Annotated in this window: 59 protein-coding genes and 2 pseudogenes (1 of these 61 only partly in view); 21 read left to right on the top strand and 40 right to left on the bottom strand. The window is 44.3% G+C overall.

Features of this window, described 5'->3' with window-relative positions:
• The 24 genes from QUA74_RS10765 to QUA74_RS10650 all read right to left on the bottom strand — a co-directional run.
• Positions 1 to 752, bottom strand: partial view of a hypothetical protein gene (locus tag QUA74_RS10765; RefSeq protein ID WP_333327955.1) — the 5' portion only. Its footprint begins 4 nt before the window's first position; the window shows 752 of its 756 coding nt (coding positions 1–752); its start codon is at positions 750 to 752; its stop codon lies beyond the left edge, outside the window.
• Positions 753 to 863: 111 nt separating this feature from the next.
• The gene (locus QUA74_RS10760; RefSeq protein ID WP_333327952.1) at positions 864 to 1496 is read right to left on the bottom strand and encodes an HNH endonuclease; all 633 of its coding nucleotides are present in this window, start codon (positions 1494 to 1496) and stop codon (positions 864 to 866) included.
• Between the two features lie 303 nt (positions 1497 to 1799).
• On the bottom strand, positions 1800 to 2255 hold the full coding sequence (locus tag QUA74_RS10755) for a hypothetical protein (RefSeq protein WP_333327949.1): 456 nt from the start codon (positions 2253 to 2255) through the stop codon (positions 1800 to 1802).
• A 74-nt stretch (positions 2256 to 2329) separates the two neighbouring features.
• Positions 2330 to 2785 carry a hypothetical protein gene (locus QUA74_RS10750; protein ID WP_333327945.1) on the bottom strand — a complete coding sequence of 152 codons (456 nt, stop codon included), beginning with the start codon at positions 2783 to 2785 and terminating at the stop codon, positions 2330 to 2332.
• 85 nt (positions 2786 to 2870) lie between these two features.
• The gene (locus tag QUA74_RS10745; RefSeq protein WP_333327942.1) at positions 2871 to 3350 is read right to left on the bottom strand and encodes a hypothetical protein; all 480 of its coding nucleotides are present in this window, start codon (positions 3348 to 3350) and stop codon (positions 2871 to 2873) included.
• Positions 3351 to 3477: 127 nt separating this feature from the next.
• Positions 3478 to 3741 (bottom strand): hypothetical protein, encoded by a 264-nt coding sequence (locus tag QUA74_RS10740; RefSeq protein ID WP_333327939.1) that lies wholly within the window; start codon positions 3739 to 3741, stop codon positions 3478 to 3480.
• 66 nt (positions 3742 to 3807) lie between these two features.
• Complete coding sequence (locus tag QUA74_RS10735; protein ID WP_333327936.1) at positions 3808 to 4404, bottom strand: SLOG family protein; 597 nt, start codon at positions 4402 to 4404, stop codon at positions 3808 to 3810.
• A gap of 75 nt (positions 4405 to 4479) precedes the next feature.
• Positions 4480 to 5079, bottom strand: a complete 600-nt coding sequence (locus QUA74_RS10730; RefSeq protein ID WP_333327933.1) for an alpha-ketoglutarate-dependent dioxygenase AlkB — start codon at positions 5077 to 5079, stop codon at positions 4480 to 4482.
• A gap of 85 nt (positions 5080 to 5164) precedes the next feature.
• Positions 5165 to 6577, bottom strand: coding sequence for a phospholipase D-like domain-containing protein (locus QUA74_RS10725; protein ID WP_333327930.1), 1413 nt, complete (start codon positions 6575 to 6577; stop codon positions 5165 to 5167).
• An 86-nt stretch (positions 6578 to 6663) separates the two neighbouring features.
• A complete protein-coding gene (locus tag QUA74_RS10720; RefSeq protein WP_333327928.1) occupies positions 6664 to 7173 on the bottom strand; it encodes a hypothetical protein in 510 nt (169 codons plus the stop codon).
• A 183-nt stretch (positions 7174 to 7356) separates the two neighbouring features.
• Positions 7357 to 7656, bottom strand: a complete 300-nt coding sequence (locus QUA74_RS10715; protein ID WP_333327925.1) for a hypothetical protein — start codon at positions 7654 to 7656, stop codon at positions 7357 to 7359.
• 221 nt (positions 7657 to 7877) lie between these two features.
• Positions 7878 to 8285, bottom strand: a complete 408-nt coding sequence (locus tag QUA74_RS10710; RefSeq protein WP_333327922.1) for a hypothetical protein — start codon at positions 8283 to 8285, stop codon at positions 7878 to 7880.
• A 176-nt stretch (positions 8286 to 8461) separates the two neighbouring features.
• Positions 8462 to 8905 (bottom strand): hypothetical protein, encoded by a 444-nt coding sequence (locus QUA74_RS10705; protein ID WP_333327919.1) that lies wholly within the window; start codon positions 8903 to 8905, stop codon positions 8462 to 8464.
• Between the two features lie 209 nt (positions 8906 to 9114).
• Positions 9115 to 9411, bottom strand: a complete 297-nt coding sequence (locus QUA74_RS10700; protein ID WP_333327916.1) for a hypothetical protein — start codon at positions 9409 to 9411, stop codon at positions 9115 to 9117.
• Complete coding sequence (locus QUA74_RS10695) at positions 9408 to 9833, bottom strand: hypothetical protein (protein ID WP_333327913.1); 426 nt, start codon at positions 9831 to 9833, stop codon at positions 9408 to 9410. The genes QUA74_RS10700 and QUA74_RS10695 overlap by 4 nt, the downstream gene beginning before the upstream one ends.
• Positions 9834 to 9903: 70 nt before the next feature.
• A complete protein-coding gene (locus tag QUA74_RS10690) occupies positions 9904 to 10269 on the bottom strand; it encodes a hypothetical protein (protein ID WP_333327909.1) in 366 nt (121 codons plus the stop codon).
• A 127-nt stretch (positions 10270 to 10396) separates the two neighbouring features.
• A complete protein-coding gene (locus QUA74_RS10685; RefSeq protein ID WP_333327906.1) occupies positions 10397 to 10771 on the bottom strand; it encodes a hypothetical protein in 375 nt (124 codons plus the stop codon).
• A 41-nt stretch (positions 10772 to 10812) separates the two neighbouring features.
• Positions 10813 to 11199 carry a hypothetical protein gene (locus QUA74_RS10680; protein ID WP_333327903.1) on the bottom strand — a complete coding sequence of 129 codons (387 nt, stop codon included), beginning with the start codon at positions 11197 to 11199 and terminating at the stop codon, positions 10813 to 10815.
• A gap of 209 nt (positions 11200 to 11408) precedes the next feature.
• Positions 11409 to 11735, bottom strand: a complete 327-nt coding sequence (locus tag QUA74_RS10675; RefSeq protein ID WP_333327899.1) for a hypothetical protein — start codon at positions 11733 to 11735, stop codon at positions 11409 to 11411.
• An 87-nt stretch (positions 11736 to 11822) separates the two neighbouring features.
• Positions 11823 to 12170: a hypothetical protein gene (locus QUA74_RS10670; RefSeq protein ID WP_333327896.1), complete on the bottom strand. Its 348-nt coding sequence runs from the start codon at positions 12168 to 12170 to the stop codon at positions 11823 to 11825.
• Between the two features lie 81 nt (positions 12171 to 12251).
• Positions 12252 to 12986: a hypothetical protein gene (locus QUA74_RS10665; RefSeq protein WP_333327893.1), complete on the bottom strand. Its 735-nt coding sequence runs from the start codon at positions 12984 to 12986 to the stop codon at positions 12252 to 12254.
• Positions 12987 to 13029: 43 nt separating this feature from the next.
• Positions 13030 to 13446 carry a hypothetical protein gene (locus QUA74_RS10660; protein WP_333327891.1) on the bottom strand — a complete coding sequence of 139 codons (417 nt, stop codon included), beginning with the start codon at positions 13444 to 13446 and terminating at the stop codon, positions 13030 to 13032.
• A gap of 149 nt (positions 13447 to 13595) precedes the next feature.
• Positions 13596 to 14003: a hypothetical protein gene (locus QUA74_RS10655; RefSeq protein WP_333327888.1), complete on the bottom strand. Its 408-nt coding sequence runs from the start codon at positions 14001 to 14003 to the stop codon at positions 13596 to 13598.
• A gap of 56 nt (positions 14004 to 14059) precedes the next feature.
• Positions 14060 to 14449, bottom strand: a complete 390-nt coding sequence (locus QUA74_RS10650) for a hypothetical protein (RefSeq protein ID WP_333327885.1) — start codon at positions 14447 to 14449, stop codon at positions 14060 to 14062.
• Between the two features lie 68 nt (positions 14450 to 14517).
• On the opposite strand from QUA74_RS10650, the gene QUA74_RS10645 reads away from it, so the two are divergent.
• Positions 14518 to 15336 (top strand): DNA cytosine methyltransferase, encoded by an 819-nt coding sequence (locus QUA74_RS10645; RefSeq protein WP_333327883.1) that lies wholly within the window; start codon positions 14518 to 14520, stop codon positions 15334 to 15336.
• A gap of 284 nt (positions 15337 to 15620) precedes the next feature.
• Here the strand turns inward: QUA74_RS10645 and QUA74_RS10640 are convergent, their stop codons facing one another.
• Positions 15621 to 16187: an HNH endonuclease signature motif containing protein gene (locus QUA74_RS10640; RefSeq protein ID WP_333327880.1), complete on the bottom strand. Its 567-nt coding sequence runs from the start codon at positions 16185 to 16187 to the stop codon at positions 15621 to 15623.
• A 37-nt stretch (positions 16188 to 16224) separates the two neighbouring features.
• Between QUA74_RS10640 and QUA74_RS10635 the strand changes: the two genes are divergently transcribed.
• Positions 16225 to 16896 (top strand): hypothetical protein, encoded by a 672-nt coding sequence (locus QUA74_RS10635; RefSeq protein ID WP_333327876.1) that lies wholly within the window; start codon positions 16225 to 16227, stop codon positions 16894 to 16896.
• Here the strand turns inward: QUA74_RS10635 and QUA74_RS10630 are convergent.
• Positions 16887 to 17432, bottom strand: a complete 546-nt coding sequence (locus QUA74_RS10630) for a hypothetical protein (protein ID WP_333327874.1) — start codon at positions 17430 to 17432, stop codon at positions 16887 to 16889. The two genes, QUA74_RS10635 and QUA74_RS10630, sit on opposite strands and share 10 nt — an antisense overlap.
• A gap of 90 nt (positions 17433 to 17522) precedes the next feature.
• Here QUA74_RS10630 and QUA74_RS10625 point away from each other — a divergent pair, with 90 nt between their 5' ends.
• From QUA74_RS10625 to QUA74_RS10610, 4 genes are all read left to right on the top strand, one after another.
• Positions 17523 to 17945 carry an RNase H family protein gene (locus QUA74_RS10625; protein ID WP_333327871.1) on the top strand — a complete coding sequence of 141 codons (423 nt, stop codon included), beginning with the start codon at positions 17523 to 17525 and terminating at the stop codon, positions 17943 to 17945.
• A 115-nt stretch (positions 17946 to 18060) separates the two neighbouring features.
• Complete coding sequence (locus QUA74_RS10620) at positions 18061 to 19479, top strand: hypothetical protein (RefSeq protein ID WP_333327868.1); 1419 nt, start codon at positions 18061 to 18063, stop codon at positions 19477 to 19479.
• Positions 19469 to 22177 (top strand): hypothetical protein, encoded by a 2709-nt coding sequence (locus QUA74_RS10615; RefSeq protein WP_333327866.1) that lies wholly within the window; start codon positions 19469 to 19471, stop codon positions 22175 to 22177. The genes QUA74_RS10620 and QUA74_RS10615 overlap by 11 nt, the downstream gene beginning before the upstream one ends.
• Before the next feature lie 162 nt (positions 22178 to 22339).
• A complete protein-coding gene (locus QUA74_RS10610) occupies positions 22340 to 22906 on the top strand; it encodes an HU family DNA-binding protein (RefSeq protein WP_333327863.1) in 567 nt (188 codons plus the stop codon).
• 138 nt (positions 22907 to 23044) lie between these two features.
• Here the strand turns inward: QUA74_RS10610 and QUA74_RS10605 are convergent, their stop codons facing one another.
• The 5 genes from QUA74_RS10605 to QUA74_RS10585 form a co-directional block, all read right to left on the bottom strand.
• Positions 23045 to 23884 carry an ATP-dependent DNA ligase gene (locus tag QUA74_RS10605; RefSeq protein ID WP_333327860.1) on the bottom strand — a complete coding sequence of 280 codons (840 nt, stop codon included), beginning with the start codon at positions 23882 to 23884 and terminating at the stop codon, positions 23045 to 23047.
• A gap of 15 nt (positions 23885 to 23899) precedes the next feature.
• Entirely contained in the window at positions 23900 to 24733 is an 834-nt protein-coding gene (locus tag QUA74_RS10600) for a hypothetical protein (RefSeq protein WP_333327857.1), read from the bottom strand.
• Positions 24734 to 24741: 8 nt separating this feature from the next.
• Complete coding sequence (locus QUA74_RS10595; RefSeq protein ID WP_333327853.1) at positions 24742 to 27774, bottom strand: hypothetical protein; 3033 nt, start codon at positions 27772 to 27774, stop codon at positions 24742 to 24744.
• Between the two features lie 148 nt (positions 27775 to 27922).
• A complete protein-coding gene (locus tag QUA74_RS10590; protein WP_333327850.1) occupies positions 27923 to 28468 on the bottom strand; it encodes a hypothetical protein in 546 nt (181 codons plus the stop codon).
• A gap of 116 nt (positions 28469 to 28584) precedes the next feature.
• Positions 28585 to 29013 carry a hypothetical protein gene (locus tag QUA74_RS10585; protein ID WP_333327847.1) on the bottom strand — a complete coding sequence of 143 codons (429 nt, stop codon included), beginning with the start codon at positions 29011 to 29013 and terminating at the stop codon, positions 28585 to 28587.
• A 149-nt stretch (positions 29014 to 29162) separates the two neighbouring features.
• Between QUA74_RS10585 and QUA74_RS10580 the strand changes: the two genes are divergently transcribed.
• Complete coding sequence (locus QUA74_RS10580) at positions 29163 to 30041, top strand: IS982 family transposase (protein WP_333327845.1); 879 nt, start codon at positions 29163 to 29165, stop codon at positions 30039 to 30041.
• Between the two features lie 7 nt (positions 30042 to 30048).
• Here QUA74_RS10580 and QUA74_RS10575 read toward each other — a convergent pair whose 3' ends face one another.
• Both QUA74_RS10575 and QUA74_RS10570 read right to left on the bottom strand, forming a co-directional pair.
• Positions 30049 to 30207 (bottom strand): hypothetical protein, encoded by a 159-nt coding sequence (locus QUA74_RS10575; protein WP_333327842.1) that lies wholly within the window; start codon positions 30205 to 30207, stop codon positions 30049 to 30051.
• Positions 30208 to 30211: 4 nt separating this feature from the next.
• Positions 30212 to 30520, bottom strand: coding sequence for a hypothetical protein (locus tag QUA74_RS10570; RefSeq protein ID WP_333327840.1), 309 nt, complete (start codon positions 30518 to 30520; stop codon positions 30212 to 30214).
• 861 nt (positions 30521 to 31381) lie between these two features.
• Here QUA74_RS10570 and QUA74_RS10565 point away from each other — a divergent pair.
• The 7 genes from QUA74_RS10565 (at position 31382) to QUA74_RS10535 (ending at position 40034) form a co-directional block, all read left to right on the top strand.
• Entirely contained in the window at positions 31382 to 31591 is a 210-nt protein-coding gene (locus QUA74_RS10565) for a hypothetical protein (RefSeq protein WP_333327837.1), read from the top strand.
• Between the two features lie 322 nt (positions 31592 to 31913).
• Complete coding sequence (locus tag QUA74_RS10560) at positions 31914 to 32243, top strand: helix-turn-helix transcriptional regulator (protein ID WP_333327834.1); 330 nt, start codon at positions 31914 to 31916, stop codon at positions 32241 to 32243.
• Positions 32244 to 32302: 59 nt separating this feature from the next.
• The gene (locus QUA74_RS10555) at positions 32303 to 36175 is read left to right on the top strand and encodes a PAS domain-containing protein (protein WP_445302141.1); all 3873 of its coding nucleotides are present in this window, start codon (positions 32303 to 32305) and stop codon (positions 36173 to 36175) included.
• A 546-nt stretch (positions 36176 to 36721) separates the two neighbouring features.
• Positions 36722 to 37270 (top strand): hypothetical protein, encoded by a 549-nt coding sequence (locus QUA74_RS10550; RefSeq protein WP_333327829.1) that lies wholly within the window; start codon positions 36722 to 36724, stop codon positions 37268 to 37270.
• A gap of 89 nt (positions 37271 to 37359) precedes the next feature.
• The gene (locus QUA74_RS10545; protein ID WP_333327826.1) at positions 37360 to 39003 is read left to right on the top strand and encodes an AAA family ATPase; all 1644 of its coding nucleotides are present in this window, start codon (positions 37360 to 37362) and stop codon (positions 39001 to 39003) included.
• A 106-nt stretch (positions 39004 to 39109) separates the two neighbouring features.
• Positions 39110 to 39472: a hypothetical protein gene (locus QUA74_RS10540; RefSeq protein ID WP_333327823.1), complete on the top strand. Its 363-nt coding sequence runs from the start codon at positions 39110 to 39112 to the stop codon at positions 39470 to 39472.
• 166 nt (positions 39473 to 39638) lie between these two features.
• Entirely contained in the window at positions 39639 to 40034 is a 396-nt protein-coding gene (locus QUA74_RS10535) for a nuclease A inhibitor family protein (RefSeq protein ID WP_333327820.1), read from the top strand.
• A 389-nt stretch (positions 40035 to 40423) separates the two neighbouring features.
• Here QUA74_RS10535 and QUA74_RS10530 read toward each other — a convergent pair whose 3' ends face one another.
• Positions 40424 to 41326, bottom strand: a complete 903-nt coding sequence (locus tag QUA74_RS10530; RefSeq protein WP_333327818.1) for a DNA/RNA non-specific endonuclease — start codon at positions 41324 to 41326, stop codon at positions 40424 to 40426.
• Between the two features lie 298 nt (positions 41327 to 41624).
• Between QUA74_RS10530 and QUA74_RS10525 the strand changes: the two genes are divergently transcribed.
• The 3 genes from QUA74_RS10525 to QUA74_RS10515 are packed head-to-tail and all read left to right on the top strand — an operon-like array spanning position 41625 to position 43920.
• Complete coding sequence (locus tag QUA74_RS10525) at positions 41625 to 42425, top strand: ParA family protein (RefSeq protein WP_333327815.1); 801 nt, start codon at positions 41625 to 41627, stop codon at positions 42423 to 42425.
• A complete protein-coding gene (locus QUA74_RS10520; RefSeq protein WP_333327812.1) occupies positions 42425 to 43534 on the top strand; it encodes a ParB/RepB/Spo0J family partition protein in 1110 nt (369 codons plus the stop codon). The genes QUA74_RS10525 and QUA74_RS10520 overlap by 1 nt, the downstream gene beginning before the upstream one ends.
• 35 nt (positions 43535 to 43569) lie before the next feature.
• Positions 43570 to 43920 (top strand): hypothetical protein, encoded by a 351-nt coding sequence (locus QUA74_RS10515; RefSeq protein WP_333327807.1) that lies wholly within the window; start codon positions 43570 to 43572, stop codon positions 43918 to 43920.
• On the opposite strand, the gene QUA74_RS10510 is transcribed toward QUA74_RS10515, so the two are convergent.
• Complete coding sequence (locus QUA74_RS10510) at positions 43897 to 44139, bottom strand: hypothetical protein (RefSeq protein WP_333327804.1); 243 nt, start codon at positions 44137 to 44139, stop codon at positions 43897 to 43899. The genes QUA74_RS10515 and QUA74_RS10510 overlap by 24 nt on opposite strands.
• A 22-nt stretch (positions 44140 to 44161) precedes the next feature.
• On the opposite strand from QUA74_RS10510, the gene QUA74_RS10505 reads away from it, so the two are divergent.
• Positions 44162 to 44329 (top strand): hypothetical protein, encoded by a 168-nt coding sequence (locus tag QUA74_RS10505; protein WP_333327801.1) that lies wholly within the window; start codon positions 44162 to 44164, stop codon positions 44327 to 44329.
• A gap of 1013 nt (positions 44330 to 45342) precedes the next feature.
• Here the strand turns inward: QUA74_RS10505 and QUA74_RS29850 are convergent.
• Both QUA74_RS29850 and QUA74_RS10500 read right to left on the bottom strand, forming a co-directional pair.
• Complete coding sequence (locus QUA74_RS29850) at positions 45343 to 45498, bottom strand: hypothetical protein (protein ID WP_445302138.1); 156 nt, start codon at positions 45496 to 45498, stop codon at positions 45343 to 45345.
• A gap of 766 nt (positions 45499 to 46264) precedes the next feature.
• Positions 46265 to 47554 carry a WYL domain-containing protein gene (locus QUA74_RS10500; protein WP_333327798.1) on the bottom strand — a complete coding sequence of 430 codons (1290 nt, stop codon included), beginning with the start codon at positions 47552 to 47554 and terminating at the stop codon, positions 46265 to 46267.
• 69 nt (positions 47555 to 47623) lie between these two features.
• On the opposite strand from QUA74_RS10500, the gene cas10 reads away from it, so the two are divergent.
• From cas10 to QUA74_RS10485, 3 genes and pseudogenes are all read left to right on the top strand, one after another.
• Positions 47624 to 50755 carry a type III-B CRISPR-associated protein Cas10/Cmr2 gene (cas10, locus tag QUA74_RS10495; RefSeq protein ID WP_333327795.1) on the top strand — a complete coding sequence of 1044 codons (3132 nt, stop codon included), beginning with the start codon at positions 47624 to 47626 and terminating at the stop codon, positions 50753 to 50755.
• Positions 50752 to 51939: a type III-B CRISPR module-associated Cmr3 family protein gene (locus QUA74_RS10490; RefSeq protein ID WP_333327793.1), complete on the top strand. Its 1188-nt coding sequence runs from the start codon at positions 50752 to 50754 to the stop codon at positions 51937 to 51939. The genes cas10 and QUA74_RS10490 overlap by 4 nt, the downstream gene beginning before the upstream one ends.
• Before the next feature lie 138 nt (positions 51940 to 52077).
• Positions 52078 to 53571, top strand: a pseudogene (locus QUA74_RS10485) (IS5 family transposase).
• A 179-nt stretch (positions 53572 to 53750) separates the two neighbouring features.
• Here QUA74_RS10485 and QUA74_RS10480 read toward each other — a convergent pair.
• From QUA74_RS10480 to QUA74_RS10470, 3 genes and pseudogenes are all read right to left on the bottom strand, one after another.
• Positions 53751 to 54941, bottom strand: a complete 1191-nt coding sequence (locus QUA74_RS10480; protein WP_333327787.1) for an ISAs1 family transposase — start codon at positions 54939 to 54941, stop codon at positions 53751 to 53753.
• Between the two features lie 167 nt (positions 54942 to 55108).
• A pseudogene (locus QUA74_RS10475) lies at positions 55109 to 56210 on the bottom strand (IS4 family transposase); the annotation flags it as partial.
• A gap of 75 nt (positions 56211 to 56285) precedes the next feature.
• Complete coding sequence (locus tag QUA74_RS10470; protein WP_333349409.1) at positions 56286 to 57122, bottom strand: reverse transcriptase domain-containing protein; 837 nt, start codon at positions 57120 to 57122, stop codon at positions 56286 to 56288.
• Positions 57123 to 57204: the final 82 nt, after the last annotated feature.

Here is a 57204-nt window from a genome sequence, read left to right as displayed (position 1 = left end):
TTACCTTTAAGTTGCTTGACTGGCTGTTCAGCTTCAATGACTTCAGCAGCGCCATTACCCGGTGCAATGGCTAAACCAGAAGAAGCAGCAGAACCTAAGCACATTGCCTGATTCTCAATGAGTCGAGGATCGGTACAATGAGTCAAACCTTTCTGGTCATCTTCAAAAATCATCCGAGCAGCTTTGACGGCAGCTTCTTCAAAAGGATTTGCGATCGGACGAGTCGTGACGGCTAAGTAGTAGTAAGGGCCATAATTGCCTTCACTTTGCACCATCTGGAACCGGAAAATGTTTGAGAAATAAGCTTCTGATGCTTTTCTCACTGCATATTCATTCGGATCGCCTTCCATACCTTCTTCAACCCAAGAATTGAAGGCTTCTCGTCCAAAACATTCGACCAAGCCTTTCATCTTGTCCTGAGATTGGCGGTGAATGAGAAAGGTGCTTAACTCAGAGCATTTTTCATGAAAATGAGTCTTCATTCCTCCGGCGACTGGGATTCCCCAGACCTCGGTAAATTGCTCATTTTCATAGTGAGGCTTGAAAGTTAGCGTTTTCTGTGCGATCGCGCAAATTGCCATCTCAACAAACTCACCACGGGTCAAGCCAGCTTTCTCGGCTTTACTGCTGTTCATTCCTTTGGTTTCGCCAGTAACAAACATTCCGAATTCGCGGCTGCAATTGGCCCTGTAACGGCTAGGAATGGTAGGAATGCGAAAAGCGAATCCATCTATGACAATTGGGTTTTGCATTTTAGTTTTCGTTGGTACTTGAGTTTGTGGTTTAGTTTCAGTTTTTGTTTCATTGAAGTTCCTTTGACTAAAAATCAAAGGAACTCAATATCTCAGAGCGAAGCATTACAATCAATCTAGATTTACATGAGTCCAAGTTTTATTTTGGTAAATTGCTGCGATCGTCGATTTCCCGACACCGTATAATTTACCGATTTTACTTGTACTCATTCCTTGAGAAAGTAACTTTTTGATGTCCTTTACTTTGGTCTCATCAAGCTTTGCATTAACTCTTCTTGTGTTTATTTTAGCTCCAATTCCTTCGACATGACTCCAGATTTTGCCTGTGTTAATAGCAGAAATCACTGACGCATAAACCCCAAATTTTTCAGCAATTTGTCGGGTGGTAAGTTTACCTTCAGCTAACAAATCTCGAATTTCTTCAACTTGAGATTCAGTGAGTCGAGCATTACCTACAACCGAACCTTTTGCTTGACGGTTCTTCTGCTGTCGATCGGCTATATTATCAACCTGAGAAGCTAAAAAAAGATGGTCAGGATTGATGCAGAGTCCATTGTCGCAAGTATGACAAACGCACATCTTTTCAGGGATTGCACCTTTGTAAGCTTCATAAGCTGCACGGGCAAGTTGATATGACTTACCGTTGATGATAATCTTGGGTCTGCTGCATCCACCTTTGTAGTCAGTTATCCAACAGCCGTTCCTTGAAATTATGTGGCTCTCGATTCGTTGTTTGACTGTCAAACCGCGAGTAGTCATAGCATCACCGAAAATTCCTTACTGCAATTGGCTCTGTAACGGCTGGGGATTGTAGGAATGCGAAAAGCGAATCCGTCAACAATGATTGGGTTTTTCATGATTTTGTTTCTGGTTGATTTTGGGATTTGTTTCTGTTTCTGTTTTTGTTTCTGGTTAAGTTTCTGTGAAAAATAAGCTCAATAATTAAAAGCGAAGCACTACAATAGCTTTAGCTTTATCTATTAAGTTTACCGTAAGTTTTGATTGCTGGGGGCGATCGATCGGCTAACAGCAATCAAAATTACTAAGTTAATTCAATTGGATTTCATTCAATCTTTCATCACGACAGTAATCTATTGCAGAATTGAGAATATCGTGAGCTATTTTTAGTCCAAATTTCTCATGATCATTGCTCGGATTACGAGGAAAAGTGTTTAACATGAAGCCTTTCCCTAGCTGAGACTTAAACGGGAGAAAGTCTAATTCATAGATTTTCTCAGGTTCGATTGGGGGAATTTCTGTCTGTGCAGTAAGGAAAGTTGAGAGTGTTCCGCCAGAATCATTGATGACAAATCCCCAGACTTCTGTCATTGGCAACACTACAGAATTAATCTTTAAGATTCGGCTATTGATTTTTACGATCGCCATATTGAGCGATGGAAATTCTAGACCTTCTAAGGTGAAGTGTCCTTTGACTCGATTTTCTTTGTAACGAAGAAATGGCTCTACCTGGAAACTGGATTGATTGACAGTGATTATTGTCATTGTACAAAATAGTTGTTGGGATCAACATCCTAAAGCGAAGCACAATAAGAGAGGACAATCGCTTTAGGTTTATTTTAACGCTTTAGGTAGTGAACATAAACGGCTAATGCTGGCACTTTATGTTCAGTTTTCTTAAGTGCGAGCGCCCGCTGTTTCTCTAACATTTCTAAGTACGGAGAACTGAGAAGCGTTTCATGTTTTGTTTCTGCTTCAGCAAGCATTTCTTTCAAATCATTAATGTAAGCTTGACTGTTTTCGATAGGGATTGCATTCGATCGACATAATTTATCGTATTCACGGCTGATATCCTCATCAAGCCGAACGACACTAACGTTTTGGTCATCGTAGCGAGTGCGGAGTTGGATAACGATTTTTGCATTGTCGTCGTTATAAACTATGTTTTTGCGAGATTTGTTAGACTCAATAATCTCGAAAGCTTCAAGAATAGCATCAGGTTCGATCGCTTCAGCTTCAACTTTTAATCTTTCAATTTGGTTGCGAATTTCAGCAATGCGTTGGAGATGTTTCATGTTAGAATTGTGGGGTGGAAATACCTGAAACTGAATCTAAAAGCGGTTAGTCCTGCGCTAACCGCTTTCTCTATCTATCCTTTGGCTACCAAGTTAAAGCATTAAATGCTGCTTGTTGTGGAGTGCCAGTAAACTCATCTTCAAGCGCCGAATTATCGAACAATCCAGCTTCATGAGCATCGCCGATTTCTCCATAAACAGCATCAAGATCATATTCTTGTTCGACAGCATCTTGTAACAGATTGAACGGTAGATGTCGATCGAAATGTTTGAAATCGTTGTTAAGATACCATTCCGGCTGCATTTCGATCGACTCAAGATGATGCTCAATCCATTTGAGGAAGGCAAACTTAACTTGGTCAGGCGTAAACAAACTGCACTGGTGATGATCCAAAGCCTGAAGCCGTTCGACGATTTCATTGAGATTGATAAGTTTGCCGATCGCTTCTAGAAGCATTCGGTCATAGGCTTTCTCAGGAACTAAAGTCTCAACAGTTTCAGAATTAGAATCTCTTGCTGATTGTTGAACAGTTTGTGCTAAAGTAGTCGAAGATTGGATGGACATATTTGTTACCTTTGACAGATTGTTTGACAGATTCTTGGACAGAGTGATAGAAAGAAAATCAGTACCCCCCGGCGAAGCCGTGACGAGGGGTACTTTTTGTTTTTGATTTGTGGAAGTGCGATTGTCTCTAAACTGGTTCTGTTTCTGCTGCTGTTGCTGTTGCTATTGTGGGATTAGCTTTAGCATAAGAATTGAGAAGATGAAGGAGACTAGCAGCAGCGACAGTAGTATATTTGGTAGTCTGTGGTCGGTCAGTCTTGTCAATTCGCTTGATCAAATAGGAGCCGTCGGAGATGCGATCGCAACTGGTAATATCTCCACGTTCGATCGCACCTTTGGCAAGTTTGCTGATCCGATTGTGGATATGCGCCATCACTACTTTTTTCTTCATGTTAGTTTCTGTTGTGGTTGGTAAGATGTCCCCCTTGATAAGGGGGAGATAAGCGCCGAAAAACAGCTAGAAGAGGCTTAACTGACGGTGAGCAGGTTCAAGAATTAGGAACCGAGATTCAGAAGGGATGTATTGATAGATGAGCAGATTACGAGCACGCGCCATCTTGAAAGTTGAGGCAGTTCCACCTCCCCTCCCGTAACGATCGCCCTCAAAAACAGCTAGGCAAATGTCCGATCGGTTGACCATCCACTGATTCCGAGCGTGCATAACTCCAGTGCTATAGGTCTGATAAAGACATTTTTGTTCTGTAGCCTGTGCCAGCAATTTCTTGTAATGGCTTTGCTGGCGTGGTTTCCATAGCTTATGTTGATCGGCGCAAGGAATTACGGCTGTCCATTTCAGTTTTCTGCGAATTAAAATCTCTGCTGCAATTTGGTCAGTACCGAGTGCCATTCCACAGAAGAATTTAGTCACGCCTTGGTTGAGTGCCATTGTAATAAGTTTGTCAACTTTAATGTCATACTCAAACCAGCGATGTCCAGTAATCATTGCTGTGTTGTATTCTTTCGGCTCAAATGGTTCTTGAAAATTATACTGAGTTTCGCGGTTTAGAGTTCGATCGACACGCTGAAGTAACGCTGGAATATTGCTTGTTGCCATGAGTTGTTGTTTCTCTGAAAAAGAATCAACAACTCATCGCGAAGCATTACTTATTTCTGTAGCTAATTTCTGTAGCTAATAAACTTGGCGAATGGTAAAATTCAATCGACCATTGTTCTTCAAAATGTTAGAAGAGTTTGCGATAATTCTTTTCACGGAATGATAGGCAAGGCGAGACTCTTTGTGCATGATTAGCACATCGCCGGTTGTGAGAAGAATCTCGCGGACTGGATCTCTGCGGTTGGTTGTGCCGATCGCAAATACACAGTCATCACCGATCGAGATACTGATAATAGCTGGTTTGAGGTTAGACTCGCTGTTATCTTGATGAAGGCCTAACTTACTTTTGTTATTTGCTGGATAATAATTTATCAAGCAAGTGTCAGGACGATAATCAGGCTCGTCAACTAAATTAGCTAGTTTTTTAGCTAATAATGTCAACTCTGTCGGCATTGCTGCGAACGGCTTTTTAGTAACTGGATGAATTTTACTGTATTGATAGCCAGCTAAGTCGCTGGTCCAGCCTACGGGGCCACAGCTAGTCATCTGACAGTTGAACTTATGGCCTGATGGCATCACAGGAGTTATCATCGGGGAAACTTCACAAACTTTGCGAGCTAGCTGAACAAGTTGTTCTTGTTCGATCGGGGAAAAGTAATTTTTGAGGTGCAACATAGTTTTTTTTTGATAGTTAGAAATCAACCTCTTAGCGCAAAGCGCCCTAACAGAAAATCTCCAGCCTGCGCTGGAGATTTTTCTATTATTTACATTGACTTTGGCGCGAATCCATTTTCTGCTTGATGCGCTGTGGCAGACCGAGGATTGCGCCTTGATAGACTCGATCGAACTCTTGCTCGAAGTGAGCGCCGACCGTGGCACTTTCCACAACCAACAGAGTTTCATCGTTTGCTCGGTTGGCAGCTTCACTCCAATTGTGAGAACCGGTGATGACTTTGGAACCATCAACAACACCGAACTTGTGATGCAGTCGATCGCCTACAGGAAGTTTTGGCATTCCGACCGTCGCCAGGGGCTGACTCCAGGGACGGTTTTCGACTTCCAACTTGCAACCTTCCAGTAGGCTAGCGCCCATCATGTCCATCGCTTCGCTGTAGGGACGGTAGACAAAACTGGAATCAACCAAAGCTCTGATACCAACTCCGGTTCGAGACTTGGCTTGAAGTGTATCTGCCAACTGCTGGGCAGAAAACACAAACAGCGCCAGATTGACGGACTTGGATGAACTGGCTAAAGTCCGATCGATTAATCCGTTCGGTGTCTGCTGCCAGGGAGTTTTCGCGGTCGCCGGCGAGAACTGAACTGCGACAGTTGCACCGCCAACAGAAACTCTGGCGATCGGACGAATCGCTTTCTTGACACCAAACTTACTGTCTGGCTTTCCACCAGGGCCGTCTCCCCACATCTGACTGAACTCTTCACTGAAAACTTTTGCCAGCTCCGGGCTTTGCATTTTCAGCAGATTGTTGGGATTGCCCCGACTTTCGGCGCTCTTGAAATCGCCGTGAATGTCGCTGGTCGTGAAATTGGCTGAAGTGACGATGAGAGTTTTGCCATCAATGACAATGAACTTGTGGTGCATCAATCCGCTGCCTTTGCTGCCGTCAGCGGTATCGTCAATCATCGGGATTCCTGCTTCACGAACGATCGCCAGAGCATCACCGCTGGAGATTTCGGCATCCGAGAGTGAACCATCTTTATCGGTATCTGCAAGGTGAACGAGTTCAGCATAGCGATCGCGCTCTCGCTTAGGCAATGCTCTCACCTGTGAGGGAGAAAGAGCAATTGGACGATTGTAAAGATTTTCGATAATCAACCGAACTTTGATGCCGGAGCGATGACGATGCGCTAGAGCTTGCGCTATCCGAGGCAAGCGAAGTTCTTGAACTGCGACATCGACACTCTCGCGAGCACTGTTGATGGAATAGACCATGAGCTGTTCCAAATCATGGCCCGATCGCGTGACCTGACGATATGGCTCAGTGTAGCTAGAAGTCTGAGATTGATTGAAATAAACCTGAAGTGATGGATCTTGAGGCAATGCTTTGATGACTGGAGCTGCGGGAATTTCTTCTATTGATTTTGGTTTCATGAGTTGACAGGAAGCGAAACCAGCGAGAATTAAAGCTGCTAAACCGACAATTTTCTTGTTCATGATTTTTTAGGTGATAAATAATGTTTACGTGGGTCTAAAAAAAAATCTCTAGCTGGTGCTAGAGATTTTCTTCTACTTTGTCTTTGCTACTTACACTCCTTATCTTGCTTAATCACAACTTCGCCCAGATTGCCATGAGCTCCGCCTCTAACTAAACAAAATTTCTTTCTTGTCCAGGGGTGGCTAAAAGTAATAGTTCCATGCTGGCCATAACTGCCACCAATTCCGCTATTGGTTTCGCTACTCCAACTAATCAAGGTTGCTACATTGCTGCCTGCTTTGCCTGCAACTTTCGCATCAATGCCTCTAAAAGTTGATTTGATGTTTACTCCGCTAGGTAATGGGATTTTAGCTCCACAAACTCCACTCAAACACTCTGCAATTGCTGCTTTTTCGCCTGTGAAAATTGCTACACTTCTTACTTCGCCATAATTCACAATTGCGTCGTATCTGCTTTGCTTCGCTGTTTGGACTAACTGAACATGGGCTGCTGTGACTTTTGCATAACCAATCAATCCAGTAGCGCCTAACAATCCAATAGCTGCCAATTCACCAGCAATAACGATCGATACCAAAGATTCTACTAAATTAGCCATGAGAAATACCTAAATAACGACAGGGAGCTGCATTACTACAGCTCACTCCCTCATCGCGAAGCACCCTCACTAAAAATCTTCACCTCGCTCTTTCTCTTTCTCTTTCTCTTAATTTCAAAGCCCCAATATCCATTACAGATATTGAGGCTTTTCTTTGCTAGCGATCGGTACTAAATGACCTGATTAGAAATCATCAGTTCTATTGTTGTTGTTGTACTCTTTCTTGTTGGCATAATATTCAGTACGAATCTGCATCAATTCATCTGGCGTATATCCAAGGTCACTAACGAACTTATGGATTTCTGGCAGAACCATTGTATGAATCTTGTACGTTTCCCAGTCACGCTTGAAAACTTCATACAAATCTAAGCCTTTTAGATCGGTATCATTTTCAGTTTTGAACTGTGACCAAGCCATGATACGAATTGCATCTCGCAAATTAGACGCTTCTTTCTCTGATTTGGTCAAGATATTGATAGCCATGATAAACCTCTAAGTAAAGTACAGAAAATCTAACTCACTCCCTTATAGCGAAGCCCTACAAAACGGTTAACTTCACCCTTGTTTCTTCATTGACCGATTAGTAGATTAAGTCAAACACTTTCGATCGAAACGAATCCAAAATATTTAACTTAATCTTACCATTCGCTGATGATGAAAAGATAAACTCTTCATCATCAACATGAGCTATGAACTAACTCACGCTAAAACAAATCGCCAACATCAAATTCTTCGGGAGGAACAGGAACATTGGTATTAGCAGATGAATCGTTGACTTTCCGAGTAGGAGGAGCAGTAGCCGTAGCCGTAGAAGTAGCAGTCGTAGTAGCACCCGAAGAATTGTTTTTCTTTGCATAATAGGTCGATCGAATGCTTAACAATTCTACCTCGGTAAACTCTAAACTTTTGGCGAAAGCGATAAGTTCTTCATACGTCATGTCATGAAGTTTTTCATCCTTCCATTCTGCGTCAAACACAGCATAACCGCCATACTGGAGATCTTTGAGTATTTCTTTGTTAGTAGATTTGTATTCTTCCCAGGCAAGAATACGAAGCGCATCAAGCAATAAACTACGCTTTTTGGCAGTCTTGGACATGAAAACAATAGCCATGATAATTTCCTTTGGTGTAATGTACAGTTATTTTGGAAACAGGCAGAAAACCTCTCTCATCTCCCCATCGCGAAGCGACCCTAACAGAAAAACTGCTGGGGTTCTTTCTTCCTATTAAATTGAGTTGGCAAAAATGAGGCTGCATACAAGACACAATTCTTGTATGCAGCCTTTGTCTACCAGTCGATCGGCTCTACCATCTGCGATTTGTAGCCTTTCTTCTCGTTCAAAGTCCAAAGTACCAGCGAAAAGCGTTCAGGGGTAAGGATTCGTGGTACTGAATGGGTAAGCTTGCAGTTAAATTCGCAGAGATCGCCGTCACTCAGTTTATGAAGTTTGCCATCGATCGCAAATTCAGCTTCGCCAAGGTTTATGCTTACTGCTTTGGGCATTGCGTAACCGTGATCTTTGTGAGGTCGGATCAAGCCACTGCTGCCTCCTCTCTCAGAGCCGTGGTAGGTAAGCAAGCCTATGTTACTGCCAGGGTAGATTCGTTGGCAGAAGTTATAGAGTCGATCGTCAAAGTAAGCTGGTTTTACTGTGCCGTTGCCTAGATGTACTTCGTTAAAAAGCCAAAGTTCTAGCCGCCGAGTAGTCAGCGTTGAATGGCTAAGCTTCATTAGTGGAATTAAGCTACGGCAATAATCGCGAAAAAGCTCAAGGTTTGGGATCTGTTTCTTTAGTAGTTTCATTGGAATTACCAACCATTAAAAATCACTTCCTTATCGCGAAGCGACCCTAACAAAAAAAACTACTGGAGTTCTTCTCTTTCGATCATCGATGATGGAAAGATAAACTTGCCATCATCAATCACTCTTTAAATCAACGGTTAATCATCAGCAAAAGTATCTGGATAAGGTTGTGCAATGGAGTAGTAGCATTCTCTGATAGTTAACAGTTGTTCGATCGAGAAACCTCTTTCTGCTGCTAATAGAGTAAGTTGATTCAAATCCATCGATCGAATCTTGCTATGTCTCCAGCGACTGTAGAATCTGGTGTAACGCTGGTCTAAATCTTCACGAATCTGAGGATTTGTGTCAAAAACCTCCCATGCGAGCACCCGGAACGCATCACGCAGGCGTAGAGTTTTCTGATCAGTTTCAATTTGTGTATCTACTTGCATCATTGTTTTGTTCTCTCGTTAGTTTTGGTGTTACTGGTATAGAAAAGGTCATTGAGAAGCTGGATGAGAGTTTCTTGGTTATCGATCGCCACCCTGAGTGCGTAAGGGAACAGCAAATCGCATTCAGTTTCAAAGTGAAGTTTGCCACTGAGACTAGACGGTGCAAACGATACCTGAAGAAAACTAGCTCTAGGAGTTAGTACCAGTTGATATCTTCTGTCGCCTTTGTTTTTGTAAGCAACGTATTGCTGTTTGTTGAATCGCTCTAATTTGGTATTCTTTGCTATCCAAGACTCTGCGATCGAAAACAAACTTGTCCCGCCTTCGATGCAATGGATTTGGCTAGATACCAATTGAGGTACACCGTCAACGACTTCAAATCGTTGAATTAAGTCGTAAACTATTCTGTCAGTTGTATCAGTCATTTCAGTTGCTCATGGATTGAATTAGATTTAGGTTAGTTTCTCCTCAGTGAGTGAGGAGAAACTAAGACAGTTATTTTTGCTTACAACGAATTACTTCAGCAACAAACTCAGGAGTTAAGCCACGTACTTTAATTTCCAACGGGAAATCTTTAACACGCTTAGCTTTTCTGGGTTCTGCTTCTTTCTTAACTGTGTAACCGCCAACTTTAGCTACAACAGCTAGATATTTAGTAGCCTCAATTGTCGATCGTAGACCTATGTAGGTGATGAAAGATTCAAATCCTGAAGCAGCATCGGGCATTTCTTCCCAATTAAATTGATTATTTGTTGTACCGACAATGGTAATTCGATCGCTCAATTTTACTACAACGTAACTACCGTGTGGCGAGGTTTCAATAACTTCACCTTCAACGCCTGCGAAATTGATTTTGTCCATGATTCAGCCCCTGACTAAACAACTCAACACTTCAAAGCGAAGCAAACACTAACAACCTTAGAAACAGTTTTCAATTCCGTTTCTGTGATTGCTAGTGTTTCTGATGTTTCTATTTCAGTAGGTATAGCTAAGCAGAATGAGGATGAGGATAATGCTGTAGAGTCTGCACAAGATATTCAGGAGAAAGCCCTATCGCTCTCACTTCATAGGGATAGCCACGTACAAACCTCGAAACAAAGACATCTCTGTTGGGAGTTCCGCCAGCTTGGGTAATTTTGTCTTTGATAACTTCGGCTTCCGGGTAAGTGTACACACCCACATATAGGACAAAGCGTTTTGATAGAAAACCTGTCAGATTATCCGTTGTTTCATCCCAAGTAAATTGGCTTGTGTAAATGCCTTTGAGAGCAATTCGATCGGATAACCGGAAGATAAAATAGCTTTGATGCGGGGACAACGCCAAAACCTCAGCTTGAATTCCACCGAAATTGATTCTTTGCATTTCACTAATCCTGTAATTCAACAATCCAACAATTCAACGCTTTAGAGCGAAGCATAAACCTCTTCTCTGTCTGTTGTAGTAGTAGGCACAGGATATGGAACAAACGACTTGAAACGGGCTTGATGTTGAATCCTGTGCTGATTACCAATCGATTGAAACACCTCTTTGACATTCTTGAGGCGAAGATGCTGAAGATTGATTGAACCTTGCGAATACTGTTGCCATAATCCTTGCTGGTACAGGTGGAGGCACATATAGAAAGCGTAATCTGGCAAAACTAACGCTGGACATTTGATGCCTGTGAGATAAGGCTGAAATTCCTTAACTGGTTCCCCTAACTTATGTTTGCTACCTTTATTTATCAGCCAAAAATCTGCTTCCGGGAAATTGTTTTTCACAATCCAGTTAAACAGTGACAGATTTTCCATTCTTCATTTTGGGAATAACATCCTCTCCCCAAAACGAAGTATTTTTATCTCTCTTTCTTTACTTCAACTCTTACCTGTACATAGCCTGTATCTGTATCTGTATCTGTACCTGTACCTGTACATAGCGCACATGACCGTCACATGAGCATGACATGAGCATGACATGAGGGAAACAAAAAGAGTTTGAATTCCTGTTCCCCCAGTTAGAATTACCAGAAAATACTGATAAACTGATGACCATGAAGAGTTTTAGTGCGCTCGCCAGTTTCGTCAAGAACTATGTAGATGAAATCTTGATTAACATGGCTAGTTAAATTCATAGCTAGAACCTGTACAATACCTCTATTGGTATTGTACAAACTACTTAGCTGGATGCGATCGCCATTCTGACACAACGGCAGCTCACATTGAAAATACATTTCCCCGTCACTGTTCTTGTAAATGAAGACACCATCGCGCCATTTACAATGCCTGCCAATTCTGTCAGAGATACCAAAATTAGCAGATTTTAATCTATCAAGTGCAATGATTTTCATAATAGTTACCTCAAATTTGCACTTTATAGCGAAGCAGTCAAGAACCTAAACTGTCGGGATAACAGCTTAAGATTCTTGACTTGAAAGTTAGACAGCGCTATCGAATTCCCAGGATAGAAGCTTTTCTTCAGTTCCTTGTTCAGTTTCGACAATGTACTCAAAATATTGAGCAACAGTTACTGAAGGGACGATCGACTTAACCGTAACTACCCCGCAGACAGTCAAATAAAGGCTACCTACCTGGATGCGATCGCCGTTCTGACATAACGGGAGCTGGCACGAGAAAGAATATTCCTTCCTACCATCTACGCAAACATAGACACCGCCTCGCCAAACCAAATTCTGGCTAGCTGGCAAATCAAACTGAGACTGGTCTGGATGCGAAATCGGCGCAACTACCTTCTTTCCTGTTGCTGTAACTGTAACTAAACTCATGTCAAAACTCCTTGACGGGTAGAACGTGGGCAAACTCACGTCCTTACCGCAAAGCGTTTTAACGGTTAACCTCAGCTATTCTTACTTACAGATTAGGTCTGTTCCTGAATCTGTTTCTGAATCTGTTTTTGTTACGGCAACAGTTTTTGTTTCTGTTACTGTTTCTGTTATTGAAGGTGGAGAATGTTTCCAGGGCGCAAAGATTTCGGTATCCTGGAAAAGTTCTTGAGGACTGATGGTAGAGTTAGGACGCTTCAGGATGCCTTTATCTCGGTAAAATAACTGCTCATCTAGGGTGTAAGCAACGAGTTCGCTGCAAATCCATTTATCGGGATGATTCAGCAGATTGCCTAACAGTTCCTCCAACTTTCCGGTCAGCAGTCGATCGAGCATCCGCCCAGGAAAACTGCCTGAGAGTCCTTGCGTCAAGATTGCGCCAAAATCGTATTCTTTGCCGACTTCGAGACTGGCTTTGTGTGCGATCGCATAACCTAACGCATCGTTGAAAAATATGGGCTTGCGGAAGAAGATTTGACAGTTAGGGTCATTGAAGTATTTGCTTAGGGTGCAAATCTTCACTGTGTTGTTTGCCATGTCTGCTTCAATACATTGATCCTCACCCGCGACAATCAAGGTATGAGTCGCATGGATATCGCTGATAGTGTCCCAACCTGTGAAATAAGCGATACCGATCGATGTTACATCAGCTCCCTTGTTGAGAAATCCTATGTACCCAGTTTTATAATTCACGTTATACTCTGGGGTTACATCTGTTACTTTGATGGCTGAATTCTCAGGAAATTCTGTTGTAAACATTAGCGTTATACTCCAACTAAATTAGCTAGAGTATAACAGTTTTTTATTGCTCTATCACTGGATATTTTGACCAATACCAGTTCAAGAAACGCTTGATAAATTGAGCTGTCGGTAAGTCGTACTGGCTGATATACCAGAGATAGAGAGGTTGTTCTCTATATTGCTCACAGAAATTAATCAAATGTCTGTTAACTGTGAGAGTTTCAAATTGCTCCCAGATAATTAAGCGTTTTTCTTCGACTGTATTACCATCAAAGTAAGTTGCTAAATTGGTTAATTCCTTACGCTGTTTCCATGCCCAAGTTGACAAACGAATATCCCTACCTTCATAACTAACAGCATAATGGCCTTTGAGAATATATTTATCAACTGGCTTACCATTTCGATCGAAATAGGTTCCCTCTCGCCTGTTGACATCGTAAGGAAAAACGTTCATTGGATTAAGGTGAATTTCTGACATGATTGTTGTTGATATTAGGTTGCGGTTTAGCGTGGTAGGATATAATGACTCAATCGGGTTTCTTACCAGAGATTAATTTCTGGTATTGCTGATAAAATCGGCTTCTTACCAGGAAAAGAATTAATCACTTTCCTGGTGCCGCCGAAATTCTAATTTAGAACCTGATTTGCCAAATAATCAACGCATCTGGCAATAAGTTGAGCATGGGAATAATCAGAAATATAAATTAGCTTGAGCCGACCTGTATCCCGGTAAGCATGAGCTAATTCCATAATCGATCGAAAGATATCTGAATCAGCGACTAAATTAGGCTCATAAAAACCTTTTAATCCGGTTCTGAAATATCTGGGTAAATGCTTCTGGATTTGTTGCCATAGCATTTGCCGATATTCCTCAACAGAAAACTTGCCTCGCCAAAGCGGAGAATTGTCTAGTTGGTCATACTGATTCTTTAGACCTTCACTGACATTGAAAACTTCACGGTCAATATCGATCGCAAACTTAACTTTTTCAGTCGTGAATTTGTCGAAATCAAACTTTTCTACGGCAATAGTCATAATAGTTACAAGTGACAAGTCACTTCCTTACCGCGAAGCGACCCTCACCCGCAACTTCAACTACTTCCTATTCTGATGATTTTAGTTTTCTTTCCAGTTCGATCGATGTTATCCCTGGTTCCGCGACTGTTGCCGTCCCAGAGAGCCAAACCGTAATCGCAAATTGAGCACATTGCTATATCTCGATTGACATAGCTTCCTGCAACTCCCATCGTTTCATACCCCGTAGTATTTCTCGGTTTCCCACTTCCGCCCCACAGAGCAAAGTAAACTCTAACGTTGAGGTAATTCGATCGACGCAGATATTCTTGAACTAGCTTGTCTACGCCTCCCGCATCACCAACAATTACGGAAAAGTTTAGCTCCATTATTCGATCGATTGATGGTAATCCAGCGCTGATATCTTTGATTGAACGACTGCCAGAAATCATTACAATTTTAGTCATATTTGTTAATTAGAAACTGCTTCCCAAACACGGAGTGCAAGTGATAGAATTAAAATAAAATCATTAACATGAAACTGAAATGCGTTGATTTGTTTGCCGGAATAGGAGCTTGGGAATTAGCAGGGAGATTAGTAAACGCGAACTCTCAGATTAAATTAGAGACGATCGAATTCGTAGAAAAAAATCCTTACTCTCAGCAAGTTCTTAGAACTCATTTCCCAGAAATTCCAATCCATTCTGATATCTGTGACTATTTACCAATCAAAAATAAAGCCGATGTCTACACCATCTCATTCCCTTGCACAGGGACATCAAGAGCCGGAACTAAAACCGGACTCGTTCACATTGAATCAAGTCTATGGTTCCAAGCACTGCGCTGCATCATACTCGGTAGACCAAGTTTTGTATTGGTGGAGAATCCAGTCGGACTCATCGATCGAGGGCTACGAACAATCCTTGCCGGATTCCGAATGGCTCATTATCAAACAGAAGTTGAAGTTATCAGCGCGTCGGAGTGCGGTGCGGTACATGAGAGGCAAAGAGTGTTTGTCATTGCCTACGCTAACCACTTTGCCCTCCAGCAAAGGAAAGGGTGGCAGGGCTGGACAAAACAACTTGGAACACAGATTGAAATTGCAAGGTCGTTTACCAAGTACCCAGAAACTAAACCCGGAGCTATGCCTCTGGATGATGTCTTTCCCGAGTACCTGGCTGGACTGCATTATGAACAATGGTGGCGATTCAATGCCCCGCCTGCCAACCCAGGAGTAAAACGCAGAACTCCGGGCAGGGCAGAAGCAATCAACCTAACAGGCTTATCAATTTGTGTTCCCCAAGCGACTGTTCCTTTGATGCGTCTCCAATTTCTAGCTTCCTTACTTAGATGAGCAATGTAGAAGAGCAAATCTGTTTGTAGCGTCAAGGGCTGTCTTATTCCGAGATAGCCAAATATACCAATACGACAGCAGCCAAGGTACAGCGCAGTATCAGGGTATGGAACTTACAGCCTAAGCAAGTAGAACCTACTCGGTCGGCTGAGGAAATTGAAGCCCTGAGAGAGCGCATCCTTAGCTTGAGAATGGATGAGCAATCCATGAAGTCAATCGGTCGCCAAGTGGGGATTGAGGAAATTGTAGTTTATCGACATTTGCTAATTATGGGATTGCTTTAGTTAGTCAAATAAACTCAATTGTTTCCATTCTAAAGGTTTGTTTTTGTTTTTGTTTCTGTTACTGTTTTTGTTTACATCGGGGTTGGTGTTACTCAAATTGCTGTTAGCAATATAATTAACGTGTTTCCAGATATCGTTTTGTTTGATGTATGCGATAGTTCGTTGGGAAACATCAAATAATATACTGATTCTTTCAACCGTTAAGTTAGTTTCAACTAACAAAGCTTTGATTTGAAAAACTTCTTTTTCGGTCAATTTAGACTGAGGGTTTTTAGAACCTCTATTAGAGCGTCCTTTTTCTACCATGTCTCTCATATTTTCTGTATGAGTGCCGAGGAATAAATGCTCAGGATTTACACAAGGTGGATTATCGCATTTGTGACATACAAACATACCTTCAGGTATGTCCCCGTTGTATATCAGAAAACTTGCACGAGAAGCATTCATCCGGCTTCTCTTTAGATGGAATTGACCATAACCCTTGTCATTCGCCCACAAATCTGTTAACCAGCAATTATCTTTGCTGATAATGTGTTTTTCAAACCGTTCTTTGCTACGATTGTCCATAAGTAAAACGTCCCTTAATTTGTAGCTCAATAAAATCATGAAAACGAAAATCAAAAACAGAAACAAAAACAAAAACAGAAACACACGTAAATTGTTTCTGGAGATGAATAGGTGTCAAAAGGTAATTTTGCGATGTTTTATTGCCCAGTTAGAAGGTGTTGATGGTCATGCGGTTTACTTAGCAATAGATCGAAATAAAGAAATTGAACTAACAGTAGTTTCTCTTCATTCTACCGTAATAAAAGCCTGGAGTGTAGCCGTAGCAGCTAGAAAAATTTTAGAAAATAGCAGTTATAGTTATAAGCACAGCAACGAAGTTATTCTTAAGACTTTCGTTGCTGCACTGGTTGCTGATTACTTTGATTATTCTTCAGATTCTGTACTGAACGAAATTGAAGTTCCTAGCAAGTGGAAAACTTTTAGCACTAAATCGAAACATCCTGACTTTGCTAATGGGGTTTTTGTCATCGGTACATCAGCAACTGAAATTTTAATGCTGGAAGAAGAACCTAAAAAGCTAATTCTGGCTAATACTTACCTGATGTCTGCTTATATTGCTGATTTTATGAACCAGAACCAGCTTGATTCTCTACTTATGGCGGATATCAATCGCTTAGTCCATGAAGCCCAGAGAGCTTTTTCTTCAACCAAACATCAGATTTTCTGTTCTTTGACCGCTTCTGAACTTTTTAAATGGGCTTATAGATAATCCATTGCCATCACCCTATCAAACTCTTTGACGACATAGTTCATAAACTTTGGGTTTCGATCGAACAACTTAGAAAATCTCTCAGGCAGACTACTAAACCCTTGTCGTACCAGTTCTTCTACCATGAAAAACACAGCGTACCCGAAATAATAAAGCTTAGGAGATATATCACCTTCTGGTGTTAAACCTTCTGTTGATATGTACGATTTCCCATTTCGATCGACATACTGAACCAAATAGATTGTTCCGCCACTCTCCAGCTCTAATGATTGTCTATTATTTTCAGTCAAAGTTCCATTAGGTCGATCGAGTTTAAAATCCTGATACATTGCTTTTGCTAAGTAGTTCATTTGCTCCAACCGCTTAGTTAGTCTCAGATTTTCTGCTTGTACTCTCAAACTTTCTATTATCAGTTCCGTATTGTACATTGTTAATTCAGTATTCTGCGTCAACAAGTCAGAATTCTCTATCAACAATTCTGAATTAATCACGGATAAACGCGCATTTTCTTTCAACAAATCTGTGTTATCTGACATAAAAACTCTCAATTATTTGTTATATTATAGCAATAATTAAGGTTTCAGGTAGCTTCGCTTTTAGATTTTGATGTTCTTTTTATTAAGTCAATGACAGCAACAGTAACTGAAACACAAAGTGTGGTTAATATTCATTGTGATGGTGCTTGTTCAGGAAATCCTGGATCTGGTGGTTGGGCTGCAATCCTCACAATTCCTGGTAAGTCCAATAAAAAAGCAATTAGTGGTAAATCTGACACAACCACTACTAACAATCGTATGGAATTAACAGCAGCAATCGAAGCTTTGAAAGCTCTCAAGAAACCTTGCAAAGTTACACTATTCTCGGATTCAACTTACGTCGTAAATACGATGGCTAAAGGTTGGAAACGTAACGCTAACCAAGATTTGTGGGAAGAACTTGATAAGTTAGTAAAAGTTCATGACATCACATGGCTGTGGCTGTCGCGGAATTCAACTCCTGAGTTGAGTGAGTGCGATCGACTCGCCAAAGAACAAAGTGTCAGTTCTTGAAGCCTGCAATTTTAGCTTAACTTAATCCCGAATTGGGCATTGTTAAATAGTTACAATGTCCATTTGGGGTATGTTAAAATAAGCTAAACTTTAGGGCAAAGATTAGGGCAAAACGATGAGTCAATTTGATTATTTACGAGCACAACTTGCCGAAAATGTATGGGCAGGAAAACCCATTCTGACAGTAGCTGATGCTGTCAATCAAGGAGTAACTAACGGAAAAGATTGGTATTTTAGTTTGCCCCATATCCAATTTATTATGGCAAATCCAGTGATGGCAGGTATCAAAGACTTATTAGTAGCATCCCAAACGGTAGGAAATACCGTGATTGATTGCAGTTTGGTATTTCTCGAAACGGTGAATGGAGTTAACCGTGCTTACAACAGCAAAGCATTCACAAACTTAGCCGGCAAAGGTCAGCAAGAATTAGCAAGTCTCCTTCCATCAACAAGAGAAAGGATAATTTATGAAACATCGGTGATGGCGTACAACGAATCGTTGAATTTACCTCAACTATCAGTAACGATCGACTCGATCGATGCCGACATTCGAGCGATTCAGCAAGGGGGAGCCACAGCCGAAGCTCAAATAGATACATGGAAATCACAAGCTCTTACTAGAGTCGAGCAACTTAAGGCAGAGATTTTAGCAACGATAGAATCTCTGACCGGGAATCCACGCCGGAACGCTCGCGCACGTATCCGACGGGCAGAGGCAGCACGAATTGCTATGACTACGAACACGATTCCTAACATCATTGCTCACAATCCATACTCCATCAGCTCAACCTACAACCACTCCATCAGCTCCATTTACAGCCGTCCGCCCGTGTTGAACAGTGCATTAGTACCGATCGCAGTAGGTGGAGCAGCTACGATCGCAGGGGCAGTGGGTGTGCTCACAAGCATTGCCAGTTGGCTGCTAGGGAGTTTTTTCCTGAAATCATTCAATATTCCCGCAGTTTTGTTGCCAGCGCTGACGAATACCGTGGTGTCGATCGTCCTAAAATTATCGGGCAGTTCAGGCGGTGCTGAAGCGGTTCGTTATTTAGCGGCATCTGCTCTGAAAGCTGGAGTAAGTTTGTTGCCCCGGCTCTTTGGTACTACAGGAATGCAAGCAAGTGGTTGGGCTTATTTGATGAGTTGGGCAGCTCCTATAATTGGTGCAGCCGTTATCATTGCCACAGCCATGAGAAACCGAACCGATCTTGCTGAATTCCTTTACGTTTTCGCAGATATTGGTGATAACACACCAAGAAAGTTTAACTTGTCGTTATCGCATATGTACGACACGAATCAAGTTGAAATTTTGGAGAAATTGAAGAGTAATGCAAGAAGTTTAAAAAATAAAGCTCTTGTGCCGATCGAGAAAATTATCGGAGTTGGACTAAACGCTAAACGCGAATTTATTCTTGGCTATGATTTAACCAATCCTGATGAACCCATTCTTATTCCCAAGGACGATATTATTACCACATTAGGAGGGGACAAAGTTGCTAAAATAGCAACAGGAAAATTTTACTTTGGCGACTAATATGCCTACGGATTACGACCTTGAATATTCTTGGGTTGATGAGAGCTTAGGACAAATTGCTACTACTGCTGTTTGGTCAGTTTGGGATTGTGTTCTTAAACAATGGTCAAACACTCCTAAAGTAACTCTCCGCAATATCCTTCTCTCTGGCTGGCATCAAGACGCTGGCAAAGAGCGATTTTGTATTGGACAAATCCCCGAAGATACCAAGAATGCGGCTCTTCTCGACCCCTTTATTGCTAATAAGAACGATCGATATATCCTGGACTTAGCTAGTGGCTCTCGTAACCACGGGAGATTCACTTTTAATATGGCTCCGATCGGCTCAAACTACTATGGTAGCAAAGGAACTGAGCAATGGAAACGCATCATTTACGGGAGCATTATGCACACCGGATGCAAACACTTAGTAGGTAGAGAATTTAACTTTGTCATTGTAGATGATACCCGGCGTGATGCTCAAGGTAATCCCCAAGATGACCCCACTAATGGTAGACACTGGAACAGCGGAGACAGCCATGCTAAAGGGTCTAAGGAGTTTCTTACTATACTTGGCACAGGGGATGTTCACTTACCCAATGACGAAGGAATTCCACTCCAATTTCGGATAGCCTCATTTAAGAAGTGGGTAGCCAAAGGAACGATCGCTCACAATCCAGAGTTAGATGGCTCTGGCTATGATTTAGTCATCCCGTGGAGTTCACTAAAAGGCAACAAACCCCCACTCGGAAACTATAGACAAAAACTACTTTGTGGATTGGTATTTGAAGGAGAAAAACGCACGGCGAAAGCGGGTTGGATGCTATTTCAATGGTTCAAGTTTGAAACTCTGGAACAAGACAGAATAATCAGCCGACTCCGAGAAAAATGTGAAAAATTAGCAGCAGCTACTAACTCAATTCAAGCTCTGGCTAAAGAGTTGAGAATCCATCAAGTAGAAGCCGAACAAGAACGCGAACAAGGCGATAGTATTCAGTCAGAAGCTGAATATGTCAATACTGCAATGGAGATAATTAAATACGATATCAAAGGACGACTTCTGCTTCATCCTTACATCACAGGCAAAGTAGCAGAAAGACTTCAGGCAGTTTGGCTTAACTTAGCCAAAGCAGCCGGGGTTCGTTTTTGGTCGCTGATGTCGCAGCCAGATGAATATTTCCAGAAATACGAAATCACTGATAAAGACGGAAAAACTACTTTTACTGAGAAAGTTTTTTGTGCACCTGGGATGGCTCCTGGCGAGTACATCGTATTCTGCAATCCCATGAGGCATTGGGGAGATTGTCAACTGTGGATTAACAGAATTGAAGGCACTTATGCGCGGGGAACGAACCTCATGGCGGCATCCACCAAACTGATGCTGGGTCTGGGAAGAGATTTTGATGGTGATTTCGTTCAGCTCATCGCCTCTGATCAATATCCGGCGCTGAGAGATGCGATCGCCAATTTCGACAAACCTCCCGAAGTTGACAAACTTCCTAAAATGGCGCTGACGGGAACACTCCAAGAAGTCGCGATCAATTCGATGAACGACATCACCGGTGTAGTTGCCTCACTTCTGGGTCGCGCCAGAGCAGCGGGGGTAGAAGGAATAGTCCTGAACATCCCGCCGGGAGGAATGCAGACTGAGCCAAAAGAGATGGCTATCATCAATTTCCTGAGTCAGGAACTTCAAATCGCGGTTGATTCCCTCAAATCGGCATATCCCAATAACGATAAGGGTTTGAAGGCGGTTACTGATTATCTCAACGGTCTGGGAGACGCGGGCAAAATTCCGTGGCTCAAAGATTTTAAGGAGAAGGACACTTTTTTAACTCGACCCTGTGCGGTTGCCAATGATGCGATCGATACCATCTCCCGGCTCGTCAAAGTGGTTAACTCCTACTGGCGGCCAGCTCAGCTAGAAACTAACATCGATATCAACTCGTTTCACAATGCGCTGTTTGTAGGTGTAGAGGTAGCCCAAGAACAGATGGATTTTGCGTTTGAACAGCGCAAGGGATATGGCTCAGAGATGGGATCTGCGATCAGATGGAAGGAAGAAAATGAGGGTGACACTACCAAACTCCGGGAAGTCTCCGCTAAATACCAGGCTCTCAAAAACTCAGCCCTTGAACAATTTGCTGATGCCCAAGGCCAGGCTTATACCGATAAATCTTGGGCTGCTGCTTATTGGCGCGCGGTGCACTTTAAGGCTACTGAGCTCAGCACTGGGTCGCTGGTGTTTAACTTATTCCGGGAAGAAATCGTGACTGAATTGCAAGAGAATCCTGATACTCTGCCCTACTTCGGTGTCTTTAATGTTCACAAACAAGAACCCAATGTCTGGAGCCGAGGTGAATGGACTGGACAGAATGTACTCATTCGCATTGTCCAGCGTCTCAAACCTGCTGTGGGTCAGCAAGCCGCGCGAATGGAATTAGCGATCGATATGAGGTATCCCGAAAGTACCAAAAATATTGGCTATTTTCCCCTTGGATGGGTTGGTGAAAAATATCGAAGTAAGGTTGCGATCGGTGAAACTCGTTCCATGCGCTGCTACACCGATGCCAAACTTATGGATGAGTCAGGAAGAATCACTACTAAAACTGTCCGCTTGTACAACGAATCGCTGACGCAAGAACAGATTGACTTCTTAGAAGGCAATTTCCCAGCAGGTCTTTACGGGCCCGAAGATTTTGGTTTGCCACCCAATTAATAGTAAGTGGTATTTACGACAAGTGGTAAATACCACCACTTTTTCACTTATTTGAGACTCAAAAATGGCAAAAAATGAGTAATAATTTGTCTGATTTATTGTGCATTTAAAATAATTAAGGCATAATCAAATTAAGCGTCTATCTCAATCCAAATTTTAATTATGGCTTCAGTTGTTGAAAATCTTCCATTTGGAGAAGTTATCTCCAGTGTCCTAGCTTCTCTAGAAAGCGGAAAGGATATCAAAATCGAAGGGTTTGGCACTTTCTCTTTGATTGAAAAACCAGAACGGGAAGGACGAAACCCAAGAACAGGCAAACCAACCACTTACAAGCCTACTCGCCGACCGAAGATTACGTTTGACAGGAAGTTCCTTGAAAGGGTTTATGCCGGTACAAATGCTTCTGAAATTTCGACTGAAACCACTTCGACTGAAATAACTCCAGTAGCAAGCCCTGTAATGACTCCAGCTCCCGTAGCAGCTCCCGCACCAGCCCCGGTAGCAGCTCCAACGGCTCCTGTTTTGCCTCCTCCAATTCCAGCAGAATTGCTTACTCCTTCGGCACCACCAATTATCTGGCAAATCAAAGCCCCAGACGGTAGCTTTATCGAAGTTCCGAGCCAGGATCTATCCAAGTGGGGAGTTGGTGCAAATACTCCAATCTACTCTGCTGCCACTGGTTGGAAATTAGCAGGGAGCATTCCTGAACTTGTGGGACTGGTTCAATAAGAAGAGCTTCAGCTAAACTGAATCGGCGGCGAACCAACTGCATAAAAAAAACCTGAGTCACTGCACCCAAGCTCAGGTTTTTTTCATGTTTCTTGTTTCTAACAATTTCTAAGAATTGGTTAGAATTTCTTAGCAAGTTTAAACAAAAGCAGAAAATACGGGGTGTCTCAAAGCACCCGTAGCAGTAATGCCAAGATGGATAACTTCGACTATTCTGCCCATATAATTAGCTTGGTTAGCCCAGATAGTCGATCGCTCCGCATCAGTAAATCCAGTCCCGACTCTGGCATTGACAATTCGCTCGTTGAGAGTGCCGCCAACTAAGAGATTGCCCAACGACGCAGAATATTTCCCTGTGCCTTTGGTGAACCCGGTAACGGGCAAGCGGTCTTTCACAAAATTCTTGACCTTCAAAAGTGCGATCGATCGACCCTGAAAATAAACAGAATTTGGGTTCCGCAACATTATTCCTTCAGCCGATTGTCCTGATGATTTGATTGAGTCGGCTTCCGCTTGAATGACCAGAGGATTATTCTGAATCAACCTCTGCGGAACGCAGCTAACCTTCCCCATTGCCGGAAAGATTTGCTGAACCTGGCTATATTCATTGGCTGCCACGATGTTGGGATATTGAGTGAAGCCGATCGCAAAGATGCGAAATTCCATCCTCTGTTTCGCTTCGACAACGGTTGCTGTAGTTTTCGTCGATCGAGCAATCCCAGAAATTTTATCAAAAGGTTCTCCGGGGATGTACAGCTCACCGTCAATGAAAGACAAATTGTTGGCTAGCCGGATGCTTTCACAGATTTGCTCAATTTCGGTCAATCCTGAATATCGAGTCAAGCCCGATCGACTCCTCAATCCACTGGTCGGGTTCTCATACAAACAGCGCACTCCATCCAGTTTGGGGCTACTGAGCCATTCAGCAACACCATAGTTTTTGGTAGGACTGTAAGTATTTGCTAATTGCAGTAACATCTTTGTTGCTCCTCATTAAACAAATCGACCCAAAGCAGGGCTTCGGAGGTTGCCTGTTGATGTCAAACCCATGTAAACTATTTGAACTTGTTTGCCGATATAAGAATCTCTGTTCATCCAGAGATCTTGTTCCTCTTCATCGTTTAAGCCGTAAACACGAGAAACTTTATTAACTCCATTCACCATGCCTTCAACGGACATATAACTCACGTAACCCACTATTGGATTTTGCGTAAATCCGACAACAGTAAAGATTCCGCTTGTTATCCCCTTCACTTTAAGAAGATTGTCCGATCGCAGTCCAGAATAAACTGAGTCCAGATTTCTGAGGATGATTCCTTCAGTTCCTCCAGCATTTAGAACGGTGGTTGCTTCATCCAGAACGCCTAGAGGTGTGTTCCCAATGAGTTTTTGAGGAATCAAACTAATCATTCCCTGTGCCGGAATGATTTGTTGCATGAGATTCATCATTTGTTGTGCTGTTAGGGCGGGATTTGTTGCCGAACCAACAGCAGAAACTCGGAATTCAACAGCAAATTTTTCATTAAGTTCATAGGTGGCTCGATCGCGAATTAATACCGTAAGCTCCTCGAAAGTTCTACCAGGAATGAACAGCTCACCGTCAAGGAAAGACAAATTGTTAGCGTCACAGATGGCGCGACAAGCTAACTCAAGTCGATCGAATCCTACAAATCGTGTGGTCAAAGTCTGGCTTCTTAATCCGCGTGAAATGCCGTCCCGCGTGTAAATGCAGCGAACTCCGTTGAGTTTAGGACTGCTTAGCCAGAATCCAACCATGTATTCTTTAGCTGGATTGTAAGTATTTGGTACTTCTGCTACAAAAGTCATGGTTTTTCTTAGTTAACTGCCATGATGAAATTGCTGACGCATCGGACTTGTTCGTTCACGATTTTGTCAAACATAAGAGCCAAATCTCGGTTATTTGGTTGGAATCTCATCAATCCCCATTGACCAGTAGCAGCAATTGTTAAGTCAGGCTTGAAAATCATTGCTGTGGAATGGAACCAGGTGTTAAAGACAGTAGCTGGCATATTTCCACAGATAATCATGCCGGAAATGTTGGCGTATTGGATAAGCACATCTACGTTAACTCGAACTAATTTGCCACAGGTTTGATAGGTTACATTGCCTGTTACGTTCCACGATAAAGGCAAAGAAATTGGTGCTGACCAAACAATGCCTGCTGGCCCGGCTGGTCCAGTAGCGCCAGTTGCACCCGTAGCTCCTGTAGCTCCAGTTGGTCCAGTTGGTCCAGCAACGCCTTGAATTCCCTGAGCGCCCGCTGCACCAGTATCACCAGTTGCACCTTTCGGGCCCATAACACCCTGAGTTCCCGCAGCGCCAGTTGCACCAGTTGCACCAGTAGCTCCGGCTTCACCTCTAGCACCAGTTGCACCCGCAGCGCCGGGAATTCCTTGCGCTCCAGTATCACCTTTAGGGCCGATCGCACCAGTTGCACCAGTCGCCCCAACATCACCTTTAGGACCGATCGCACCAGTTGCACCAGCGACACCTGGATTTCCTTGCGCTCCAGTCGCACCAGTCGCACCAGTCGCGCCAGTAGCTCCGGTTGCACCTGTTGAACCAGTGTCACCTTTGAGTCCAGTCGGCCCTTGTGCTCCAGCGGAACCAGTTGCACCTTGAATTCCTTGAGCGCCAGTTGAACCAGTTGGGCCGATCGCTCCTGTGTCACCTTTAGCTCCCGGAAGTCCTTGCAAACCTTGATCGCCTTGTTTAGCTCCCAAAGTCCAGAAGATCGACGGCGGTGGATTATTCAAACTCGGGCCGGTGGCAATATAACTGCTTCCGTTATAGGCAACAGCATCAAACATGGCGTATTGGAATGTTGGGCTCCAATTTCCACGCCAAATCAAGCCGGGTCGCCCTTGAGAACCTTGTGCGCCTGTTGCACCTTGTGGTCCAGTTGCACCAGCCGGCCCCATTTGACCAGTCGGGCCGATATCACCCGGTATACCTTGAATTCCTTGCTGTCCACGTTCGCCGGGAGTGCCGGGATTACCTTGCAAACCTTGCGAACCCATTTCGCCTGCAATTCCTTGATCACCGCGATCGCCTTTTGGACCTGCGGGGCCGGTTAAACCGATCGGGCCAGTAGCGCCAGTAGCGCCCATATCGCCAGCAATTCCTTGATCACCTCGATCGCCTTTTTGACCTTGCGGGCCCGTCAAACCGATCGAACCTGTAGCGCCAATATCGCCGGGAATTCCTTGATCGCCACGATCGCCTTTAGAACCCTGTGGCCCTGTCAAACCAATCGGGCCGACAGAACCCATGTCGCCAGCGATGCCTTGATCGCCACGATCGCCTTTTTGACCTTGCGGGCCAGTTAAACCAATATCACCAGCAGGGCCGACTGTGCCGGGAATGCCTTGATCACCTCGATCGCCTTTTATGCCGGGAGCGCCTTGCGGGCCGGTTAAACCTGCCGGGCCGGTTGCGCCCATATCACCGGGAATTCCTTGATCGCCACGTTCACCTTGAATTCCGGGACTGCCTTGTGGGCCGGTTAAGCCTGGATTTCCTTGAGAGCCAGTAGCGCCAACTAGACCTTGATCGCCTCGATCGCCTTTCTCACCGGGAACGCCAGGGATGCCTGGATTACCAATATCGCCTTTCTCGCCTTGCGGGCCGGCAATCCCAGGCTGACCCTGTAAACCTTCACCACCAGTTGCGCCGGGGGTGCCTGGTAAACCACGTTCGCCCGGTTCACCTTGAATGCCTGGATTTCCTTGAGGCCCTGGACTACCAGCCGGGCCCGTCAAACCTTGAATGCCTTGAATTCCTTGACTGCCTGCTTCGCCTTTTTCACCGGCTACACCGGGAGAACCTGCTACGCCATCAACACCCGGATTTCCTTGATCACCTTTCGGGCCGATCGGACCGATCGCACCAGTCGCGCCAGCAGTGCCGGCAATTCCTTGATCGCCTTTCTGACCTGGTGCTCCTGTTTCACCAGCCGGCCCGATCGCACCTACTGCACCGGGTTGACCATCCGCGCCGGGATTTCCTGGATCACCTTTAATACCTTGCGGGCCGACAGCACCAGCAGGACCGATCGCACCGGGTGCACCTGCTGCACCGGGCATACCATCTGCACCATTCGCGCCGGGATTTCCCGGAATTCCCTGAATCCCTTGAGCGCCAGGATTACCTGTTGCGCCTGTTGCGCCGGGAGTTCCAGGCTGACCAACATCACCACGATCGCCTTTTTCGCCGGGAATGCCTTGAGGCCCGATCGGACCAGCCGGACCGGTTAAGCCGATCGGACCTTGTGGCCCAACGATTGCCGGCTCTGGAGGAATAAGAGTAACATCCCGAGAAGCGGTCGCAACAACACTCGTGCCAACCATCAAATCAGCGCGTAGAGTTCCATTTTGTGTGATGGCTGTCTCGAATGGAATCCAAGGAGATTCTTTGATAATTGTGCCATTGAGAGTGAAACGGACAAAAGAGTTAGTTGGCGGATATGCTACATCAGCAACTACTACAGTTTGTCCTGAGTAAAGAACAGGAGCGCGTAAGGCAATTGTTGGAGCATTGACCTTGACTTCAAAATTGATTTGAGCGGTCGATCGAACTGTAACTGGAGCTGTTCCAGAAATATCCTCGACTTCAATTAGGTGAACACCTGCGGTATTAATTGGAATCGACATTCCAAATTGATAGATAGGTGCAGCAGTAGTTCCTACATTTGTGGCTGTGGTATCTGTCCCAACAACTACACCATTCAATTTGAAACGAACATCGGTATTGGTGTTAGTGTCAGTGACTGCTGTAACGGGGAGAGAATAGGGCAATCCTCCGACTTGAATGCTGGGTTGAGTGGGAGATGTGATTCTAATTGGCATTAGCTTAACCGCCTAAAATTTGATAGACAAACAATCCCTTTCTTGGCATCGGCGTACCAAGAAAGAGATTACTGAAGCAAGGCTGAAACTAGCTTTGAGAGAGAAGAATTGGGGTTTCGCGCTTAACAATCCCGCGTTTGGTGGGGAATCAGGTCTGAATCAAAAGAGTCTGAGCGATAATAACCTCAAGTTCCATTGACTCTCCGACAATCATCAGACTGGTGTAAGCGTCGGGAGTGGGACTAGCATCATCAGAAACCCGGATAACTTTGGGATTCTGTAACTGGCTGAAAACTTGGTAAAGTTCAGTCAGATATTCGATAGCTTCGATCGGCATTAAAATGCCAAAAACCGCCTCTGCCGGAACAGTTCCGTCCATTGTCAACCCTTGATTCTGAGTAACTGTCGCCAACTCGGTCAGCGCATTTCTAATCAAAGGCTGGAAGAGTTCATCAAGGGTTTGATAAGAAATTGCCCGATTTGCCGGAGGTTTGTAAGTAGGGGCTTCGGGATTCAGCGCCTTGATGGCAGCTCTCCGCATTGAAGCATCTCTGGCGAGAATAGCTACGTCATCAAATGGCTGCTTCCCTCTTTTAATTGACAACAATGAGTCGCCTTCGGATTGAGGCCAGAAATTGTAATCGGCGATCGTTTGGCGCAGTAGTTTTGTGGCTAGTCCTGCTGTTAACACCATGTCAGTAATCAACTAATAAATTATTTTTTAGCTTATATCCCTTTTCTATTTTTGAGTTTATACACCAAAAAGTTGACTTTTATCCCCATTTGTTATAGAGATAAAAGCCAAAAATGTTAAACGGACTCTGACCAATTAACTAAAATAATAGAGACAGAATCTTTGGGAAAATTATTAACTTTAAAGTTGTCCTGTAACGTCGTAACTACTTTTTCGGCTTTTTCCTTAGTATCAAAGAAATAGGCTTCTTCAAAATCAGTAATCCATTCAGGAGTTTCATAATTAGCCAAGAACAGAATACTACCATGTTCGGTAGCAGCAGCGATCGAATAATAGGCGTAACAGATAACAAATCTGTGCTGAACTAAAGAAAGTGAATCAGCATTAGTGTTGGAAACGGGGGAGTTTGACATAAAAAACCAGTAGCGAACTGGTAAACCGCTGCTGTCGGGTAAGAAGTTAGGAAACCAGAGGCTGGAAAGTGTGAATTCTTGCCCAATCGAAACTGTTTCCGATGTAACTGTCGAATAAATGATTGTCACCACGAAACAAAACCTTGTTGGCAGAAAACCAATGACTTTCGCCAGTACAATCTCGAACTAAGGTAACGTGAGTTCGGGATAAGGAAAAACCAAAAAAGGGGCAAAACAGGTAGCCTAGAGGTACCAACCAACCAAGTAACCTGGATTGCCTTATGCCTACTGTAGAAGAACTATTTTGCTCGGTCGATGACTTCTGCCAAGTTTTTGAACATCAATGGCAAAGTCAACTGATAGGTCATGATTTGCAAGTGCGCCAACGCAAGCGCAGCTTATGCTTGAGTGAAATTATGACTATTCTGATCGGGTTTCACCAGTCGTATTACCGGAATTTCAAAAGTTATTACCTTGAACGAGTCCAAACCCAATGGCAGAGCCATTTTCCCAAGTTGGTTAGTTATAATCGCTTCATTGAATGGGTCCCGGATACACTCGTCCCCCTATGCGCGTATCTGGGCTCTTGCTTTGGTGCTTGCACAGGAATTAGCTTCATGGATTCCACTTGCCTGAAAGTCTGTCATAACCGCAGGATCAGCCAGCACAAAGTGTTTAAAGATGTCGCTGCTCGCGGGAAAACCTCTGTCGATTGGTTCTTTGGTTTAAAGTTACATCTAGTCATCAACGATCAAGGCGAGTTACTTAACTTTCAAGTTACGCCTGGTAATGTAGACGACCGAAAACCTGTGCCTGACTTGTTGCAACATCTGTTTGGCAAAGTGTTTGCTGACAAGGGTTACATCTCCAAAAAAATGTTTGAGGAATTGATGGCAAGCGTCGGTGTGCAAGTGATTACTAAACTCAAACGCAATATGAAACAACGTTTGATGTCTTTGAGTGATCGTCTGCTGTTACGAAAACGTGCTGTTGTTGAGACTGTTATTGACCAGTTAAAGAATATTTCTCAGATTGAGCATTCCCGACATCGTTCCCCCGTTAACTGCTTTGTCAATATTATCTGTGGGTTGATTGCTTATTGCCATCAACCCAAAAAGCCAGGAATCGCCATGGATAAAAACTTGCTCTGTTCTGCTTAACCCGAACTCACGTTAAGGTAAAGGAACGGGAGTAACAGGGAACGATCGGAAGTTCAATTGCCCCAACTGCCCAACCGGGACACCAATGGTTTCCATAGTAAAAGAAACAGTCTTTTGGTTCAGTAAACCAAGTAATGTGTTCTTGAGTAATTTTTAAGGTTTCCATAGAATCACCAGACAATTGCACTGAAACTGTTGATTTTTGCCCAATCGAAAGCATTTGCTGCGTAAGTATCGAAAAGGTAAGTTTGACGATGATTGCCCCCGCGAATGGCAACATTTTTAGCGGAAACCCAATGGCAGCCACCTTCAGCATCCCGAACCAAAGTCAAGCAGCGGGAATAGCTAGTAGGAATAGGAAGCTCAATTTGACCAATCGCCCAGCCCGGACACCAATTAGAGGGATTGTACAAGAAGAAACAATCTTTGGGTTTCAGAAACAAATCAATGTGTTTCTGAAATGTTTTCTGTTTTTCCATTGTTTCTATCGTTTTTGTTTCTCTTCAATTCAATTTCTGCAACAGCTTGATTGAAAGCTTCATCGGTAGGTTCTTCAATGATACCAATCAAACAAAACCATCGGAGTTGGATAGTACGTCCGCCTCGGCAAATAGTTTTTTCTGCGCTATGGCATAAGTGCTGGGAGCCGCTATTGAGGAGTTGGTCGTAATAATAAGTCAGTCGCTCGGGGGATAGTTCGTAGCTTGCGGGGCGCATAGCGCCATCGGTTTCTTCCCACCAAACGGGCAGGAATAGCAGCAGTTGGCTGGTACATTGTAAGCACTTAAATCTCTTGCCATGTGTTTGAGGGTTAGTATGAGTTCTGACCTCCCAGTAGAATGAGAGGTCAGTGGTCAGTAGTTAAACAGATTCTGCAATTTTATATGCTGATAGATTCTCATAGTTAAAGAGCAAAAACATCATCACCCCAAAGCGAAGCATAATGGTTTTCTTTTGCCCTGGATTGTTAGCTCGTAAGAAGCGCAAAAGCTGACGTAGCATTTCTTTATAAATTGCTGTGATTTGGTTCGATTTGTTATGAAGAGCTAAGAATCGATCGAATAGATAGGCAAGGTGAAGGCGACGGTTTCCGAAACTCGGCTAAATAAACCTTCATTTACATCGAAAAGCTAAAGAATCTGTGACAGAATTTCCAAATTCTCCTGATTTCCATTCATGAATTCTCTAGTTTTTTAAAGAATCACGGTCATCAGTTTGGTATAATTGTGACAGTAGCCAGTTCCATATTTGGAGACATTACTACCGGGAGCGTGGTGTTTGGCAGAATTTCAGTGAGCTAAACTTTACAGCAGCGATCGTCCAACTAATCTTTTGAAGCCGTGCCACAACTCGAACTTTTCTCGGAATTTCACCCCAAACCTAGCTATGCTAAATCTCCTCAACTAACGATGAGTTGTGAGGCGCTAAAGAGCTGGAAACAACGCATTTTTGAACACCAACAATCTGAAGGCGCTGACCAACCGCAACAGGGAAGTCTATTCGAGTTAGCGCCAAATCCCTGTGACCCTAACGCTATAGAACCCATTTGAGATCTATTGCTCTAACTGTAAGCCTTGTGCCATAGGGATTTTCAATCTTTAGTCGGCATTGCCTCCTGATTTATCGTCTTGTGGCTATTGAGTTATGTAAAACGGCTTGTTTGTTCGCCTTATTTTTTATGAAAAGGTTCAACATGGGTTCTATAAAGCTAGTTCCATGCTCTTTTTGGGCTCAAAATTTGTTTAAGTTCGGCGAGATTCAATCAATACAAGCAGCGAATCTAGACATCCCGTAAGTACAAGACGGTCGATGGGGTTTAAGAACTCCTTCTTAAGGGAGATCAGTCTGCTTACTTTTTGGCGGATATTGAATATGACAGATGTCATGTATTTAAACTGTATGAAATCTTCTAAAAGTTCGGTGTCCAAACAATCTGTTGTACTGGTGCAACCAGAGGTTAGCCATCTTATTCGTGAACTTCGGCAACTAACCCAACTGACCCAAGTGCAACTCGGAGAATCGCTGGGTGTTGCTTACGAGACGATTAATCGTTGGGAAAATAAACGGATTCAACCCTCCCCTTTAGCATTAAAGCAAATTCGGACGCTGGTTGCGGAATTGGGCCAATCATCTTCAAGCGTCGTTCGAGAGGGCAGCAAAAAGCTTTTCGCTCAGTATTTTTCAGAGAGGCAGGGTGTGTGAGTGATGCAGTAGAGGGGGCCAATCCTAAAAACTTATTTGCAGGCGATAGCGCGACGGCGATGCTGATGCGATCGCACAACTGGTCGCAAACGCCGCTGGGGGCGGTCGAAACCTGGTCAGACAGCCTGAAAACGGCTGTGCAGATCCTGTTGACAGAACTCGATCGAGCCAGCCCGCCAGAAAAGACGGCGCTAGAATCCGATCTGTCGCAGCACCGCACTCAAACAGCCGCCTTACGTCAAGCTGCCGGGGCCGATGCGTTTCGAGTCAAGCTCACCAATGCACTGCGCCCGCTGACAGATGCTAATGAGATTCAGGCGATCGCAGCCCGCATTCTGGGCGAGTCTCTAGGCGCAAGCCGCGTCATTTATGTTGAAGTGTTACCAGGCGGTAAGGAAGTCATCGTTCATAAAAACTACGCGAACAATGTTGCCGAACTGAGCGGGCTTTACGATCTGGAAGACTTCGGACGCAACCTGACAGACGATCATCTCGCGGGGCGAACGGCGATCGTTCCTGATGTGGCAAACTACCCTAAATACACAGCCAGCCAGAAGACAAGTTATCAAGCGATCGATATTGCCGCGCATATTGATGTGCCGCTGATCAAGAACGAGCAATTCGTCGCGTTGCTGGCGGTGCATCAGGCAAACCCTCGCCAGTGGACAGAAGACGAGATCAAACGAGTTGAAGAAACCGCAGAGCAGACCTGGGCAGCCGTTGAACGTGCTCATGCTGAAGCCGTTTCGCTTGAGAGTCGCACCGAACTCGAACGGCAACTGCGAAAGTTCGATGCCATCGTTGCTGCAATTCCCGATTTTATTTACACCTTCGATCTGTCAGGACGTTTCACGTATGTCAGTCCGGCGTTGCTCAATCTTTGGCAGAAAACAGCAGATGAAGCTTTGGGAAAGACCTTTTTTGAGCTAGATTATCCCACCGATTTAGCGACCCGACTTCAGCAACAAATTCAACAAGTCATCAAGACCCGCCAGCCGATTAAGGATGAAACGCCCTACACTAGCGCAATTGGCACACGCGCCTATGAATACATTTTTGTACCGCTTTTGGGCGCAGATGGTGCAGTAGAAGCAGTGGCAGGCGCGACGCGAGACATCACCGATCGCAAACTGGTAGAACAAGCTTTGCGCCAAAGCGAGGAGAAGAGCCGGAATATTCTAGAGAGCATCGCTGAAGCCTTCTTTGCTTTGGATGAAAACTGGCAGTTCACCTACGTCAATCACTCCGCCGGGGCACTGATCGATCGCACTCCAGGCTATTTAGTTGGCAAGAATTTGTGGGAAGAGTATCCAGGATTGGTTGGCAATGAGTGGGCGCAGGTTTACTGGAGTGCAATGCGCGATCGCGTGGCTGCCTCAATGACCGCGTTTTACCCGGATCACGATCGCTGGTACGAAGTTCGCACCTACCCCGCCCCAAACGGTATCACCGTTTATTTCAAGAATGTTACCGAGCAAATTCAAACTGCCGATCGCCTGCGTCAATCCGAAGAACGCTACCGGACGCTGTTTGAGTCGATAGGCGATGGCTTTTGCGTCATCGAGATGCTGTTTGATAAAGACGATCGCGCGATTGACTACCGCTTTTTAGAAGTCAATCCGTCGTTTGAACAACAATCAGGATTGGTGCAAGCAGTGGGCAAGCGGATGCTGGAACTCGCCCCAGATCATGAAAAGCATTGGTTTGAAATTTATGGCAGAATCGCGATAACGGGCGAACCGCTTCAGTTTGAGAATTATGCTAAAGCACTGAACCGTTGGTTCGAGGTGTATGCCTGTCGCACGGGTGAAGCCCAAGCGCGAAAAGTGGCGATTGTCTTCAAAGATATTAGCGAGCGCAAACGGGCAGAAGAACTTTTGCGGCGAAACGTTGAATTTAATGCTTTCCGCGTCTCTCTCGCTGACGCGCTGCGTCCGCTTGCCGATCCAGTCGAGATTCAAGCTACGGCCAGCCGCGTACTTGGCGAATATCTCGGCGCGAACCGTGTGGTGTACTTCGAGGTTCGTGGCACTGATTACGTCGTTGAGCGTGATTATGTTAACGGAGCCGAACCACTCGCTGGCAACTACCCCATTGATTCGTCCGGCCCCAAGCTGCTCGCAGCCTTCCGCACTGGTTGCGCCGTGTCCGTGTCCGATGTGGCAGCCGATCCTAACCTGTCCCCAGATCAGCGATCGGTCTACGCCGCGATTCAGGTTGGTGCTCACATCGGCATACCCCTGGTCAAGGAGGGCGAGTTCGTAGCTGGGCTGGCAGTCCACACATCGGAGCCACGAGCTTGGACACTGGACGAGGTTTCCCTGACGGAAGAAGTGGCCGAGCGCACTTGGGCGGCAGTCGAACGCGCGCACGCCGAAGCAGCCTTGCGAGAGAGTGAAGAGCTAAAGCAACGCATACTGCAAAGTAGCCAAGATTGCATTAAAGTCTTAACGCTCGATAGCGAAATCGTCTATATCAATCCAGGCGGGTTGTGCCTTTTGGAAATTGACGATCCGACGCTCGTTCTGAACGCCTGCTGGGTTGATTTCTGGCAAGGCGAAGAATATGAAAATGCCAAGGTTGCGATCGCGGCTGCCAAAGCAGGCAATACAGGTCAGTTGCAAGGCTATTTTCCCACTTACAAAGGCACCCTGAAGTGTTGGGACATTATTATCACACCCGTGCGGAATACCACTGGACAAGTGACGCAACTTTTAGCAATTTCCCGCGATATCACGAAGCAAAAGCAAGCTGAAACTGAACTGGAACAAATGCTGGCGCAAGAACAAGCTGCACGAGAAGCTGCCGATCGCGCCAACCGCATCAAAGATGAGTTTTTGGCGGTGCTGTCCCATGAATTACGATCGCCACTCAATCCGATTCTGGGTTGGTCCAAACTATTGCAGCAGGGAAAACTGAACGCGGCAAAAACCACAACGGCATTAGAGACGATCGAGCGTAACGCCCGACTTCAGGTGCAACTGATTGACGATCTACTTGACATCTCTCGGATTTTGCGCGGCAAACTACTTTTAACCGTGTTGCCCGTCGATCTGAGTAACGTCATCTCAGAAGCCCTGGAAACGGTTCGCTTGGCCGCAGAAGCGAAAGCTATTCAAATTTATACAAAGACTTTACCCAGTCTTGGCATCGTCATGGGCGATGCTGGACGGTTGCAGCAGGTAATCTGGAATCTGTTGTCTAACGCAGTCAAATTCACACCTCACCGGGGACAAGTCACTGTTACTCTATCTGTGGATGGAACCCACGCTGAAATTCAAGTTACTGATACTGGAAAAGGCATTCGCTCTGACTTCCTGCCATACGTCTTCGAGCATTTCCGGCAAGAAGATGGAGCTATCACTCGCAAATTTGGCGGCTTGGGATTAGGACTGGCGATCGTGCGGCAAATTGTGGAACTGCACGGGGGAAGAGTCGCGGTTGAGAGCCAGGGTGAAGGACTGGGGGCTAAGTTTACAGTTCGCATTCCGCTTGCGTCTCGCTTTCATGAATTGCCAGCGATCGAGCAGCCATCCGACTCAACCGGAGATTTAAGCGGCATTCATGTCTTAGTTGTGGATGATGAGGCAGACTCACGGGAGTTGGTGGCGTTTGTTCTAGAACAAGCGGGGGCGATCGTCACCAGCGTTGGCTCTGCAACTAAAGCACTGCAAGCATTTTCCCAAGCGGTTCCAGAGATCGTTGTCAGTGATATTGGGATGCCCGAAATGGATGGCTATATGCTGATGCGTCACATTCGTAGCCTGCCGGTTGAGCAAGGCGGACAAATTCCAGCGATCGCCTTGACTGCCTATGCTGGAGAGATGGATATAAAGCAGGCGATTGCCGCAGGCTTTCAACGTCACCTTGCCAAACCTATTGACCTAGATGCAGTGGTTGCGATCGTCACCGAATTACTATCATCAGGCTAAATCAGGCAAACTAAACGCCGCTTTGCTCTCAAATTACTTGATTTTTCCTACTACGGCTTCTTGTTTTCCTTTGTGACTCTTCCTGGCTCGTTTCCCAATAAACCCTTTTTTTTTAGTATCTGTCTTAATCGATCGGGACTTAGTTTAATAGAACGCTCTTTTTCTAATTTCTGGGCTAGTTGAAGACTGTTTTTAACATAGTTAGGTTTTTTCGCGCCGACCTACTTATCAGTTGCGGTTGATTTTGATGGGACGTGACAAGAGACCGACGAAAAGCCCAGACGATTGCGTCGGACGCAATTGATTAGGTCGCTTAAGGCTGAATTGGCGGGCGTGAGGTTGTTTGATGTGACCAGCGATTTCAGTTGCAAATAATCCTGGTCGTGATGGATGATTGCAGGCTCAGTTGCAGTTAATCCTGGCTCAGAATAAGTGTGATAGTATCAGTGCGATATTTGGAGATATTGCTACCGGGAGCGTGGCGTTTGGCAGAATTTTATTAAGCATACATTTTACAGCAGCGATCGTCCAACAATCTTAAAATCTGTGCAGCAACTCGAACTTTTTCCGCAACCCAAACCCAGCTCCGCTAAATCTCCTCAACTAACGATGAGTTCCGAGGCTTTGTATTCTTGGAAACAACGCATTTTTGAACACCAACAATCTGAAAGTGCGCCACAACCGCGACAGGGAAGTCTATTCGAGCTAGCAGTAAATCCTTGTGAACCCCACGATATAGACCCGTTTGCCCTGCAATTGCACAATCTCTCATTTTGTGAGAAACCGGATTGGGGCGATCGCACTTGCCTCTACTTCGTCATCGATAACGCGCTTCCCTTGCTGCTGTATGTGGGAGAAACACACCGCACTCCCAAACAGCGGTGGATGCACCACGATTGTCATAAGTACATTGAAAATTACATCGAACTGCACCGCCGCTACTCCCTGGATGTGAGTGTAGCTATTGCATTTTGGTACGGAGCCCCGAGTAACCGCAAACAGCGGCTGCAACTAGAGTCAGAGCTTATCTACAAGTGGCGATCGCCATTTAATAAGGAGTGTTGGCAGTGGTGGGGGCAGCCTTTCGGTAAGTAAAATCCATAAAAATCACACGTTAAAATTTAGGAATAATTGCATTAATATATCTAAATTGGCAATTAGCTTACCTATCTATTTTATTTGTAATGTTGAACCAAAAATTGATACTTCCTCCTAAACAGGCAAACACTCAACCTGAAATTTTAGTTTGTGGCGAGCCAGTGGTAATCATAGGAGCTAATGGTGCTGGGAAAAGCAGGCTGGGTTTGTGGATAGAGCAAAATCAGTCGAATCCTCAGAAAGTTCACAGGATTTCAGCCCAAAAGTCGCTGGATTTCCCGGAATATGTGCAATTGAAGAGTTTAGAGCAAGCCGAAAAGGAATTACTGTTGGGTACTAGCCAAGATCCCCAAGCTTGGGGGGGGCTACTTCAAACGAAGATGGTTCACCGGTGGTTAAGTAATCAGCGCCCTAACTTGAGTGTAACGGTTCCACTAAATGACTATGAAAGAGCGCTTGCTCTCCTTTTTGCTAAAAAATATCAAAGAGATAGTCAACTAGCTAAACGTATTAGAGAAATGGAACGTGAAGGTAAGAATGAGCGCCCTGAAATACCAAATTCGCCTGATGAAATATTGCTGAATATTTGGAAAGATATTTTACCCCATAGAGAACTGGTTGTTGAAGATGGAAAAATCACTGTTTTAATTTCGGGCAATAATGTCTATCAGGGAAGAGAAATGAGTGATGGAGAACGGGTAGCTCTCTATTTAATGGCGCAATGCCTATGCGTACCGCCTGATTCGATTGTAATTGTCGATGAACCTGAAGTTCACCTTCACAAATCCTTAATGAGCAAACTTTGGTCAAAAATTGAGGAAGCACAACCTAACTGCCTATTCGTTTATATTACCCATGACGTTGATTTTGCCGCTTCTAGAGTAGGTGCTAAAAAAATATGGCTCAAAAGTTACGATGGTAACCAATGGAACTGGGATGAAGTTCCAAAAACTGAAGCTTTACCAGAACCAGTTTTATTAGAGATTTTAGGAAGTAGGAAAAAAGTTATCTTCGTCGAAAGTGATAAAGGGGGTTTAGATTACAAAATTTATGAAGCGGTATATCCAGAATTTTTGATAATGCCTCGTGGTGGCTGTGAGAAAATAATTGAAGCAACTAAAGCTATGCGAGACAACTCAGCCCTTCATCATGTTGAAGCTTTTGGTATCATTGATATGGACTACAGACATCAAGATCAGATTGATGCTTGGAAAAAATTTAATATACTTCCATTGAACGTAGCTGAAGTCGAGAATATTCTGTGTGTTCCTGAACTATTAGAAGTAGTTGCTATTGTTCTCGGTCGTAACCCGCTCGATACTTGTCAGCAAGTTGCCAACTTTGTTATTAATCAATTAGAAAAAGATCTAGAATATCAAGCAGCACAACGTTCTGCATCAGAAATTGAATTCAAGTTAAATAGGTTTAATAAAAAAAAATGTAGAGAAAAAACTTCCTTCGTAAAAACTTTTGAGGATTTAGTAGTTTCTATTGATCCTCATGAAATTTACGAGAATAACTTGAGCTTGTACAAAAGCGTTATTGAATCGAAGGATTATACGAAAGCTCTTCTCCTTTACAATAATAAAGGTTTACCTTCTCTAATTTCGCATTGTTTTGGTTTAATATCTGGAGAATACCAACAACAAATTGTGAGATTGTTATGTAGTGACTATAAAAATGCTATTGTATCGGGACTGAAAAAGTATACTCCAACTCTAATTGGTTAGAGATAAAAAATTAACCGAGTGGGAGAATTATTTTTAACCATAATTAGGTTTCGCTTGTAAGTCACAGCGATCACATACTAAGAAGCAGACGCATCTCCACCGACCAATGAAAAAGTACCTCAACCTCGCCACCGCCCTCATCGCATCACTCAAGCCCAAATCCAAAACACCCATAATCGACACCTACGGTGAATCCACGCTGACCCAGGAACAGCAGCAAGCCCTGATGGAATGGCTCTTTGCTAGTTTGATGGGTGCGGGCTACTTCGGCAAAGCTCACCTCATCTGGGATGATGGCAAAGACAGAGAGCGGGAGATATTCACGGCATTGATGAGAAACGAGCCGATATTCCTGTACCGCCAAGGAGCGCGACCTACCCCAACGGTAGAGGGATATGGCTGGCGGCTGATTGGCGAACATCCGAGTTTGAGGGTGTATGAGTTGCAGGTGGAAGTTGAAGGAGATTGAGGGCGATCGATGATTTTGAAATGATCGATTAAGAATTACTGAGATTCGGGGTGGCAAACCCTTACCGCTCTTAACCTGCCACGAATATCCGAATCGGTCAAAAAGTCTTTAGTTTCAGCCGACACCAACTGTACAATCACAGTAAAGCTGATGAACCACCGCTACCATGACCGACTCGATCGCCACCCAACTCCAACAAGCTTCCAAAGGCTTGCTTTTCCTCAGCGAATCCGACGCTCCCTTTGAAATCATTCATTGGCCGGCACAAGGAGAACTCACCCCGGCGAAACTCTTGCAACTAACCGGACACCCACCCGATGCTTCAGTCGAAGTAGTGACAGTCGATAAGTTCTTCGCTACCCCCACTGCTGAAGAAGATTGGCACGACCAGGAGGAACGGGAAACGGCGAAGCGCTTTCAGAACTTGGTGAGCATCCTAAAGCAAAACCTTTCCCAGTTGCAGGTTTACCGAGTTGGCAGCATTGAGATTGATGTCTATATCGTCGGGATGACTCCCGCTGGCGATTGGGCGGGGCTGTCTACGAAATTGGTAGAGACTTGATTGCAACAGACAGGATGAACTATGATTGTTTGTTAATTATTGAGTTACGTAGAAACCATAATTAGACTCAGGAAGAGATATTGTAATATGAGCACGATCGGCACACTATTTAGTTGGCTTGCTTCTCTTTACTGTTTGGTTATGATAGGAATTTTATTGTTTTTCTCTTACACAGAGGGCAAGCCATTCCAGATGGGTATTATAGCTTCCTTTTTTATGTTCCTAATTGTTTTTCCTCCCCTCTGGTCTTACCTCGATCGAGAATATAATTTCAGGATTAACTGGCTAATCAAGTTTATTCTCTTCATCCTTTCTTACGGATTGCTAATGGCAAATGTTAATGCAGTTGGTTAAAAGTCTCAAGCAAAAAAGTAAGTTGTATCCCTTCTTTACTGACTGTCCACTTTGCTCTCAATCACCTGCTGAACCTGTGGCGACACATTAGATAAGAAATTCAGCCCCGTCTCGCGTTCAACTCTTGCCACGGGAACTCGAAAGCTTTTCCATCCTTTGCCTTTGACGCTGGCATTGTTGGGCATCATCACAGCGATCGTCCTGGTGTCGGCTGTAATTCCCTGCATCCCCAACCCTTGTCTGTCGAGAACCACAATAACTTTCCAATTTCGAGACGGCACTGCAATCTTCTCCTTTTTGCCGATGCTGCCTTTTCTTCCCACGGGCCCCGCTACGATGTAAAGTTCCTTGCCCTGCTGCACCAAATCTCGGCAGTAATCTTCCAGATCACTCCACAAACCTCGATTGAGTTCTGGTACTTGGGGCATCATGTTGGTCATCAGGAATGTGCTGCTGTTGTCCGCTTCGTTGCGGGTGCGATCGGCACTGGGTGCAATGTGCCCTCGGTCGTAACCGCTTCCCGTGTAATCGTTGGGACGGACTTTGTACCAAGCAGCGGGGAGGGCCTCGTCGGGACGGAAGTTGTCTTGGCGATCGGCTGCTCCAATCCAACATTTGTTGAGCTGCCACGAAACCCAGTTGGCGGTCTTAGTTTTGCTGTTGTAGCTCATCACGTACTGGGGTTTTACCAGTAAATAGTTGTTGATGTTGCTGGCAACACTGGGAGCGGCATTGCTGGGATTTCCCAGGAGTAAGTTGCGGTTATTGATGGCTGAGCTGATTGGTTCTCTGGTGCTTGGTTTTGGTTGCTGCACCCTTGGTTTTTCACGACCAATTTGAGGAAGTCGAGACGGTGGCGATGGCTCAGTCAAGTTGCAGCCGCTAACAATTCCTACCAAAATCAGAGCGATCGCCCCCCGTTGCCACAAATTCTTCACTCTCAACCGCTCCTCTTACATCTTCCATGCCAAGCTTATCAGCAGCCTGCCACTTAACAGAAAGAATCCCAAAAAACCTGTAGGTACTTTTCAGTGTTTGTGTGGAATGATTTATTGCAAGTCAAGTGCTGTAACAAGCGGACTATCGTGTGAGTAACTTCACCTTCCCACCAATCGGCGATCGGCATTGCCCGCTCGTCGTATCTTAAAAGACGAACCAAATGTTCTGTCGTATCTTAAAATACGACGAGACAAACTTTCTGTCGTATCTTAAAATACGACTTTTCAGAGTGGAGTTATGGCAAAGCAGAAAATTATTATTGGGATTTTAGCCAATGCTGGCGGTGTTGGGAAAACAACGTTAGCAGTACATCTAGCTTACGAGATATGCAAACGGGGACTCAAAGTAGCTTTAATCGACCTCGATCCTCAACGAGCTTTAGATGTATTCTGTGGCTTACCGAGCGCAGAAGTGGAGAATACAGTTGTCCGAGTATTTGACAAAGAATTCGACGGAAATTGGCCCTTGGTTTCGGCTTGGAACCATCCCGATATCGAAATCTGTCAAGGTCATCCCGCTACTGCACAGGTGGCAAACGATTTGGTCATTCGGAGACGCGGTGAGTACGTGCTGGCCGATCGCTTCAAGAGCCATCCTCTGCGCCACGATGTAATCATCTTAGACTGCCCTGCCACCATTGGAATCATTTGCGAAAATGCAGTGGCGGCTGCCACCGGCATACTAATTCCCCTTCAGTTAGAGATGAAATCTGTTTCCGGCGTAGCTGACTTGACGCAGTGGTTGATTGGAATTTCCGATGACTTAATGCTAGAACCACGCCCTCCAGTCTTAGGCTTAGTTCCCAGCTTATATGACAACAGTCGCGCCATTCACCGCCAGTACCTCCAGCAGTTACCTGAAGTCGCCCAACAACTGCGAGTAAAACTATACCCGCAGATTCGAGATTCCTCAGAATTCAAGAATGCAAGCGCCAACGGCCTGCCCTTACAAAAATACCGCCCAGCCCATCCCGCTTGCAAAGACTTCAAAGCGATCGCTGACGACCTCGTTACGTTAGTTAAAAAAGGAAAACTTTAATGGGTAAACTGCCTAAAATAAACGAACGCTTTGCGGGTGCTTATCAAGCGGCTGACCAAGCCGAACGGATTGCCCAATTACAAGCTGAAGTAGATAGGCTGCGAGCCACACCATCTCCAGAGCTTGAGCAACAAATGGCAGCTTTGCGAGAGCAACTGAAAGCGCAGTCGGGTGAATTAGAAGTAGCTGTAGATTTAATTGACCCCAATCACTACCAACCTCGCCAGACAATTACACCGGAAAGCATTCAAACTTTGGCTCGGAGTTTGGCTCACGACGGGCAAATTACTCCACTGATTGTCATTCCTCAAGGTGAAAGATACTTGTTGTGGGACGGACAGCGCCGTTGGGAAGCGGCTAAACAGTTGGGTTGGAAAACAATGCGGGCTGTCACTGCCCCCATGCCTCAAGACTTACATCGCAAAGCGCTGTTGACGTTTATCCACCACGAAGACCTCAACCCCTTGGATAAGGCTGAGGCGATTATTCAGGAAATAGCTACCACTACCAGTCGTGAGGCTGAAGAGATTTCTACTGTACTGTCAACAGTGTTGCGGCGTTTGGAGCGTTCTTCCCAGGCTCATCAACTGGCTGCCCTCGTGACGGCTGCGACAGATGAACAGCAGCAAGGAGTGAAATCTTTGGGAGTGAGCGAAACGGAGGAAAAGTTGCTGTTAGCTTTGTTGGATTTGGCTTTAAATCCCGCTTCGGTGAAGGCTAACTTAATTCCTATGTTGTCCCTGCCAAAGGATTTGAAGACAGCAATTCGACAGCAAGGGCTCAAAGGAGCGCACGCTTTAGCTTTGACGGTTTTATCTGCGAAGACTTTAAAGACTTCTGAGCGTCACGCTAAGAAGGAGAGGATTGAAGCGACTAACCAAGTGATTGAGCAAGATTTAACGGTAGCAAAGACTCGCGAGTTGGTCGGACAGATCAAGGCTAAATACCTAAAATCAGTCACTTCTGACTCGAAAGAAGTCACAACATTGGTGCGAGGGGTTAAGAAGTTATCGAAAGTAGTGATGGTTTCGACTAGCGCCGAACAACTTATGGAGTTGCGCCAAGTTTTACAACAAAAGCTTTCGGAAATTGATGAAATTTTGAGCTAAACATCATAAATTTAAAAATGGCTTAAGCTTTCTGGTTGACAGAAAAAATGGCGATCGCCCCCTGCTCGATTCATTCGGCGAGACAAGGCCCGCCCCAAGCAGTAATGTTTTTGAGTCGGGCAGTGAAAAGGACAAAGCTCAAAGCTGAAGCAATGGAGTTGCTGGGAAAACTTGCCCGCACCATCAAAGTGATCAACTCAGTTGTTTATCAAAAACAAGTCATCGCCGATTCTTCGGGTCAAGCCGCTACCCAGTCGTTCATCAAAAACAAGTCATCGCCGATTCTTCGGGTCAAGCCGCTACGGTGTGGGATTTGGACGATCAACCAGCCTCATATTCTGGTAAAGAGTAGAGCCGACTGTTTAAGGAAATTGTGGGAGCGTTGAAATGAGTACCAAAAAACGTAAACCACTTGGCAGCGCGATGGAAGAATTTGTCTTTGGCGATCGGGAAACTGCATCGCCAACACCACCAGAACTTGTATGACCAGCACCAACGCCCACAGCATCGCTAACACCGGAAGCTGCATTGCCAACACCAGCGGAAGTTGCATTGCCCGCAACACCACCGCAACCCGCAGTATCTGCACCAGAACCAGTTTCCATTCAATCAAAGGAGCCTAGCCTTATGAGTAAACTGCAAGCACCGGACAAAGAAGCGACGGTCAGGTTTACGGTGGATATGTCCGAAACTCTACACCGCAAACTGTCGATGTTGGCAGCAAAGACAGGGCGCAAGAAAGTGGATATTGTGCGGATGCTGTTGGAGGATGGGTTGAAGGAGGTGGAGGGGTAAGGGTTCTCTTCACATTCGGCGATCGCTCTACTCGGAAGGTGGCGATCGCTCGGAGGAATTGACTGGGTTAAGAAACAGAAGTTTTCCCAACAAGTGCGGAGCTTTCAATGAAAACTTGGTATCTCTTGAACTTTGACGATCGCCCGTTTCCCTTTAATTAGCTTGCCCAACGAGTGGGGAGTATTTAGCGTTAACTTCCGTAGCTGCGATCGGTTGTTTCTATTCAACCAGGTTTAAAAGATTTAGGTTTGCAGAATTCTGAGATTGTCAAAACAGCGGACGATTGGGTTTTGGTGACTCCATAATAAGCGATCGTGTCTGCCCCAATTCTCGTAGGGGAGAGTTTCACCAACAATATAATAAACCTGCCACCCAACGACTGAAAATAGTTAGATTTTGCCCCAAGTATGGGGCTTTTTTTGTGCTTGTTAATTCTTCACAATTCGGATTAATTGCAGAAATTTGAGTTGTAAAAGTTTGTCTTTGAAGTTTTCCCGATGTTGAAAACTTAGAGCTTTTGGCACTACAGAAGGCTCTGATTTTTAATTTCTGTTTGCGGTGTCGTGTGAAGTCGAAGCCTCCTTCGATTCCGCATTAATAGAAGACTTCGACACACTTTGTCTTAGTTATGTATTTCTAGCAAGTGACAAGTTAAATTTGCTAGACAGTGCCGTCACCCTTCGGCTGGGGGATAGGACGATGCCTTAAGGACGTTTACTCTATGCGGTAGAGGCGTCCACCAAAAGGCATCCCCCCAAAATTAGATTAGAAATCTAGTCTTTTGTCAACAGCTATTTATGGTTTTCCTTAAACTGTCGCATTAATAGAAGACTTCCACAAATTTTGTTTTAGCGTTTCCATTCAATTAGTTTCCCCAACGAGTGGGGAGTCAAATCTTTCACGGGGAATTCAACGGATATGCGTTCATTCCATTCAATTAGTTTCCCCAGCGAGTGGAAGTATTCATCAGGGGAAGACGCTTGGACAGACGCAGTTTACGAGTTTCCATTCAATTAATTTCCCCAACGAGTGGGGAGAGTAAATACTGTGCCGATCATGTCTATGGTCAATGTTCTTGATGTTTCCATCCAATTAGTTTCCCCAACGAGTGGGGAGTTATTACCAAACTGACAACCCCGGCGGCTACGAGTATCGTGAGTGGTTTCCATTCAATTAGTTTCCCCAGCGAGTGGGGAGTCATTGCAACCAACGTAATTCGGTTGTTCCCTGCATATTACGTGCTTTAGTTTCCATTCAATTAGTTTCCCCAGCGAGTGGGGAGTTCGCGAATATTACAGCGTGAATCCTGCAAAGAATCACGAGTTTCCATTCAATTAGTTTCCCCAACGAGTGGGGAGGTCATTTGGTTTAATCCGTTAGTCGCTGGAGCTCAACGTTTCCATTCAATTAGTTTCCCCCGCGAGTGGGGAGTGTGCCAACTTTTGCCCCCCCGGGACAACAAGCGAGTTTCCATTCAATTAGTTTCCCCCGCGAGTGGGGAGAGTTCGTCGCACAGACCATACCCAGAGCGGGATTCAGCCATCAAATCGACGCACCGCTAAAATATAGCACAGGTAAATGAGAAAAAGCATCGAACTATAAGCCTCAAACTCAATCCCTGCAAAGCATCGACGCACTTCAACCAAACCATAAGGGTTACACCAATCAAGCGAGGTGCGTCGATATGGGCTAGATTAGTCTCCCAAAGTCAATAGTGTTTTCCCGTCCAAGACTTGAACCCCTGTAATCATCAGGATATTAACTAATTCTCATATAGCGCTGGAAGATAAATGTGTCGCTACTAAAGCTACTGCGTTATCAGTTTTGCTGACTTCACCGATATATAGTCTGCCAACGGACGCTGTACTTTGACGTGAAAGTGTTACCTACAAAGGGTTAGAGCATTTTTAGCAAGGATTTGTGGTTTAAGTCCCGTTAGCTGTATCGATCGGCTAAATCTCTTGCTGCTTGTCGGTGTTTTTCTACCAAACTCGGCGGGGAAAGCACTTGGGCGCTATCCATATATCTGTTCACCCACAGACTGAATTCGTTCAAGGAGCGATCGGGCAAATCTATCTGATAGTCCACATAAGCCACTTTGCCAAAACTATTCTTCGGGCCTTCTTTAATCTTTTGTCGCGGATGCCGTCGATCGCCCTCTAGAATAAATCCAACTACCTTCTCAAAAAACCGCACCTTCACTTTTTCTAACTTCAGCGTACCTTGCAATTCAGCCTGCTGTTGTTCTGGCTTGCCTAAGAACAACCCCCAGCCGTTTTTTAACAACTTTTGAGCTATTTTCAAACGTTGTCCCTGTACAGCTAAGCCGCGCTCTTCTGCATTGATAATTTCGCAGTAGTCGGTAAAGCGATTGACCCGTACTACCTTCAAGTGTCCGTTGTCGTAATTTTCGCAAATGAGATACCAGGCGATATCGTGATAAATCAGTTGCAGGGGCCAGATGCGGTGGAAACCAATCTTGCCTTTACCGTAAGGATCGCTTTGGCGGTGAAGTTCGATCGCCTGACCCCGAACGATGGCTGTTTCTACGATATCTAGTTTGTGAAATAGGGTATTCCGATATTCTTGGCGATCAAGCATTTCTACAGGGTCGGTGTAAATAATCGCACGATTTAGTTGTTCGCGAACGGGATAGAACAATTTACCTTGGAGCTCGATATCTAATCCACGCAACCGTTTAGTGAGTTTTTCACAAATTTGGCGGGCTTGAGGATTTCCTTGATATTTGGCTTGAGAGGCTATTGCTTGAAATGCGAATAGTAGTTCGTCTCGATTCATTGCACCGGTGCCGAGATAATAGCCGAAGCGATACATTCGTTTGTCAAGGATTCCGTAGTGGCGCAAAGTTTCTAAATCTTTGCGAATGGTAGCAGTTGCAGGATAGTTTTCTGGAAACTCGATGCTGCCCGACTCGGCAACTTTCTGTAATTGAGATTGAACTTCTAGCAAAGCGTCGTGATATTTACTGTCGGATGCTTCGGTGTCAGAGTGTCCGATGCCCGGATGGTTTACCAATGTGGCGATGAGGAGCATGATGCGATCGAACGTTAGTTTGTCGGCGTAGGGGTGAGGCGTTGGTTTTTTTGCCATGATGGGGGTAAAGTGGGTAAAAGTCAAGGAAAAGACAATATTGACATAAAAATCTAGAAAAACCTCAAAGCCGTTATTTAGAGAGCTGTAGGTTTTCCAAGAGATTTGATACATATTGTAAATTGCGAGACTCGAAGCTGGCTCGGCTGATATATTGAGTGGAATCGTTAGCGAATAACAGCAATGTCAACATTCTGGCAAGCCAAAATTTGGGGATTGATGCACGATCCAGTCCTCAAATCGCTGCATCGAGACATGAGTCGGGAGGGAGGATGGGGACAGTTGCAGTGTATGGAGGGCTGGAAGTCTCCGCAAGAACCGGCAACTCATTCCCAAACCAATTTGAATGGAACTTGGCTGAAGTATGTAGGATTGTGCGATTTGATCGCAGCCACCAGTGATCGGACTACTGTTGGTAGACTGCCGCCGGAATATAGTGCCGTACTCTATGAGAATCAAGGGTTACAGCTACGCCACTTGTTATCGGGAAAAGCACAAACTTTGATTTTAGAACAGTGGCACCACCGGATTATCGATCGTGATCGCGCGGAATTTTTAGATTGGGTTGAACAAACTGCACTCGATCCTATTAAAGAATGGAAAGATCCGCAAAAAGTATTTTGGTGGTTGTGGCGGTGTTATACACAGGCACTTTCTACCTCTTTGGGAGCAGCAACAGATGAGCCGTGCATTCATTTATTGCCCGCAGAAACGCGCATTCCCGATGCTTCTTTATGGAGTCACGTTACTATGACTTCTGCTTTAGCTGGAGGATTAGCAGGGTATTCCGACAATCTAGAAGATTATCCGAAAAAAGACGATCACAATTGGCTGCGATCGCGCCCTCATGTCGCTACTTTCAGCTTTACCCCCGTACAAGAATTAATCAAATCCAGCCGCAAAATGCGAGATTTTTGGGCTGGTTCCTGGCTGCTGCACTATCTTTCTGCCAAAGTTTGCTGGGCGATCGCCCAGAAATACGGCCCCGATACTCTGCTTTACCCTTGTTTATACGCCCAACCGCTAATTGACCACTGGCTATTACAAAAATATCCCGACTTTCAAGAGTGGATTAAACAGCCGCCCCAACCAGTTTTGGAGCAACAATTACTCACAGCAGGATTTCCCAATGTCTTAGTAATGATCTTGCCTAATAACGGTCAAGGTGCAGAAGCAACCAGCGGTAATCCAGTACGCGCAGCTATGGCTTATGCCGAAGCAACGCTTCACCAAGAATGGAAAAATATCGGGCAAAAAGTATTAGCTTTCCTGCAAGCCGACAAAACAAAAGGCGGCGAACAGTGGCGCAATATCAATTCCAAAACTTGGGAGGGCTGGTTAAAAGCACAGTGGCAGACATACTGGACTGCACTGCCGATCGGTTCTTCTGATGCTGAACTACATCATTACCCCGGCAAAGAAACTGAATACAAAGCATGGATTCAAAAGCAAAATGACTTTGCTAATCCGCATACAGCATTATTTAGTAGACCGGAATACAATTTTATCGAAGCTGTATTTAGGCACACATCTCCCAAGTCGCACGAAAACCCCTCAGAACCAGAAACTAGAGCCGAATTTAGAGCCAAACAGCCAAATATGAATGCAGGCTCGTGGTGGGCAAGTATTTTTGACTCCCTTCGCTTCAGTCTCAATGCTGTTAAAAATTCTAGAACTTGGCAACTACCTACTGCCTTCGGTCCCCGTTCCACGGTGTCAGGAATAGGATCAGCCGTGCATTCCACCTATAATTCCAAACAAAATGATTGGGCTACGGAGGAACAAACTAGGGAATTTTGGTCTTATGATATGGGGTTATTCGACGGTATTGAACAACTCAATGCCACCGAAATCGTCAAGCGGGGTTTGCACCAAATTTTACTCAAAGAACTATTTCCAGGGGAATCCGAAAAGGAGCGGGGTAAAATACCTGTTCTTTATCCCGATTTGAGTTCGGGTGTAGCTGGCTGGCTGCGAACTATGGAAGCAGCAGGGAACCAGCAAGCTATTGATTACTTTTTGGAATCTTGTGCAAAACTTGTCAATAAATTTACATGGACAAATGACGGTAAATATGCACCAGCTAATTTACCTTGGGGCATTCCTTGGATAGCAAAAAATCACAGTAATTGGTACAATCCGCGCTTGCTGAATGCTGGCTGGTTGATTGAGGACTATCACCCAAAAAGCGATCGTCCTGACCAACTATTCACTCACACTGAAAAACAAAAAGCGAAGCAAGAAGAGTTAAGGAAACTGCGAGAATTCATTTCTAAATTATTTCCTCTTGGCAAGAATCTAACAGATTGGTACGTCTTAGCTGCTGGCGATGGCGACGGTATGAGTGAGTGGCTCAAAGGTACAAAGCTAAAAGCATATAATCATTATCTTCCTGATGCTTTGCACCACAAGATTAATCAAATGCCGGAGCAGTTCCGGGAGCCATTTCAAGAGTTTCTGGAAGTGCAAAAGCGCATGGGTCCAGCTACTCACAGTGCTTTGAGTCGTGCTTTGCTAGATTTTTCTAATCAATTAGTCCCTTATCTAACTGAACAGCGCTACGCGGGACGTTTGATTTACGGCGGTGGTGATGATGTTTTAGCCTATACAAATCTCTGGGAATGGGATAAGTGGCTGTGGGATATTCGCCAGTGTTTCCGAGGGGATAAAGATCCTTTGGGGGATTTAAACGAGCAAAATCGAGAATTTGATAACGAAGGAGATTACTGGCGCTGGAATGGTGGCCAATTACCTGAAACTTTATCAAGTCGCCCTTTATTTACAATGGGACACAAGGCGACGATTAGTTTTGGCATTGTTCTTGCTCACCATTCCGTACCTTTGGCGATCGCTTTGGAGAATCTTTGGGAAGCTGAAGACAAAGCCAAGAAGCACAAATCACCTGATGGCAAACAAAAGGATGCTGTGCAAGTTCGCATTCTCTACGGTAACGGCAACATTTTGAAAGCTACTTGTAAGTTTGATGTATTCCATCACTGGCAAGAGTTGATTGCTATTCCAGGTTTAGAAAGCGCAATCTTTGAGCAAGCTGCGACTGTTTGGAGTCAACATCCAGCACCGATGTATGAGGCAATTGGGCCTTGGACAAATGCCTTTTGTAGTCGCCGAGAAGCTTTTAAAGGTGATGAATTAATGCAGAAAAAATTTCAAGAATTATTAACCCAGTTTTTGCAAAAATTATGGCAGACAACTGAAAGCGGGACAGAGTGCGAGCTGCAAATGAACAACTGGCTGAAACTCGCCGCCTTTTTAATTCGCAACCGCGACATCAAACTAGGAGGTAAAAGTCAATGAATTGGTACACAATTACCCCTCTAGACGTATTATTGTTCAGAGATGCTAAACCCTTCACGCCAGGAGAAAGAGCCTGGGCAAGCAGCACTTTTCCTCCCAACGGACATACCATTGCCGGTGCCTTGCGGAAACTGCTAGGAGACAAGAAAGATTTGCAAATTACTGGCCCGTTTCTGTGTCGAGATGAAAGCCTTTATTTTTCTCGTCCCATCGGGTTTGTCGGCTCAATTCCCCTCGTGCCTTTAGCCTGGGATGAAAACTCTAACTTACACCAAGCATTGTGGGATAAACAACAGCCTTGTCCTTTGGTAAAACCTTCGGATTGCAACAAGGATCATGAACGCAAAGATGCAGAAATTGGCAATTACAAATTCAGGGAATATTTGTCATTTACAACTGTACAAAAATATCTACACTCTGGTAAAATTAACAGAAGTGACTGGCTGACAGAAGACAAAACGAAAACAGAAATTGAACCTTGGTTAGTTGAAACTCGCTCGCACAATGCCCTTCAAGAGGGCACGCGGCAAGTCAAAGACGCTGACGGGTATTTTGTCGAAAATGCCATTCGTTTAAAGGAAGGTTGGAGTTTGGCGATCGGTCTCGAATCAACTATCAATCAAGCCATCGAAACACCAGCGATAATTCAATTAGGTGGTGAAGGACACCGGGCTATCTTGCAGCGGGTAGAAGTCTTAGATAACCAATGGCAAAAACTCCAAGAATTATCAAAGAAAAACTTTACGAAAGGTCAGGAAAACTTTAAAAAAGGCGACAAAGAACATGGGAAATCAATTGCCTATCTCGTCACTCCCGGAGTATTTGAACGCCGGGACAGCAAAGATAACCGTCTCTCTATATGCCGTGCGTGGCCCTCGGAATGGAAATTAGCTCACGCAGTTAATAGCAATCAGACGATCGGGCCATTAGTTAGCGTTTCAACAGCCAGCGCACTGCCAATAAGTTGCCGCATTCGAGATACTAAAGATGAGCCAGGAAAAAGCATTCCAGCGCCCCAAGTTTTTGCTGCGCGGCCCGGTAGTTTGTATTATTTGAATCAACCAGCAAAGTTGTTTCAGGAGGATACAGAAACTAAGGTGCGCGTTTGGCAACAGTTAGGTTACTCAGAATTACTTTGGATTAATTTTGACAGTAAATCAATTAACAAGGAAGCACAACCATGAATTATTTAACTTATACTTAGGGCTTGCTGAATAATCGAGCCCATATTGCGTGGCCTGGGTTTCGAGCGCGCAATCGAGAATAAAGTGCAAGATAAACAGGTAAAATAGGTCAAAACCCGTGCATCACCACCTGCGATCATGTACAAAAAAGCTGAGCTTGCCTCCAGCCCCCCATCCGAGTTTGAACTGCCTTTCGGAGGAAGGTTGTCTGCTGACAACCGTTGGGTAAAAATGGGCGAACTAATCCCGTGGTCAGAATTTGAATCAGAATATGCGGAAAACTTCCCCACAGAAAAGGGCGCACCAGCCAAATCCTTTCGGATGGCATTGGGGGCGTTAATTATCAAAGAAAAGCTGGGAATTAGCGATCGCGAAACGGTAGAACAAATCCGTGAAAACCCCTATCTACAATACTTTATCGGTCGAGCAAGCTACAGTAACGAGCTACCCTGTGACCCATCTTTATTAGTTCATTTTCGGCAAAGAATTAGTCCGAACCTAATTAATAAAGTGAACGAACGCATGGTCGAAAAAATGCGAGAAATCACGCCAGTCCCACCCGAAAAAAAAAAGGATTCGGACGGCAAAAATGAGTCACCCAATCGTGGTAAGTTGATCGTAGATGCAACCTGCGCCCCAGCCGACATTAGTTATCCGACCGACTTAGGACTATTAAACAGAGCCAGAGTTCATACAGAAAAAATTATAGACATTCTGTATAAACAAATTAAAGAAAACACCACTAAAAAACCAATAACATACCGTAATCTAGCGAGGAAAGACTACTTAGCAGTAGCCAAACAACGACGACCGACCAAAAACAAAAAAAGACAAGCAATTAAAAAACAACTTCAATACATAAAAAGAAACCTAGCTCATATTGAACAGCTAATCGATTCAGGTGCGAGCCTAGAAGCTCTGAATAAAAAGCAATATAAAACCTTGTTAGTCCTCACAAAGGTCTATCGCCAACAGCAATGGTTATTTGACAATAATAAACAGAGTATTGAGGATAGAATAGTAAGTTTAAGCCAACCCCATATCCGTCCCATAGTCAGAGGAAAAGCAGGAAAAAGCGTAGAATTTGGAGCCAAAATATCAGCCAGTTGTTTTGAGGGATATGTATTTTAGACCGGATGAGCTGGGATAACTTTAAGGAATCAGGGGACTTAAAAACACAAGTAGAAGCATATCATAAATTCACAGGGTATTATCCAGAGTCAGTTCATGCAGATCGCATTTACCGAAATCGGGAAAACCGAGCATGGTGTAAAGAAAAAGGCATTAGGCTGAGTGGGCCGCCATTAGGAAGACCGCCAGCAAATGTGAGTAAATCAAAAAAGAGGCAAGCGTTGGAAGATGAGAGGATTAGAAATGCCATTGAGGGCAAGTTTGGGCAAGGAAAACGAAGATTCGGTCTCAATCGAGTGATGGCAAAACTTGATAATACATCTGGTACAGTTATTGCAATTACTTTTTTGGTAATGAACCGATGCTTCCTGGTGGCGCCGGGTTTTTTGTGTGTTTTTATGTCTATTTGGAAAAAGAACACCTGTTTTTGGCTTGAATATAATCTACAATTATAACTGGGTGGAATCAATGCCGAAACAACTTATATTTAACCCAGGGTAAACGCATCTAAATTAATTTGACAAAAACATGAATTTGTGCATTACTCAATAAATAAAAAAACCTTCTTAAAATCATTAATTTTAACCCCACTTAAGCAGATTAAATCAGAACCTTAAGAATTTCTAAACTTCTTAAAGCCGGATAATTTTGCTTCTTAGATAGGTGTTAGATTTCGAGCATTAACTGGCAGAGTTTAAAATTTTAACTAAATAATTATTGTCCATTGCCGCTCGATACCGCTTCATTTTTAGACTTTGCTTAGAAGTTTTTTCTTGTTTCAGTAAATTTATGGCTAATCGACGTAGAAGTGCAAAATTTTCGGGAGAGTTCTGTTTCCGAATCCGGCTTTCATCTTCACAAAATGTAACATCAAGTGTCCAATGTAAGCTATTTTCAATGCCCCAATGACTGCGAATCGCTCCAGCAATTTTTTCAGCATTACTGCTTAAACTACTCAAGTAAAAACGAGCTTCTGTGGTGGTTTTATTCCACAATCGTCGTTCACTAACTATCATGACAACTGTTTTTAATCCACTCCATAATGCTTGATTATGCAGAGGTGGTAACTCGGATACATCCACAGTCCAGACTTGTCTTTTTTCCACTCGATGATGTCCAGCTTCTACTTGTTCATGATAGTTATACTCTCTACCTAAATCATCGGACTTTTGGGCTAATTCAAACCATTCTTTTACGGCTTGGTACAGGAGTTTTTGATTGCCTTTTAAAGCTAAAATATAATCTCCTTTTTTCTTAAAAATCAGAGATGTTATGTCTTTTTGACACCCCATAGCATCTATGGTTATTACACTTCCGGCAATTTCTATTAATTCCGGGATTGCTGTCAGCTCGTTAGATTTTTTAGCGACTTTTTTTGGTCCTAAAACCAATTGATGAGATGAAGACCAAGCAGTAACTATATGTAGCGCTTTTTGCTGGTCATTTCGGTCATAAGATTGTTTCATTGTTTTGCCATCAATGGCAATCACGTTGAGTTCTAATTCCCCGACTATCGCATTTACCCAGCTCAAAAAACATTCTTGAAACTGTTGTGGTTCAATTCGAGCAAATACCCGACTAAATGTGTCATGAGATGGTATACCATTCGGTAATTCTAGAAAGCTTTTCAACCATTCATGTTTGGCGTTACCATAGGCTTCTATTGCCACCCATCCGTCTGCACCACTGATGATAGCTAGAATCGCAATCGCTATAATATCTTTGAGTAAATGTTCTTTACTTCTTTCTATTCTTGGGTCTTTCAACTTGGCAAAATCTTCTAAAAAACTGGCATTTAAAATATTCAGTGAAGGCAATAAATCTGTTTTTTTTTGTTGGGAAGTTACAGCTTTACTAAAACCTCTTGCCATTGATAACTCTCATGAACTACAATAAACTACATTGAAATTTACTCGGATATAACTGTAGCATATTTTGGGTTGAAGTTAAGATGCGTTTACCCTGATATTTAACCAAGCTTGAATATATCGATCGCTCCTGCTCTTGGTTGGCGATCGATTATTCAGCAAACCCTACTTAAAAAGCCTAACAAAGGCTTCATACCCTCAGCAGCAAGTCTGTAGCGCTCACACTTGCAGCCAGACTTAAAGATTTTATGATAATCTTCCACCCGCCAACGGTAAGTATACCAGCGCAGCATCTTAATCGCAGTTTCTATATCTTCTACGACTTCAGTCGTCAGAAGCATCCATTCTAAAGGTGTTTCGCTTTCTGGGCCATCGATTTCAGTTGCATAAACAGCATAAACTTGTAATGAATCACGATTCTCTCTCGCGATAGGGAACTCGTAGTTGAACTTGACAGAAGCGCACTGCCAATGAAGCTATCCTTCCCTGACGTTTACCAGTTTCTGGTACTTTGATTTCCTGTTCAAATCTGATCCGTTGGGATTCCAACTTTCTCCACAAACGTTCGCTATTCTGGTAAGGGCTACGGTCATGAGCTGCACGTACTAATACTCCTGTATGTTTCAGTTGACGTGCTTGGTCGAACACTTCACTAATATCTCCTTCTCGGTCGAAAACATGAATTACTCGGGTGCTGTTACTTACTTCATGCTGGACTTCGGTCATCGCTTCTACCCATCGATAAGACTCTTTTTCTTCAAATGGGCGTTGACGAGCAGCTTTTCGCGCGATTGCCTGTCGTTGTTTTTTGGCTGCTGCGGTTTCATCCTGTGGTGGCTTTTCTTTGTGCTCTCGATTCCATAGCTTTTGCCATAACAGTCCCATTACTTGTCCTTGTTCGGGGGTGAGCGCCAAGGCACTATGTAAAATTAATCCGTTGCCACCGTTACCTGTGGGTCCATATCCTTCCCGTTTGGCTTTGATGCTACCATAATCTAGAAAGGTTGTATCTCCTATGGACAATACGACTTCTTGCTCTTCCACAGCTTCACAGGTCATTTGACAGTGAGGTTTGATTACTTTGTCAAATTCTATTTTGCTGTTGCCAAAAACTCATAAGCTCTTTTCAACTCGTTTCCAATGAGTGAATATTTCTGACAATGCTTTCCCGAACCCTTGACTTAGGGCTTGGCCAATTGAATAGGCTCTATTGTTTAATCTCTCATCTCCTAATTCACAAGTTGCAAAATTTTTCTCCCACCAGCTCAACATTTTTCGCCTGCCTTTACTTGATTTTAACCACATTATATCGGTTGAGTCGATGGAAGGTATTATCCTTCGCACCTCTCAGTTAGATCCGGACGTGCTGGTTTCCCCGCATCCGGCTCCCGATGTTCTTGGCTTACGCCTTTGCTCATGTGGAGATAATCGTGGCAGATGAGAGTGAACCGCTAGAAGGTTGTTTATTTTCGAGTTACTATGGTTTCCGTCTACATGATGTAGATGCACCTTTTCATCGCTTAGCATTTTTAGACCACATTTCGCACATTTATGGTTTTGCCGTTTTAAAGCTTTAGAGGTTTCGCCGTTATAGAGCTTGCTGTTACGCTCACTCCAGTAGGCTATATCTCCGTCGTAGGGAGATTTCTCTCCTTTGACATTGACAAATTTGTTTTCGGAGTAAGGAACCGTCGGGAATGCTTTATCAAGCAGTTTCTTGCTCGTGTAGCTAGATTGTTTTGATTCCTTATTGAATACCTTGAAGGCTCTATTTTGGATAAACCACAGTGATAACCGTGACCCTTCCAATTTACAGTAGCGATGGTAATTTCTCCAGCCTCTAACTACAGGGGCTAATTTCTTAGCTTTGACCGTAGCACCATAATTCGAGCTGTTAACGATGTGTTTTACCTTCTGACGGAACGCTTTAAAATTGTCCGCTGATGGAACGCATCTAAATTTCCCGTTGTTCTGCACTTTGAAATGCCAACCGAGGAAGTCAAACCCATCTGTCGTAGCCGTTAGCTTTGTTTTCTTTTCACTAACCTTCATGCCTCGTTCTGCCAGAAATTCGCTGACTTTATCAAGTATTGCAGTCGCATCATCTTTAGGCTTTAGAATTATTACCATGTCATCCGCGTAGCGGACTGATTGATGTATTTCCTCAATCCCATTGAGAGCTATATTGGCTAGTACAGCATGGCGGAAATAAAGTACCTATTTTATGGGAGACTGGGGCTAAGTGAGATAAATTGCACTCAGAACA

This window comes from Microcoleus sp. LAD1_D3, from assembly GCF_036702135.1.
In the GTDB taxonomy this organism is placed as follows: Bacteria; Cyanobacteriota; Cyanobacteriia; order Cyanobacteriales; family Microcoleaceae; genus Microcoleus.
Note: the sequence above shows the minus strand (reverse complement) of the source record. Positions and strands in the feature narration are given on the sequence as shown.

Excerpts from the sequence above, each read along its gene's own strand:
- QUA74_RS10570 (WP_333327840.1), bottom strand. The coding sequence starts at position 30,520 with ATGGAAAAACAGAAAACATTTCAGAAACACATTGATTTGTTTCTGAAA.
- QUA74_RS10500 (WP_333327798.1), bottom strand. The coding sequence starts at position 47,554 with ATGTATCAAATCTCTTGGAAAACCTACAGCTCTCTAAATAACGGCTTT.
- QUA74_RS10670 (WP_333327896.1), bottom strand. The coding sequence starts at position 12,170 with ATGAGTTTAGTTACAGTTACAGCAACAGGAAAGAAGGTAGTTGCGCCG.
- QUA74_RS10520 (WP_333327812.1), top strand. The coding sequence starts at position 42,425 with ATGGGTAAACTGCCTAAAATAAACGAACGCTTTGCGGGTGCTTATCAA.
- QUA74_RS29850 (WP_445302138.1), bottom strand. The coding sequence starts at position 45,498 with ATGGAAACCACTCACGATACTCGTAGCCGCCGGGGTTGTCAGTTTGGT.
- QUA74_RS10705 (WP_333327919.1), bottom strand. The coding sequence starts at position 8,905 with ATGAAGCTTAGCCATTCAACGCTGACTACTCGGCGGCTAGAACTTTGG.
- QUA74_RS10655 (WP_333327888.1), bottom strand. The coding sequence starts at position 14,003 with ATGACTATTGCCGTAGAAAAGTTTGATTTCGACAAATTCACGACTGAA.
- QUA74_RS10580 (WP_333327845.1), top strand. The coding sequence starts at position 29,163 with ATGCCTACTGTAGAAGAACTATTTTGCTCGGTCGATGACTTCTGCCAA.
- QUA74_RS10650 (WP_333327885.1), bottom strand. The coding sequence starts at position 14,449 with ATGACTAAAATTGTAATGATTTCTGGCAGTCGTTCAATCAAAGATATC.
- QUA74_RS10610 (WP_333327863.1), top strand. The coding sequence starts at position 22,340 with ATGGCTTCAGTTGTTGAAAATCTTCCATTTGGAGAAGTTATCTCCAGT.
- QUA74_RS10745 (WP_333327942.1), bottom strand. The coding sequence starts at position 3,350 with ATGTCCATCCAATCTTCGACTACTTTAGCACAAACTGTTCAACAATCA.
- QUA74_RS10525 (WP_333327815.1), top strand. The coding sequence starts at position 41,625 with ATGGCAAAGCAGAAAATTATTATTGGGATTTTAGCCAATGCTGGCGGT.
- QUA74_RS10635 (WP_333327876.1), top strand. The coding sequence starts at position 16,225 with ATGAAAACGAAAATCAAAAACAGAAACAAAAACAAAAACAGAAACACA.
- QUA74_RS10575 (WP_333327842.1), bottom strand. The coding sequence starts at position 30,207 with ATGGAAACCTTAAAAATTACTCAAGAACACATTACTTGGTTTACTGAA.
- QUA74_RS10720 (WP_333327928.1), bottom strand. The coding sequence starts at position 7,173 with ATGGCTAATTTAGTAGAATCTTTGGTATCGATCGTTATTGCTGGTGAA.
- QUA74_RS10685 (WP_333327906.1), bottom strand. The coding sequence starts at position 10,771 with ATGCAAAGAATCAATTTCGGTGGAATTCAAGCTGAGGTTTTGGCGTTG.
- QUA74_RS10710 (WP_333327922.1), bottom strand. The coding sequence starts at position 8,285 with ATGGCTATTGTTTTCATGTCCAAGACTGCCAAAAAGCGTAGTTTATTG.
- QUA74_RS10730 (WP_333327933.1), bottom strand. The coding sequence starts at position 5,079 with ATGTTGCACCTCAAAAATTACTTTTCCCCGATCGAACAAGAACAACTT.
- QUA74_RS10740 (WP_333327939.1), bottom strand. The coding sequence starts at position 3,741 with ATGAAGAAAAAAGTAGTGATGGCGCATATCCACAATCGGATCAGCAAA.
- QUA74_RS10510 (WP_333327804.1), bottom strand. The coding sequence starts at position 44,139 with ATGGAAACTGGTTCTGGTGCAGATACTGCGGGTTGCGGTGGTGTTGCG.
- QUA74_RS10625 (WP_333327871.1), top strand. The coding sequence starts at position 17,523 with ATGACAGCAACAGTAACTGAAACACAAAGTGTGGTTAATATTCATTGT.
- QUA74_RS10595 (WP_333327853.1), bottom strand. The coding sequence starts at position 27,774 with ATGCCAATTAGAATCACATCTCCCACTCAACCCAGCATTCAAGTCGGA.
- QUA74_RS10675 (WP_333327899.1), bottom strand. The coding sequence starts at position 11,735 with ATGAAAATCATTGCACTTGATAGATTAAAATCTGCTAATTTTGGTATC.
- QUA74_RS10695 (WP_333327913.1), bottom strand. The coding sequence starts at position 9,833 with ATGACTGATACAACTGACAGAATAGTTTACGACTTAATTCAACGATTT.
- QUA74_RS10725 (WP_333327930.1), bottom strand. The coding sequence starts at position 6,577 with ATGAACAAGAAAATTGTCGGTTTAGCAGCTTTAATTCTCGCTGGTTTC.
- QUA74_RS10535 (WP_333327820.1), top strand. The coding sequence starts at position 39,639 with ATGACCGACTCGATCGCCACCCAACTCCAACAAGCTTCCAAAGGCTTG.
- QUA74_RS10700 (WP_333327916.1), bottom strand. The coding sequence starts at position 9,411 with ATGATGCAAGTAGATACACAAATTGAAACTGATCAGAAAACTCTACGC.
- QUA74_RS10640 (WP_333327880.1), bottom strand. The coding sequence starts at position 16,187 with ATGGACAATCGTAGCAAAGAACGGTTTGAAAAACACATTATCAGCAAA.
- QUA74_RS10560 (WP_333327834.1), top strand. The coding sequence starts at position 31,914 with ATGACAGATGTCATGTATTTAAACTGTATGAAATCTTCTAAAAGTTCG.
- QUA74_RS10605 (WP_333327860.1), bottom strand. The coding sequence starts at position 23,884 with ATGTTACTGCAATTAGCAAATACTTACAGTCCTACCAAAAACTATGGT.
- QUA74_RS10715 (WP_333327925.1), bottom strand. The coding sequence starts at position 7,656 with ATGGCTATCAATATCTTGACCAAATCAGAGAAAGAAGCGTCTAATTTG.
- QUA74_RS10680 (WP_333327903.1), bottom strand. The coding sequence starts at position 11,199 with ATGGAAAATCTGTCACTGTTTAACTGGATTGTGAAAAACAATTTCCCG.
- QUA74_RS10480 (WP_333327787.1), bottom strand. The coding sequence starts at position 54,941 with ATGGCAAGAGGTTTTAGTAAAGCTGTAACTTCCCAACAAAAAAAAACA.
- QUA74_RS10540 (WP_333327823.1), top strand. The coding sequence starts at position 39,110 with ATGAAAAAGTACCTCAACCTCGCCACCGCCCTCATCGCATCACTCAAG.
- QUA74_RS10600 (WP_333327857.1), bottom strand. The coding sequence starts at position 24,733 with ATGACTTTTGTAGCAGAAGTACCAAATACTTACAATCCAGCTAAAGAA.
- QUA74_RS10630 (WP_333327874.1), bottom strand. The coding sequence starts at position 17,432 with ATGTCAGATAACACAGATTTGTTGAAAGAAAATGCGCGTTTATCCGTG.
- QUA74_RS10750 (WP_333327945.1), bottom strand. The coding sequence starts at position 2,785 with ATGAAACATCTCCAACGCATTGCTGAAATTCGCAACCAAATTGAAAGA.
- QUA74_RS10545 (WP_333327826.1), top strand. The coding sequence starts at position 37,360 with ATGTTGAACCAAAAATTGATACTTCCTCCTAAACAGGCAAACACTCAA.
- QUA74_RS10755 (WP_333327949.1), bottom strand. The coding sequence starts at position 2,255 with ATGACAATAATCACTGTCAATCAATCCAGTTTCCAGGTAGAGCCATTT.
- cas10 (WP_333327795.1), top strand. The coding sequence starts at position 47,624 with ATGTCAACATTCTGGCAAGCCAAAATTTGGGGATTGATGCACGATCCA.
- QUA74_RS10690 (WP_333327909.1), bottom strand. The coding sequence starts at position 10,269 with ATGGACAAAATCAATTTCGCAGGCGTTGAAGGTGAAGTTATTGAAACC.
- QUA74_RS10555 (WP_445302141.1), top strand. The coding sequence starts at position 32,303 with ATGCTGATGCGATCGCACAACTGGTCGCAAACGCCGCTGGGGGCGGTC.
- QUA74_RS10735 (WP_333327936.1), bottom strand. The coding sequence starts at position 4,404 with ATGGCAACAAGCAATATTCCAGCGTTACTTCAGCGTGTCGATCGAACT.
- QUA74_RS10665 (WP_333327893.1), bottom strand. The coding sequence starts at position 12,986 with ATGTTTACAACAGAATTTCCTGAGAATTCAGCCATCAAAGTAACAGAT.
- QUA74_RS10490 (WP_333327793.1), top strand. The coding sequence starts at position 50,752 with ATGAATTGGTACACAATTACCCCTCTAGACGTATTATTGTTCAGAGAT.
- QUA74_RS10590 (WP_333327850.1), bottom strand. The coding sequence starts at position 28,468 with ATGGTGTTAACAGCAGGACTAGCCACAAAACTACTGCGCCAAACGATC.
- QUA74_RS10660 (WP_333327891.1), bottom strand. The coding sequence starts at position 13,446 with ATGTCAGAAATTCACCTTAATCCAATGAACGTTTTTCCTTACGATGTC.
- QUA74_RS10645 (WP_333327883.1), top strand. The coding sequence starts at position 14,518 with ATGAAACTGAAATGCGTTGATTTGTTTGCCGGAATAGGAGCTTGGGAA.
- QUA74_RS10620 (WP_333327868.1), top strand. The coding sequence starts at position 18,061 with ATGAGTCAATTTGATTATTTACGAGCACAACTTGCCGAAAATGTATGG.
- QUA74_RS10505 (WP_333327801.1), top strand. The coding sequence starts at position 44,162 with ATGAGTAAACTGCAAGCACCGGACAAAGAAGCGACGGTCAGGTTTACG.